27 protein-coding genes, 3 tRNA genes and 2 pseudogenes are annotated in these 40953 nt (G+C 68.7%); 18 read left to right on the forward strand and 14 right to left on the reverse strand.

Going from position 1 to position 40953, the window contains the following annotated elements; genetic code table 11:
* Positions 1 to 419: 419 nt before the first annotated feature.
* Positions 420 to 779: a hypothetical protein gene (locus tag NBW84_RS02190; protein WP_250281214.1), complete on the reverse strand. Its 360-nt coding sequence runs from the start codon at positions 777 to 779 to the stop codon at positions 420 to 422.
* A 29-nt stretch (positions 780 to 808) separates the two neighbouring features.
* Complete coding sequence (locus NBW84_RS02195; RefSeq protein WP_250289529.1) at positions 809 to 1597, reverse strand: SDR family oxidoreductase; 789 nt, start codon at positions 1595 to 1597, stop codon at positions 809 to 811.
* A 109-nt stretch (positions 1598 to 1706) separates the two neighbouring features.
* Between NBW84_RS02195 and NBW84_RS02200 the strand changes: the two genes are divergently transcribed.
* Positions 1707 to 2204, forward strand: a complete 498-nt coding sequence (locus tag NBW84_RS02200; protein WP_250281218.1) for a winged helix-turn-helix transcriptional regulator — start codon at positions 1707 to 1709, stop codon at positions 2202 to 2204.
* 62 nt (positions 2205 to 2266) lie between these two features.
* On the opposite strand, the gene NBW84_RS02205 is transcribed toward NBW84_RS02200, so the two are convergent.
* Positions 2267 to 2545, reverse strand: coding sequence for a C40 family peptidase (locus NBW84_RS02205; protein WP_445548177.1), 279 nt, complete (start codon positions 2543 to 2545; stop codon positions 2267 to 2269).
* Between the two features lie 139 nt (positions 2546 to 2684).
* Between NBW84_RS02205 and NBW84_RS02210 the strand changes: the two are divergent.
* The 3 genes and pseudogenes from NBW84_RS02210 to NBW84_RS02220 all read left to right on the forward strand — a co-directional run.
* Positions 2685 to 4138, forward strand: a pseudogene (locus NBW84_RS02210) (IS3 family transposase); the annotation flags it as partial.
* A gap of 383 nt (positions 4139 to 4521) precedes the next feature.
* A pseudogene (locus NBW84_RS02215) lies at positions 4522 to 4887 on the forward strand (type II toxin-antitoxin system RelE/ParE family toxin).
* On the forward strand, positions 4884 to 5201 hold the full coding sequence (locus NBW84_RS02220; RefSeq protein ID WP_250281220.1) for a helix-turn-helix domain-containing protein: 318 nt from the start codon (positions 4884 to 4886) through the stop codon (positions 5199 to 5201). The pseudogene NBW84_RS02215 and the gene NBW84_RS02220 overlap by 4 nt, the downstream one beginning before the upstream one ends.
* A 131-nt stretch (positions 5202 to 5332) precedes the next feature.
* Here the strand turns inward: NBW84_RS02220 and NBW84_RS02225 are convergent.
* Both NBW84_RS02225 and NBW84_RS02230 read right to left on the reverse strand, forming a co-directional pair.
* A tRNA-Arg gene (locus NBW84_RS02225) sits at positions 5333 to 5405 on the reverse strand.
* Positions 5406 to 5473: 68 nt separating this feature from the next.
* Complete coding sequence (locus NBW84_RS02230; protein WP_250281222.1) at positions 5474 to 5989, reverse strand: metallophosphoesterase family protein; 516 nt, start codon at positions 5987 to 5989, stop codon at positions 5474 to 5476.
* Positions 5990 to 6136: 147 nt separating this feature from the next.
* On the opposite strand from NBW84_RS02230, the gene NBW84_RS02235 reads away from it, so the two are divergent.
* A complete protein-coding gene (locus tag NBW84_RS02235) occupies positions 6137 to 7810 on the forward strand; it encodes an MFS transporter (RefSeq protein WP_250281223.1) in 1674 nt (557 codons plus the stop codon).
* A gap of 123 nt (positions 7811 to 7933) precedes the next feature.
* Entirely contained in the window at positions 7934 to 10066 is a 2133-nt protein-coding gene (locus NBW84_RS02240) for a serine/threonine-protein kinase (RefSeq protein WP_250289527.1), read from the forward strand.
* Positions 10067 to 10198: 132 nt separating this feature from the next.
* Here NBW84_RS02240 and NBW84_RS02245 read toward each other — a convergent pair whose 3' ends face one another.
* Complete coding sequence (locus tag NBW84_RS02245) at positions 10199 to 11008, reverse strand: bacterial transcriptional activator domain-containing protein (protein ID WP_250281226.1); 810 nt, start codon at positions 11006 to 11008, stop codon at positions 10199 to 10201.
* A gap of 3166 nt (positions 11009 to 14174) precedes the next feature.
* On the opposite strand from NBW84_RS02245, the gene NBW84_RS02250 reads away from it, so the two are divergent.
* The 3 genes from NBW84_RS02250 to NBW84_RS02260 all read left to right on the forward strand — a co-directional run bounded on the left by NBW84_RS02250 (position 14175) and on the right by NBW84_RS02260 (position 15802).
* Complete coding sequence (locus NBW84_RS02250; protein WP_250281228.1) at positions 14175 to 14477, forward strand: WXG100 family type VII secretion target; 303 nt, start codon at positions 14175 to 14177, stop codon at positions 14475 to 14477.
* Between the two features lie 327 nt (positions 14478 to 14804).
* Positions 14805 to 15137, forward strand: a complete 333-nt coding sequence (locus tag NBW84_RS02255) for a hypothetical protein (RefSeq protein WP_250281230.1) — start codon at positions 14805 to 14807, stop codon at positions 15135 to 15137.
* A 26-nt stretch (positions 15138 to 15163) separates the two neighbouring features.
* On the forward strand, positions 15164 to 15802 hold the full coding sequence (locus NBW84_RS02260) for a hypothetical protein (protein WP_250281231.1): 639 nt from the start codon (positions 15164 to 15166) through the stop codon (positions 15800 to 15802).
* Between the two features lie 53 nt (positions 15803 to 15855).
* Here the strand turns inward: NBW84_RS02260 and NBW84_RS02265 are convergent, their stop codons facing one another.
* The 3 genes from NBW84_RS02265 to NBW84_RS02275 form a co-directional block, all read right to left on the reverse strand.
* The gene (locus NBW84_RS02265) at positions 15856 to 17073 is read right to left on the reverse strand and encodes an APC family permease (protein ID WP_445548181.1); all 1218 of its coding nucleotides are present in this window, start codon (positions 17071 to 17073) and stop codon (positions 15856 to 15858) included.
* 594 nt (positions 17074 to 17667) lie between these two features.
* Positions 17668 to 22377 (reverse strand): FtsK/SpoIIIE domain-containing protein, encoded by a 4710-nt coding sequence (locus NBW84_RS02270; RefSeq protein WP_250281233.1) that lies wholly within the window; start codon positions 22375 to 22377, stop codon positions 17668 to 17670.
* Positions 22378 to 22743: 366 nt separating this feature from the next.
* On the reverse strand, positions 22744 to 23475 hold the full coding sequence (locus NBW84_RS02275) for a DUF308 domain-containing protein (RefSeq protein WP_250281234.1): 732 nt from the start codon (positions 23473 to 23475) through the stop codon (positions 22744 to 22746).
* A 412-nt stretch (positions 23476 to 23887) separates the two neighbouring features.
* Here NBW84_RS02275 and NBW84_RS02280 point away from each other — a divergent pair, with 412 nt between their 5' ends.
* A complete protein-coding gene (locus NBW84_RS02280) occupies positions 23888 to 24079 on the forward strand; it encodes a hypothetical protein (protein WP_250281235.1) in 192 nt (63 codons plus the stop codon).
* Between the two features lie 45 nt (positions 24080 to 24124).
* On the opposite strand, the gene NBW84_RS02285 is transcribed toward NBW84_RS02280, so the two are convergent.
* The 4 genes from NBW84_RS02285 to NBW84_RS02300 form a co-directional block, all read right to left on the reverse strand.
* Positions 24125 to 24217: transfer RNA gene (locus tag NBW84_RS02285), tRNA-Ser, on the reverse strand.
* 149 nt (positions 24218 to 24366) lie between these two features.
* A complete protein-coding gene (locus NBW84_RS02290; RefSeq protein ID WP_250281238.1) occupies positions 24367 to 26664 on the reverse strand; it encodes a [protein-PII] uridylyltransferase in 2298 nt (765 codons plus the stop codon).
* 71 nt (positions 26665 to 26735) lie between these two features.
* On the reverse strand, positions 26736 to 27074 hold the full coding sequence (locus tag NBW84_RS02295; RefSeq protein WP_250281239.1) for a P-II family nitrogen regulator: 339 nt from the start codon (positions 27072 to 27074) through the stop codon (positions 26736 to 26738).
* Positions 27071 to 28450 carry an ammonium transporter gene (locus NBW84_RS02300; RefSeq protein WP_445548179.1) on the reverse strand — a complete coding sequence of 460 codons (1380 nt, stop codon included), beginning with the start codon at positions 28448 to 28450 and terminating at the stop codon, positions 27071 to 27073. The genes NBW84_RS02295 and NBW84_RS02300 overlap by 4 nt, the downstream gene beginning before the upstream one ends.
* 431 nt (positions 28451 to 28881) lie before the next feature.
* Here NBW84_RS02300 and NBW84_RS02305 point away from each other — a divergent pair, with 431 nt between their 5' ends.
* Complete coding sequence (locus tag NBW84_RS02305) at positions 28882 to 30033, forward strand: C40 family peptidase (protein WP_250281241.1); 1152 nt, start codon at positions 28882 to 28884, stop codon at positions 30031 to 30033.
* 49 nt (positions 30034 to 30082) lie between these two features.
* Here the strand turns inward: NBW84_RS02305 and NBW84_RS02310 are convergent, their stop codons facing one another.
* Positions 30083 to 30844, reverse strand: a complete 762-nt coding sequence (locus tag NBW84_RS02310) for a metal-dependent transcriptional regulator (protein WP_250281243.1) — start codon at positions 30842 to 30844, stop codon at positions 30083 to 30085.
* A gap of 230 nt (positions 30845 to 31074) precedes the next feature.
* Here NBW84_RS02310 and NBW84_RS02315 point away from each other — a divergent pair, with 230 nt between their 5' ends.
* The 7 genes from NBW84_RS02315 (at position 31075) to NBW84_RS24025 (ending at position 40783) form a co-directional block, all read left to right on the forward strand.
* Entirely contained in the window at positions 31075 to 31299 is a 225-nt protein-coding gene (locus NBW84_RS02315) for a DUF3039 domain-containing protein (RefSeq protein WP_047223755.1), read from the forward strand.
* Between the two features lie 348 nt (positions 31300 to 31647).
* Positions 31648 to 31720: transfer RNA gene (locus NBW84_RS02320), tRNA-Arg, on the forward strand.
* A gap of 498 nt (positions 31721 to 32218) precedes the next feature.
* The gene (locus tag NBW84_RS02325; RefSeq protein ID WP_250281244.1) at positions 32219 to 33325 is read left to right on the forward strand and encodes an NDMA-dependent alcohol dehydrogenase; all 1107 of its coding nucleotides are present in this window, start codon (positions 32219 to 32221) and stop codon (positions 33323 to 33325) included.
* A 346-nt stretch (positions 33326 to 33671) separates the two neighbouring features.
* Positions 33672 to 34934: a cytochrome P450 gene (locus NBW84_RS02330; RefSeq protein ID WP_250281246.1), complete on the forward strand. Its 1263-nt coding sequence runs from the start codon at positions 33672 to 33674 to the stop codon at positions 34932 to 34934.
* Between the two features lie 346 nt (positions 34935 to 35280).
* Positions 35281 to 36429 carry an acyl-CoA dehydrogenase family protein gene (locus NBW84_RS02335; RefSeq protein WP_250281249.1) on the forward strand — a complete coding sequence of 383 codons (1149 nt, stop codon included), beginning with the start codon at positions 35281 to 35283 and terminating at the stop codon, positions 36427 to 36429.
* 431 nt (positions 36430 to 36860) lie between these two features.
* Entirely contained in the window at positions 36861 to 38201 is a 1341-nt protein-coding gene (locus NBW84_RS02340; RefSeq protein WP_250281250.1) for a LuxR C-terminal-related transcriptional regulator, read from the forward strand.
* A 455-nt stretch (positions 38202 to 38656) separates the two neighbouring features.
* Entirely contained in the window at positions 38657 to 40783 is a 2127-nt protein-coding gene (locus NBW84_RS24025) for a PP2C family protein-serine/threonine phosphatase (RefSeq protein ID WP_445548559.1), read from the forward strand.
* The last annotated feature ends 170 nt before the right edge of the window (positions 40784 to 40953 follow it).

The following is a 40953-nucleotide window of genomic DNA, read 5'->3' on the forward strand; positions in this document are numbered from 1 at the left end:
GCCCCACTCGTAGGGCAGGCCGAGTTGGGCGGTGGCGTAGTCGATGGCGACCAGGGCGGCGGTCGACGGCGCCGTGTCTTCCGCACCCGCTCCACCCGTGCTGCCGGTCCCTGTCTCGGGGGCGGTGTAGGTGTCCACCGAACCCGAACACTTCAGTCGGCCAGCGCGGTGATCTGGGCGCTGAAGTCTTCACGTGCGCCGGCGTGGGGAATCCCGCCGCGCAGTGGATCATTCAGTTGTGGCGTGAGGCTGTCGCACCTGCCGCGACTGAGCTGGCATCTGACCGCAGGTCCCGGCCGGCGATCCGCCCGGGAAAGACGGTGGGTCACCGCGGTGCTGCCTGGTCTGCTGATCTCCATGGAGTCGATGGCGCACGGTTTGACCCTTGCGTTGAGTCTTCCGTCTGTCGCCAGCGCTGTTCAGGGCTCGATGACGAGGCGTTCGATGAGGTTGTCGCGGAGGGTGAACTGGTAGCGCAGATCGACGACGCCGCCGGGGAAGTTGCCCTCGAGGTGGTTCGTGGCGATGTAGTGGATCTGGTCGGTTTTCTGCGCGGCGGTGAGTTCGATGGTGTAGGTGAACTCGCTGGCCGAGCGGGTCAGCCAGGTTTCGATCGCTGCTGTTCCGTGGTAGGTGGTGCCGTCGTCGATCACGGTGGCGTCGGTGGTGAACGCGCTGATCGCGGCCGGGGTGTTGTGGGTGCGGTGCGAGGCCAGGTAGCGGGCGATCACCTCGGGTAGCGCGTCGGGGGCGATGGGCTGGGGCTCGTTGTCACGCATGGCTGTCCTGACTGTGAGGGGCGGACGGATCACACGGTCGGCGTGGTGCCGCCGTCGATGACGTGCTCGGCGCCGACGATCGACGAAGCGCGGTCGGAGACAAGAAAGGCGACCAGTTCGGCGACCTCGTCGGGCCGGTTGGGACGCCCGAGCGGAATGCCGCCGAGGGAATCCATCAGCCCCGCCAACGCATCCTGGCGGCTGATGCCGGCGCCCTGGGCGAGCCGGTCGACGAGAGCGTCGGCCGCGGCGGTCTGAATGAAGCCGGGCGACACGGTGTTGACGCGTACCCCGCGCGGGGCGACCTCGTTGGCCAACCCTTTGCTGTAGGTGGTCAGCGCGGCCTTGGCGGCGGCGTAGGCAAGGGTGCCGTTCCACAGTGGCATCCGGCGCTGGATGGAGGAGACATGGACGATGGCCCCCTTTCCGGCCTCGATCATGCCGGGTAGCAGGCCGCGGTCCAGGCGGACCGCAGCCAGCAGGTTGATGGTCAACTCGGTGGCCCAGTCGTCCTCGCCGAGGGCGGCGAATCCGCCCGACGGTGCCTCGGAACCGCCGAGATTGTGGACCAGGATGTCGACGCCGCCCAGGCGGTCGAGCGTTTCGGCCACCACGGTCGCCGCCCCGGCGGCGGTGGCGAGGTCAGCGGTGATGAACAGCTTCGGATCGAGGTCGTCCGGCTGGCGGCGGCCGGTCACCAGCACGGTCGCGTCGGCGTGGGCGAGGCGCCGGGCGATGGCCGCGCCCGTGCCTCCGGTACCGCCGGTGACCAGCGCACGCCGGCCATGCAGGGATTCGGTAGGAGGGATGTAGGTCATGACGCCGTCCTGTTCCCGAGTGTGGCCATCCTCCGGCCCACACCCGTAGCTACTGCTAGAATAGAAGTCAGTGACTTCGACTTTAGCAGCTACTGGGGAGGGGGTCACCATGGCGAGCCGGATCAGGCTCGAGGACCGAGAGTGCCCGCTGTCGACAACGGTGCAGCACGTCGGCGAGTGGTGGACGCTGCTGATCCTGCACGACGCCTTCGACGGCTACACCCGCTTCGACCAGTTCCAGGACAGCCTCGGCATCTCCTCCAGCATGCTCACCGCCCGTCTCAAGACCCTCGTCGCCGACGGTCTGCTGGAACGCCGCCCCTACCAGACCAACCCGGTCCGGCACGAGTACGTCCTGACCGACCTCGGCCGCTCGCTGCGCCCGGTGATCGTGACACTGGCGGCGTGGGGCAATTCCCGCCTCCCCGCCGAGCAACGCAGCATGATCCTCGTCGACGCGACCAGCGGAGAAGAAGTCGAACCCGTCGTCATCGACGCGAAGACCGGCCGCCGCCTCGACGACAGCGACGCCTACGTCTTCACCGCGGGACCCGCCGCCAGCTCGGCCATGCGCGCCCGCTACATCTCTACCGCCGACGCCACGTAGCCCCCCGGGGGGTGGCTAACGACCAGGCTGCCGGGTCGAGCCCGACAGAGAGGGTTCCGCGCTCATCCCTCGGACGGTCCCCTGATGGCGCCGAGGTAGACCTCTGACCCCCATCTCGCGCCAACCGCCGCCGCGAAGGGCTCGACACGAACGTCGGCGCTCTCGTGAGGAGCGTCAACCATCAGCGCCTGCCCGGCCTGCATAGCCAGGTAGATGCCGACATGCATGACTTTACTCTGATCCGTTCCGAAGAACACGAGATCCCCCACCTGCAGGGGCGCCCCGGCCGGCAGCGCCGGGCCGGCGTCGTATTGGGCCTGCGCGGTGCGCGGGAGCTGGATGCAAGCCGCGGCGTAGGCGACCTGGGTTAGGCCCTACCTGCCAAGATGGGATGAGACAGGAGATATTTCCCATCTAGGCTAGCTTGGGCGGGGTTGGGAGAGGGAGATCGTGGCAGTGGTGCTGACGGCCGGGCAGGGCCTGGTCGATGATGGTCGGGTGGACGAGCCCGAGGCCGGCCGGCCTGATCCGGAGGTCGAGCCGAAGGCGAAACGGCGCACGTTCACGGCGGAGTACAAGGCGCGGATTCTCGCGGAATACGACGCGGCGACCAGGCCGGGTGAGAAAGGCGCGATCCTGCGCCGGGAGCGGTTGTACTCGGCGCACCTGGTGGAATGGCGCCGGGCGCGGGACCAGGGCGTGGCCGGGGCGTTCTCGAAGCCGCGGGGCCGGCCTGCGCCCGACCCGCGGGACAAGGAGATCGAGCAGTTGCGGGCGCGGCTGGCCCGGCAAGATAAGGAACTCGAGGCGTCCCGGCGCGTGATGGACATCATGGGAAAAGCCAACGCGCTCGTGGAGGCGCTCTCCGAGAGCATTCCCGGAATCACCCGGGAATCGTCGCCGAAGGAGAACGGATAGCCGACGCGTGCGCGGTCGAGCTGGCCGACGTCGTCGGGGCGAAGAAGGCGTGCGAGCTGACGGGCCGGTCGCGGGCGACGTTCTACCGGCGCCACCGGCCGCCCGCGTCGGCTCCGCCGCGCCGCCCGCCGAAGCCGCACCGGGAGCGCGCCCAGCCGCGGGCGCTGTCCCCGGAGGAACGGGCACGGGTGCTGGCGATGCTCGACTCGGAGCGGTTCGCCGACGCGTCGCCGCGGTCCGTGTGGGCGACGCTGCTCGACGAGGGCGTCTACCTGGCCTCCTGGCGAACCTTCTACCGGATCCTGGCCGCCGAGGGCCAGACCGGGGAGCGCCGCGCCCAGGCCACGCACCCGCCGCACGTGAAGCCCGAGCTGCTCGCGGAGGCGCCCCACCGCGTGTGGACCTGGGATATCACGAAAATCAAGGGGCCGTCGAAACACAGCTATTTCTACCTGTATGTCATTCTCGATATCTTCAGCCGGTATGTCGTGGGCTGGATGCTGGCGCCGAACGAGTCGGGCGAGTTGGCGAAGGAGCTGGTCACGCAGACCTGCGAGAAGTACGGCGTCGACACGTCGGGGCTGACGGTGCACGCGGACCGGGGCTCGTCGATGACGTCGAAGACGGTCGCGATGCTCTACGCGGACCTCGACATCGTCCGGTCGCACTCCAGGCCGCGGGTCTCGAACGACAACCCGTACTCGGAGTCCCAGTTCAAGACGCTGAAGTACCGGCCCGGCTTTCCTGACCGCTTTGGTACCCTCGCCGAGGCGCGCCAGTTCTGCCGCCGGTTCTTCGCCTGGTACAACCACGAGCACAGACATTCGGGAATCGGCTATCTCGCGCCGGCGGTCGTGTATTTCGGCCAGGCCGAGGCGGTGCACGCTGCCCGCGGCCGCGTCCTCGACGCGGCCTACGCCGCGCACCCGGAGCGGTTCGTGAACCGGCGCCCGGTTCCGCCGCCGCTCCCACAGCCTGCCGGGATCAACCACAAGCCCGACGAGCGAGCAGAACCGGCCGCCGCCGGCATCCCCGAACGATCGGAGGTCGTCCCCCGACAGAGAACGCATGCAGGGTAATCCACAAAGAATCTTGTCTTAAAGATCTTGACAAGTTCCGAACCCGGCCGGTGGCACACCGACCGGGTTGGGGATGCACACTGTGCGCTCGGAGGGGCTCGAACCCCCAGCCTCTTGACCCGTAGTTAGATTTAGATCTTCCGTCGACGTTCGCAGAGGTCCGCCCCGTCCGCTGACCTGGTGGGCTCTGTCCATGGGCGTCCGCCAACGTCCACCCTCGTCCACCGGCTTGGCTGTCAACTTGGCTGTCAGTCGTTCTGACTATGGTCATCTTGGTGGTCTTCGCGGTGCCATGGTTTAGTGAGAGCTATACTCGTTTGATGGACGGGCGGCAGTGGGACGTCTACCTCGTCAACGAGGTCCGTGACTGGATCGACGGCCTGGACGCCGCGACACACGCGCGGGTCGTCCAGGCGATCGACCTGCTCGCGGAGACCGGCCCCGGGCTGGGGAGACCGCTGGTCGACACGATCAGCGGCTCGTCGCTGCCGAACCTGAAGGAACTCAGACCGGGCACGGTACGGATCTTGTTCTGTTTCGATCCGTAGCGTTCGAGCATCCTGCTTGTTGCCGGGGACAAATCCGGGCAGTGGAACGCCTGGTACGACGAAGCGATTCCACTGGCGGAGCAACGCTACAAGAGCTACCTGGTGGAACGCGGCCAGGAGGAGGGTGATCGGCGATGAGTGGTCACGTACGGTGGGCTGATGTCCGTGCCGAGCAGGTCGCCCGGGCCGGCGGGGAGGAGGCGGTCGCCGCCGGCAAGCAGGAGCTTCTTGCGGTCGCGGTGGGGCACCGGCTTGCCGAGGTGCGTCGTGCGCGGGGTCTGACCCAGCAGCAGGTGGCCGAGCGGATGGGGGTGACCAAGGGCCGGATCTCGCAGATCGAGCAGGGCTCACTCTCCGGTCAGGACGTGGTCGCCAGATACGCTGCCGCTCTTGGTGGCCGGCTGCATCAGGCGATCTACTTTGACGACGGGGACATCGCCGCGATCGCTTGACCTGTTTCGTCGCCGCAGCACACCCGACGGCTTCCTGGGCTGAGGGCCGTTGCTGCACCCGCTGCTTCAGAAAGACCAGAGCCCCGCGCCGTGTGATCGGCTGCGGGGCTCTGACCTGTCTCAACCTGACGTGCGCTCGGAGGGACTCGAACCCCCAACCTCTTGATCCGTAGTCAAGTGCTCTATCCGTTGAGCTACGAGCGCCTGCCGGGCCACGGTAGCGGACCGACTGAGCAAGAGTACAGCATCGGCCCGCGATCTCCGAACGGGCGTCAGCGTGGCGGTAGCCGATGCGGTGTGACGTCCCCCAGGCGGCCGTTGGTGATCGATGCCGTCATGAACGTGTGGTGTGGCTGGCGGCGGCGGTCCGTCGGGGAGCCGGGGTTGAGCAGCCGGACCGGTCCGGCGCCGCCCGTCCGGTGGACCGTGGCGTCCCAGGGGATGTGCGAGTGGCCGAAGACGACCAGGCCGGCGTCGGGGTAGATGGCGCTGACCCGCTGGTTCCGGCCGGTGGCTGTCCCGGTCTCGTGCACGACCACCGTCCGGACTCCGTCGAGATCGACACGTGCCACCTCCGGTAGCAGCTTGCGGATCTCGGGTCCGTCGTTGTTGCCGGAGCAGCCGATCAGGCGCGGAGTTCTGGCCTGGAGCCGCTCCAGCAGGGCGACGTCGACCCAGTCGCCGGAATGGATCACCGTGTCCGCGTCGTCGACCGCTGCCCACACCGGGGCCGGCAGGTCACGGGCACGGAACGGCACATGCGTGTCGGCCAGCAGGACGAGCCTCATCCGTCGAGTCTGCCTCGCCGGCTTCGGCCGGAAAGCGGGCTGTCAGCACGAAAATGCCGCGGGGTGGCCAGCGGGCCGTCGATGTATGAATCGTGAAGGGCTGTCGCGCTCCGTTCGGACGGGCAGAAGCCGGAAGGTACGCTTCCTGTGGTGTCTGGACAGCCGTTGCCGGAGATGTCACCACCGGGCGGCGCCCTGCCCCGGGCGGCTCGGGTCGCAACAGCGACCGGCCTTTTCGTTCATGCCTTCGTCTTCGCGGCCTGGATTCCTCGCATCCCTGAGGTGAAAGCGTCGCTTGCGCTGAGTGAGGGCGAGCTCGGGCTGGCGTTACTTGGAGCACCGGCCGGCGCAGTTCTGATCATGTGGGCCATTGGTCTTCTCGTCGGGCGTGTCGGCAGTGTCCCCGTGATCCGGGTCAGTCTTGTCCTGTACTGCGCCGCCGGTGTGCTCATCGGTGGTGCCGGCAGCCTGCCCGTGTTGTTCGTGCTGCTTGCGTTCTGGGGGGCCAGCGGCAGCGGGCTCGACGTCGCGGTCAACGCTCAGGCCACCGAGGTGGAGCGACGCTACGGGCGTCCGATCATGTCGGGGCTGCACGCGGCGTGGACGGGCGGTGCGCTTGTCGGAGCGGCCCTGGGCGCGGCGGGCGCGGCCGCGGAGACGCCGCTCGGCTGGCAGCTCGCCGGCGTCGGCGCGCTCGGGCTCGTCATCGGTCTTCCGCCGACTCTGATGATGTTGCCGCGTGACGCGCCCGCTCCTGACGATGCACTGATCGTGCGTCGTGCGCCCGTGATGGATGCGAGGAACCCGGCGGTGGCGGGAAATGTCGCCGATACCGGGAGTATCGATAACGTGGCGGGTGTAGATGTTGCCGTCAGTGGCAGGGCTGCCGGTGACACGACCGGCCGGGACGGCGGAAATATTACGGATACGGCTGTCGGCGTCGTGATGACCGAGTCCGTGGTGCCAATTCATGATCGTGATTGTCCGGTATTTCCTGTGTCGGCTCCGGTCTCCCTGCTCGGTGCTGTCGAGGAGCACGAGGAAAACCAGCCGACCAGGAACAAGAAGGGCGAGGATGCCGGGAAGGGAGCCGATGAGAGCGGGGACGCCGGGGAAACGGGGGGATCCGGAGCGGTCGGCACGGCCGCGGAGCGGACACCCGAGGCGGTGTCCGCTCCGCGCGCTTCTCGGGGTTCCCGCGGTTTTCGGCATGGCCTGAACATCCGCCGGGGGGCCGGCCGTCCGCTTGACATGCTCTGTTTCATCTGCCTGTCGAGTTTCCTGTGCGAGGGTGTGGCCGCGGACTGGAGCACCCTCTACCTGCGGGATGTGACGGGTGCGTCCGTGGATGTCGCGGGCATCGGCTTCGTCCTGTTCGCGGGGACGATGCTGGTCGGGCGGCTGGCTGGGGACAGGGTGACGGCCGCCGTCGGGGCCGCCTGCCTGGTCCGGGTTTCGGCTGGGGCCACGAGTGTCGTGTTCCTCTCCGCGCTGGCCGTCGCGGACACCGCTATCGGCGTACCTGGCGGAATCGTGGGTTTTGGCATCATTGGTATCGGAATGGCATGTGTCGTCCCGTCGACGATATCGGCGGCAGGGCGGCTTGGCATTCGTGCTTCCGGTCGGTCCCCGTCCGCTGGGGCCGCTGTTGCCAGGGTTATGAGCTTTGGTTATGTCGGCTGGTTGATAGGCCCCCCGATCGTCGGAGGGCTCGCAGAAATGATCAGCCTGCGTGCCGCTATGATCGTTGTGGTTGCTCTTGCCGCGACGGTGGCGGTCCTCGCGCCTGCTTTGTCCGTTTCGTCCGTCCAGCCTCGGTGATGGCCCTGTCGCGGACGTGTCGAGGGCCGTCGGATGTCTGGCTGGTTTCTGACTGGAAGGTGGGTCGGGCTGGTCCGGTCGGGTACTCTCCGCTCGTGATGGGGGCTGGCGAGAGGGGAGCCGGTGCTGGCGCCACTGGCTGCTGACGATCCGCGTTCTGTCGGGCCCTACCGGCTGCACGGCCGTCTCGGCGAAGGTGGAATGGGCGTGGTCTATCAGGCCTTCGCTCCTGATGACACGCCTGTAGCGATCAAGCTTCCGCACCTGAACGTGGCGGCGGATCCCGAGTTCCGGGCCCGTTTCCGCCAGGAGGTCACCGCTGCCCGGCGCGTCCGTGGCGCTTTTGTGGCCGAGGTCCTGGACGCTGATGTGGACGCCCCTCGCCCCTGGATGGCGACCGCCTACGTCGACGGGGTGAGCCTGGCGGACGCGGTACGCCGCCGCGGCCGTCTGGACGGCCCGACGTTGATGAGCCTTGCCGTTGGTCTTGCCGAGGCCCTGGTCGTCATCCACGCGGCTGGCGTGGTGCATCGCGATCTCAAACCCGCGAACATCATCATGGACTGGGACGGGCCGAAGGTCATCGATTTCGGCATCGCTCGGCTCTCGGACGCCACCATGAACACGAAAACCGGCTTCAGCATCGGGACCATCGCCTGGATGGCTCCCGAGCAGCTTTCCGGAGAGCGAGCCGGGCCTGCCGCCGACATCTTCGCCTGGGGTACCTGCGTCGCGTTCGCCGCGACGGGCCGGCATCCGTTCGCGGCCGGGACACCGGCGGCGTCGATGGCCCGGGTCCTGGGAGACGCTCCCGATCTCGAAGGGGTTCCGGAGCCGTTCGCCTCCGTGGTCGCCTGGGCGCTGGCGAAGCCGCCGGCACAGCGCTGCACCGCCGTGGGTGCGGTGGCCAGCCTCACCGGAAGGCAAATCTACGGCGTTACCGAGGCCGAACGGGTCGCTACCCGTGTCATCCGCGGTGGTCTTGGCCTGGATGACGCGTCGGCAGCCGGTCCGTTCGGGCCGTCTCGGCCATCCGCCGGCCACGGTCAGGCAGCTGGCTGGCCAGGATGGCAGACCCCACCGCCATCGCCTGAAACGGGCCACACCCGGGTCGGGCCTCCGCTCCCGCCGTGGGAGGCCGAGGAACAGCCCGTCCAGGGTGCTCTCTGGAATGCGCAGCCCCCGGTGCCGCCCCCGCCGCAGCCTCCACCGCCCGGAGCGGACCGACGTGGGCTCCTCACTCCACCCGGGCCACCCCAGCAGGGACGCTTCGGCCGTTCGTCGCCAATGCCGGTGCCAGTTCTGGCGGTTCTGCTGGTGGCGGCTGTGCTTACGGCCATCCCCGTGATCTCGCGGGCCAACACCGCGCGGATACCGACGATTATCGGTTATTACGACATATGGGACGTTTTCGGGGAGTTCACGGTGGCGTTCCTTGCGCTGCCGGTGATGCTTGTCGGTCTGGTGGCCGGGAACCGCCGGGGTGCCTGGCGTGATTTCGCGGCCGGATGTGTGGCCGGTCTGTCCGTCATGTCGGTCGCGGAGCTCGGCTTCGCCCAGGAGGAGTTCGGCTCCTCGCTTGACGTCGGCGGGTGGCTGATCATAACGGGTGCCGCCGCAGCGTTGGTCGTCGTCCTGGGCTGGCGGGGCTGGACCGCCGGCTGGACCTTCGGCCGGTGGACAGTCTTCTGCCTGCTCGTCGGTGGTATGGGCGTCGTCGTGTTCGCCCCCGCGGAGCTGCATTGGAAGGCTTATGTCCTCGCCGGGCAGCCGAGCCTGGTCGGAACCTCCGCGATCGCTGGTGTGCTGCTTCTCGCCACGTTGTTCGCGCAGCCCCGCAGCGTCACGTTCTTCACCGCGATGATCGTGGCCGGGCTCTGCGCGTTCGAGATGTTTTATCCGGATCTCCACGTTTACGCGGTCGACAATTTTGCGGTGCTGATCGGGCTGTTGGCTCTCGGCCTTCTTGGTGATCGCTGGTCGGACCGGCTCTTCCTGTTCGCGGCCAGGATGGCTGTTGCCGTGGCGTTGCTGCAGCATGCCGTGCTGGCCTGGGGAGGCGGCGATGTCGTGATACGTCTTGGTGAGACCATCCTGGATCTGTCAGACATCCACCTCGCCGCCTTCGGAGCGATTGCGGTCCTGGCGGTTTTCGGGACGCTGCGGGGCCCGCGGGTTGCTCCGGGGCCATGGCAGCCGCCTCCACCGGGCTACCCTCCGGGCCCGCTGCCATACCGCGCCGGCGGGTCGTACTGATCCGGGACGTGGCTGTCGGACCGTGACGGAGCAACGCCGCAGGCCTCGGTCCGGCGCCCTGGGCTTTCCTGGGTACGGGCTGATCCGGCGGGCGCCGAGGTGAACCGGCTGGCCGTCCGCCGGCAGTGGCTCCTATCGGCCTGTTATCGTGGATCTTCTGCCGCTGATCTGTTGCCGCCGGCGGAATCCCGGTAGCAGCTCGCGTACCAGCGCATTCGTTTCTGCCTGGATGCCGAGGCCGGTCCGTGATGGCGCGATCATCTGGTACATCTCGTTGATCACCGCCTCCAGGGCCTTGCGGTCATGGCGAGCTGCTACTGTGCGTAGTAGATCTCGCCACAGGATTTCGGCTGTTGGCGCCGCGCGCAGGCCCGTTCGGCACGCCGCGATGGCGGTAACGGTATCGCCGTTACCGAGCGTCAAGTTGGCAAGTCGGTGGGCCACATCGACGACGGCGGTGGAGGTGATCGTCCTGATCCTGCCTGAGTCCAGCCATCGGTAGCGGCCTGCCGGCAGATTTGTCCACAGTGGTCCGGCGACCAGCCGTAATGCTGTTGTAAGATCGTCTTCGGCGTCCGTCTCCGGTTGGGCGGAGCGATGGGTGTAGGCGACGAAAAGATCCCAGTCGCACCGGACGTCGTCAGTCAGGCGCCAGCATTCGTTATCACTGACCGTGATATGCGGGCGGCCCTCGTTGTCACTCCCGAGCCAGCCGGCGACATGCTCGAGCTCGTCGTTGAGCACGTCGTCAGGAGTCCCTGGCGGCAGGAGCACGGCGCTGAGAGCGCTGGAAAGTACCCCTGAGCGATGCAGAGCCAGGTACACCACCAGCTCGGTCAGGAACTCCCGGCGATCCGGATCGCAGGGCCCCGGCGCCTCGACGGCGATCTCTCCCATGATCCGGATTGCGACGTCGGTCGCTCGGAACAGCTCGCCAGGCACGGCCGGCGTCGTCACTGGCGCTGGCCGCGCCGGTGACGACGCCAGCGCCGCCGGCAGCACGGGTGGCGCTGCCAGCGGCCGGGAAACTGCCAGCGGCCGGGAAACTGGTTGCGGCTGGGAAACTGGCTGTGGCAGTAGAGCCGGCAGGGTGGACAGTGCGTTGTCGTCAGGCGGATCCGTCCGCGGCAGGCCGTCGTCGCCGGGAGCCGGGGCCGCGAGGGCGTCGCTCGCCGCGGTTCGCCCGGAAAGCCGGACCAGCAGCCCTGGTGTCTTCCACGGTTGTGCCGTCGGTGTCGACGGTGGCGCTGGCCAGACCGCACCGGGAGGGGGCATGGACGGCAGGGGGGAGGCCTCGGCCGGGAACGCGGTCGGCGGCGGAAACGGATACAGCTGGACGCCGTGTGCATCAGGAACGTGTGCATCAGGAGAACGTGGCGGCACAGGCCCCACTGACATCCCGGAGGCCCCGGGCACCTGGAGCTCCCGGGCCGGCATCGCTCTGTTGCGCCAGACGGAGGCGGCACCGTCTCCCCGGGAGGAGGCGTCCACGGACGGGGAAGGGCCGTGAGCACGCCCCGCCGGGTTGCCGCCGTCCGGGTGCCCCGCCGCCTCCGGACGTACCGGTGGTTCTCCTGGAGGCGGCGGGGGTTTGGGTGGTCGGCCAACCGGAGGAGCGATGGCCGGTGAAGGCGTCCGCGGGGGCGGGGACGGGGCCCGCGTCGCTGGGGTCCGCGCAGGAGCTGACGGGGGAGGCACCGACGGCACCGGTGGAATTGGCGGATGCCTGCGATGGAGGGACTCTGATTCCGCCGTGGATGCCTGTGGGCGCATCCACGGCGGAATTTCGGGTACCCATGGCGTCGGCACCTGGTCCGGATTCGAGGTGGGGGCTGGCCGGGATCCGTCCGGGAACGCGGCACGCGCATCGGCGTCCTCGTTCCCACGGCTACGGTCGTCCACTTGCGCCACGCCGTTCCCGAGGCCGGGACGGCGCGGCGACTGTGCCGCTGGAGCGGAGATCCGCCGTGGCGGCGGATCTGTCGGATATGCGGGGTGCGGATGATCGGGACCAGGGCCCGTGGTTTCCGTTTTTGGGATATGTGACACGGCGTCGGCTTGGCCGGAACGTGTGTACGCCGTACCCGCCATACGGAGCATGCCGGCAATGGTGGAGTACTCGCGCGTGCTCAGCGTCTGAGCACTGACCTCCAGCCCAAGGACACCGAGGTGCAGCTTACGCTCCGGGCTCACGGTGAAGCGCCAGCGTGCGGCGGTCGAATTGCCGACGGTCACGACACCGACCCCCTGGGTGGAATCCCTGAAGAGGGCGGAAAGCCGCGCTGTCTCCCGCTCGGACGGAGGGGCGGCCAGGAGCAGCAGCTCCGGCGCCCACAGGGCCTGGCGCAGGGCCGCCGGCCGCCCTCGGAGCGCCGGATCGGGAGATCCGCCGTTTCGTGGTTCACCGCCAGCTGACCGGCCGTGCCACGGCTGACGGCTTTCCAGCTCGTCCAGGACATCGTCGAGGCTGGTACTGGGTCGCAGCCGGTCCGGGGCAATCGACATGAGGCGCCCAGGAAACCCGATCATGTATATGCGGAGATCGCCCGACCAGGGATTCGTGGCCAGTTCCACCGCGACGGACACGGCCACCTCTCGCGCGAGCGCGGCGTCCCCACCGAGGCTGATGATCCCGGGGGCAGCCTCGATGTCGACGAGAACACGAGCTCCTCGGTCGTCCGTGCCCACGGTGGCCAGGCCTGGATAGGGGGCTGGTGTGTCTACGGGAACTCTCTGGCTGTCATCGGCGGGCAGGCCGTCGGCCGTGGTGGTGGTCCGCGCGATACGCCAGGTACCCGGTGCCCGGCCGGCCTGCCAGGGTGAAGGCGGTCCGTCAGGTTCAGCCGGCGCGATGTGCAGGACGAGTCCGCTGTCGGAGACGGTTGCCGCATACACGGATGGCAGGGTGCGACCAGCGGTGGTGAGCTCCGCGGCGAGAAGCCGCAGTGCCTGGTCGAGGAATCGGGCAGCCCCCCCGTCCGCGGCGAGGCGGAGCCCGGGCCTGGTCTGACCGAGGGGGTTGCCGCCCTTGAATCGTGGCCGTCGCCTCATCAGTGCAACCATCATTCCTGTCGTCAGTATGACAGATAGGACGACGGGTGGGTGTACGTCGTGGTGTCTCGGTGCTGCCTGTGCCCGGGTACCCCGCTGTCCAGCCTCCTCCGTGGGAGAAGTCGTGAGGGGAAGCGGCTGGTTCGTAACTGGATGGTAGCGTACGGTTCCTTCGGGTCGTGTCGTGGTGTTCCACCTGTCGTCCAGCGGCGTGCTCGTGTCAGGCGTGCTCATTTCTGTCGTTGCGGTCGGGCATGCATCCGTCGGTGCGTTTGTCGCTGTCGCCTGAGCCAGGGCGGGACGCCGGCCGCGCTTGTCCGGGGCGGGCGGGAACAGGATGGATGGGAAGATGACGGCCACGCTGGAGAGCAGCCTGGAGAACAGCGCGGCCAGCCCGCCCGTCGGCTTCCATGGGTTGTCAGCCGTCGGGTGGCGCCTGGCCGGCGGAGCTGAACATCGCCGGCTGGCTTGGTCGAGGTAGCGCGGTGTCACGGGCTCATCATCTTCCGCCAACGGGCGGAGCGGCTACCGTGCGACCTTTCCTGTGGATAACTTGGCTGTGGATAACTGGGTCGCCCGGCGGTCGGTCCGGCATGATGGCGGGCAACCGGCGTCGACGTCCGCACCGAAGCGATCATGTGGTCGGTGTCGTGTCGACGTCGCTCTCCCGGTGGTCTTGTCACAAGCCGGGAGCATGGTGTAAACCGGTACCAGGCGGATGGGTGCAAAGCGTACGAAATGCGTCGCGGACGGCACTGGTGTGCGATACTTCCTGGCAGCGAAGCTGCCGGATCGTCCCCTGGATACATGATCCGTGAGAGTGGGGCCGCGGGTTTCGGTATCGACCCGGTGTTGTGCTCATCAAGAACAGTGGAAGTGTGATCGGGTACGCGCTGACAGCACCGTCCTGCCTGAGCATGATTTTTGGACCGCGGTAGAAGCCGTCTGATACACCGCTTCTGGGCGGCGCGGCCCAGAAATCACGCTGTGTCGCCAGAGCGGCCTATCCTGCGCGGTCGATATTTGCTGCTGAAAACCTGTCTGAAAGGGTCTGACAATGCCCAACCTCAATGTCACGTACCAGGACATGGACGATGCCAGTATCAGGCTCAGGAACGGCAGGGCCGACATCGAGGCCCAGCTTGTCACGTTGAAGAAAATGGTCGAGGCCCTGGCCGCTGGTGGGTACGTCACCGACCAGTCCAGCGTGCAGTTCCAGGGGTCCTACGACAGGTTCAATACCGGTGTCACCAACACGCTGGCCGGGCTCGACGGCATGGCCGACTACCTGAAGAAGGCGGCTGAGGTGTTCCGGACCGCTGATACCCAGCTCGCGAGTTCACTGCGTGGCCAGAGCTGACGGGCCGACGGCAGGGCGTGATCACGTTTTCCGCGTCCGGTCCTGGGAAGAAGTCCATGGGCGCGGGGGCCCAGGTCGCCGGGAGGCGGTTTTCGCTCGGTGAGGCGTCCGGCGTGCCGGGCATTCTTGGTGCTTGTCCGGGCACGGCGCGAAGGTCGCCGTCCTGCACGGTGGCTTTCCGTCCGGTCCGAACGGGCGCTGTTCAGAAGGACGTTGACAGGTGCCGTGCCCCCGGGACATCTGCGATCTCTCCTGTGCCTTCCGTGAACGGGCCGGTCGTCGTAGGCCTGTCCTGCGACAGGATCACGGTGAGAGAGGTAGTGCGCGATGACCACTGACCGGCTTTCGGTCGATCTTCCTGGGCTGGACTCGCTGGCCGGCAATCTGACGTCGATCCGTTCGGCGATGAACGCGACCCGTTCGATGCTGGAGAACTACCGAGGGCAGACGGGATCGACCGAGATCGAGGATGCCCTGGACGACTTCGAGCACGGCTGGAAGGACGGACGTAAGAAGATCGACGAAAATGCGAACAAACTGGCGACGATGGCTTCCCGGTCGGCGGAGACCCTGCGTCAGGCCGATGCCGATCTGAGTACCGAGCTGGTCCGTGCGTCGCGGTCGGCCAGTGGGGAAGAGGGAGGGGGGAGAGGAGACTGAGCGGACATATTGCTGCCGAAAAGCCCATGGTCCTGGGTTTTTCGATCAGCGTTCCCGATACCTGGTTCGAGGTCGACCTGAATCCGGTGACCCGGCGGGCGTCCATCGACGCTCTGGTCCGGGAGCGTACGCGAGGTGTCCCCGAGCTCGCGGCGAACCGTGCGGCGATCTCCCGGCTGCTCCGGCACACCGCCCGTGACGCGGCGGCCGGTGGCGCGCTGTTCTGCGGCGTCATGGCCGAGGCGGTAGAAGGCGCCGGCTTATCCGCCAGCGTGACCGTATCCTTGCTTCCCGCGCCGGATGATGTCCAGGTTGTCGGCATGACCGAGGTGACTCCATCAATGATCATGTCTTCTCTGGCGGAGAAGGCCGCCCGATCACAGGATGACACCTGGACTACGGTGACCCTTGTCGATCTTCCTCGCGTTGGGCAGGGGGCCCGCTCGTACGGGGTGGAGGACATCTCACTGCCTGACCGGGCTGGTTGGATCAGGACGACGATGATGCAGACCTTCGTCCCGGTCCCACGGTCCGACCAGGTGGCCCTGATCTCCTGCTCCAGCCCGAACCTGGTGCTCGTGGACGCATTGCACGATCTGTTCGACGCGGTGACCTCGACTTTCCGGTTCGTCACCGATGGCGGGGAGCTCATGGCTCCGGTGTGACGGTGTGACGGCTGAATGGTACCGCGGTGTGCAAGTGATAATGCTTTCTGTGTTTACGACCTGCGCACGGCACGGATCACGATGCCGATGGTGAGGACGGCGAAGCCGGTCAGGACCGAGGCGGCCGGCAGTACAAGAGCGAGGACCAGGCAGCCGACACCGCCGAACAGCGACAGGGGGCGCAGCCAGCGGTGCTGCGGGCCGTCGAGGGTGAAGGCACTGGCGTTCGCGATCGCGTAGTAGACGAGAACCGCGAAGCTGGAGAAACCGATGGCGCCTCGGACATCCGAGGCGATGACCACCGCGATGACGACCCCGCCCAGCAGCAACTCTGCACGGTGGGGAACCACATACCGTGGGTGTACCGCCGCAAGCCAGCCCGGCAGGTCGCCTTCCCGGGCCATGGCAAGGGCGGTGCGTCCGACCCCGGCGAGCAGCGACAGCAGGACGCCGAGGCTTGCGACCGCTCCGCCCACACGGACGGCGGGAGTCAGGACGCGCAGGCCACCGGCGCTGGTCGCGGCGGCCAACGGGTCCACGGCGCTCGCCAGACGTTCCGGGCCGACCGCCAGCAACGCGGACAGGCCGACAAGCAGGTAGACGGCAATCGTGATCCCGAGCGCGGTCGGGATCGCTTTCAGAATCGTCCGCGCCGGATCACGGATCTCCTCGCCCAGGGTGGCGATCCGGGCATAACCCGCGAACGCGAAGAAGAGCAGGGCCGCGGCCTGGAGTATCCCGCGTACGGCGTCCAGCCCGCTGCCAGACCAGAAGGGGCTCAGCCGCGCTGTTCTGACGGTCCCGCCCGCCAGGCATGCCACCACGACGACAGCGAGCGCGAGCAGGGTGAGTGCGACGAGGGCGCGGGTCAGCCGGGCGGTCTTGCTCACGCCGAAATAATTGACCATGGTGAGTAGGGCTGCGGCGGCGACCGCGACCGGCCGGGGATGCTGCGGCCACGCGTATGCGCCGACGGTCAGGGACATGGCCGCGCAGCTCGCGGTCTTGCCGGCCACAAACCCCCAGCCGGCGATAAAGCCCCAGCTGGCGCCGAGCCGACGCCGTCCGTACACATATGTCCCGCCGGACTCAGGGTAGAGCGCGGCCAACTGCGCGGACGACATGGCATTGCAGTAAGCGATCACAGCTGCGATCGCGAGGCTGACGAGCACACCGGCTCCGGCCACGTGGGCCGCTGGCCCGAACGCGGCGAACACCCCGGCCCCGAGCATTGAGCCGAGCCCGAGGAGCACCGCGTCGGCCAGGCCGATGCGGCGCCGTAGCCGGCTGGTCGAAACGGTCGGCTCACCGGACGGCTCGGTGACACCTGCGTCGGCCTGAGCGGGCCCGACAGCGCACGGCCCGGTCGGATTCCTGGACGGGCCCGCGGCATGGCGGCCCGGCCGGGGAAGCCGCCCGGAAAACCGGTCGGTCGATTTTCCGGATGGTTCCGTGACCGGCTCGGTCGGGGAAACGGGCCGGTCACCAGGTGGCTCCTGGCCGGGATCGGCGTCACGCCCGGGAAGACGGTGGTCGGACACCGCTACTTCATAACACTGTTCGGCCGGACGGTGCGCACACGTTCTGACATCCGTATGTTTTCAGGATGGAGATCGCAAAGGTGGTCATCGGCCGGGGCGGGCTCTGCGCCGGGATGGGTTCGCGCCGAAGGCGGAAGTCATTCGATCGCCATCCAGTGTTTTACGACTGTTTATCATCTGCTCCTTTCCGGTGAACATGTGGAGGGTTGTCGGAAATTTTTCGACCGGAATGAGTGATGGCCTGCAGGGTGATTCACCCTGCGGTGACGGTGCAATTCGTACCGACGTGGGAGGAGGGCCTGGGCAGGTCGCATGGTGGTGTCCTTACTCGTGGTATGCGATCTGAATCGGTGTTGTTTTTCCCCGGTGGACGAACAGGCCACGGCCGGCCGGCGTGCTGCCCCCGGTGTTACGTGACAGCCGGATGCCGAACAGATCGCCATCGCTGGGTGCTCCTGGCGCGAGGATCACTCCGCATCGTGACCGGCGGGCGTCCACCATGAACCCCCGGTACTGACTGGTCAGATCCTCGGTGGTGCCGGCGGCGACGAACGCGCATCCGCTGTCACGCGCGGTCCTGAGGAACTCGGATACGCGATCGGCGACTGGGGCGGTGGCCAGCAGTTCCGCGTCATCCATGATCGTGACTAGGCCGCCGGACGGGCCGGCTGCCGTCAGCGCCGCGTCGATGCCGGCGGCCTGGGCATCCGCGCCCAGCAGGTCGATCACGCCTGACCGGTCCGCGAGTGTGGACAACGGCGAGCGTCGCGGGGCCAGCAGCAGCAGTCGGGCACCGCCCGCCAGCAGCGACTCCGCCATGGTCAGCAGCGTCGAACTGCGGCCCGAGCGCGCGGGCCCGGCGATGACGAAGCCCGGCCCGTCGGCGGCGAGATCGATCTCAACCGGAGCGAGTTCGTCGCCGCCCGCACCGATCAGGGCTACCAGCGGCACCGGCTGCGGGCTCGGCCAACCTGCCGGCACCGACGGCTGCCCTGCCGGCAGCGGGCCCTCGAGCCCGTCCGTGCGGATGCCCGCCGGCTGGCTCGTCTGCGGGCCCAGGCCCGGATCCAGGTGTGATGGCGGGCCCGTCCGTGAGCTGTGCCCCGGGCCTGGGCGCAGTGCCCTGGTCTCGGTGACCGTGATGCGTGCTGGCAGCACATCGATACGGAACGGGCGGCGGTGGTCCTCGCGGGCACCGGTACCTGGCCCGGTCGGTACACCGTCGCGCGCGGCAGCCGCCTCGGCCAGCCGGTGCAGCGCTGCCACCTGTGCCCGGCCGGACGGATCGTCGTCGAGCAGAGCGATCTGGGTCTCGACCGTCCCTTCGAGCTGGAACCCCCGGCCCGGCGGCAGGTTGTCCGGTACGGCCGCGGGCGCAAGACCCACCATCGTGTAGTCGGACCTGTCGGCCATCCGCAGCATGAACCTGTTCTCGATCGCCGCGCTGAACCGTCCGGAGGCGCTGCGCCGGTCACCGGTCATGATGACCCGGACGCCGACGGACGGCCCTTCCCGCAGCACCCGGGCCAGCATGTCCACAAGCGCTCCACCGTCGGCTTCCTCGAAGGAGGCCAGAAAACCTTCGAAGCGGTCGATCAGCAGGAGCAGGTACGGTAGCGGGCGTTCGGGATCGGCTGATCGTTGCTCGGCGAGATCGGCGTATCCATGGACGGCGAAGATCTCCTGGCGTTCGACGATCTCGCGGATGATCCGGGTGAGCAGCCGCTGTACCCGTTCCGGCGCGTCCCGGCTGACCACGGCCCCGGTGTGCGGCAGGTGGACCAGCGGCGCCAGGGCGTTGTTGCCACAGTCCAACGCGTACAGGTGCACATCGTTGGAAGAGATGGACGCGGCTGTCGAGCCGGCGATGGTGCGCAGAACCGTCGACCGTCCGGACCGCGGCGCACCGACGAACAGCAGATGGCTCCCGTTGTCGATGTCGATCGTGTAGGGAAGCTGCGCCTGGATGCCGCAGTGGTCGGCCAGCCCGATCGGGACGGGAGGCAGCATGCCCGGGCCGCCGCTGTGCGGCTGCCGGGAGACGACCTGTGATTCCTCGGACACGGATCCGGACGTGAATCCGGGCATAGATGCGCTTACTGTCCGTAGGGTAAGTCGTTCTGGTAGCGGCGGTAACCAGGGGCTGCGCACTGGTTCGACCCCCAGGATGGCGGCCGCGTCCCGGACAGTCTCGACGAGCGTCCTCAGATCGGTGATCTCGTTGTCGGTGGTCCGTGGCCGAGGGGGAGCCGGCGCGGGCTGCCCCAGCGCGGCCCAGGTCAGCGGGGCGATCCAAGGCGGAGAAAGATCATTAAAGGCGGCACCGGCGGCACCGGTGGGTCGGCGGCCTCCGATCCGTCCGGACTGGAAGGGGACCAGGGAGGCGTGCCCAAGACGGGCGTAAGCCCGTCCGGGGGCCGACGGCGAGATGCGTGCCGCGTCAGGTGCGCCGATAACGTCGGTGCTCTCCGAAGCATCGGTGACACGCAACGCGATCCGCAGGTTCGTGTTCGCGCGGATCTCGGGGGACACCACGCCGCTGGGCCGCTGCGTCGCGAGCAGCAGGTGGATACCCAGCGAACGGCCTCGTTGCGCGATGTTGACCAGACCGGTGACGAAGGCGGGCAGCTCCCGGGCGAGCGAGGCGAACTCGTCGATGACCAGCAGCAGCCGGGGCAGCGGCAGCAGCGGCCCGCCGCTGCGTGTCCGTGCGTCACCAGGTGTCCGTGCGTCACCGGCGGCGGTGGCCAGAAAAATGTACTCTTCGATGTCCTTCGCGCCGACGTCGGCCAGGATGCGCTCACGCCGGCGTAGTTCCGCCGACAACGACTCCAGGGCGCGAGCCACCAGATGCGTGTCGAGGTCGGTCACCATGCCGACGGTGTGCGGGAGCCGGACACAGTCGGCGAAGGCGCTGCCGCCCTTGTAATCGATCAGCACGAACGCCATCGCGTCCGGCCGGTTGGCGACAGCCAGCGACGCCACGATCGACTGCAGTAGCTCGGACTTGCCGGAGCCGGTGGTACCAGCGATCAGCCCGTGCGGGCCGTCGCGGCGCAGGTCCAGCGTGAGCGGGCCGTCGAGGGACAGACCCACGGGGAAGGCTGTGCTGCGGGGGAGGAGCTGCCATCGGGCGGCTACCACCGCCGCGGTCGGAGGTTCCAGGCTGATCACGTCGAGGAGGCGGGCGGAGACCGGGAGCGACCCCTCGTCGTCCCCGCCGACGTCGCGTACCGGCGCCAGTGCGCGGGCAAGACGTTCGCACCAGGCCGCGGCGCCACTGACCGTGAGCGTCAGCTCCGGATCGTCGGAGGCCGCCGTGGCGACGAGATCCGGGCGGACGTCATGGACGACCTCGGTGCGGGTCTCCACGACCCGCAGACCTGTCGGGGTCTCCTCGGCCACGGCCTGGCATTCCTCGGGCAGCAGCCGGATGTCGCGGTCCAGGCAGATCGAACGGATGCCCAGCGCCGGCCCGTCCCGGAGCAGGGAGATCACACCGGGGATGGAGCGTAGCCGGCGGGCGCCGTCCATGATGACCAGCATGTCCGGGCCGTCGGTGAGCGGGTTCGCGCCGCCCGGCCGGGCCCGCGCCTCCGCCCGCGTCCCCAGTTGGCCGAGCAGTTCCCCGACCCGCCGGGCCCGCGAAGCGTCGTCCGTCCCGAGCAGGACGGTGGTGTCCTGGCCTTCGGTCGGACGGCAGTGCGGCAGCCAGCGCACCCAGTTCCACGCCTGCTCGCCGGAGCTGTCCGTGAGCACGCAGATCGCGAGATCGCGTGGGCTGTGCAGGACGGCCGCCTGCGCGACCAGCCAGCAGGCCAGCACCCGTGGGAGGTCGCCGCGGCCGGCGATACCGACAACGCCGCGTTCGGGCAGGGCGATCGTCACCGGGACGTCGGGGGCCGTCCAGGTGATCTCTCGTTTGTGCTCCTGTGCGGCCGGGTCCTCCATGACGACCTCGCTCGGCAGGTCGGCGGTGCCCAGGCGCAGGTGCAGGTAGTCGGGATCGTCCCGGCGGCGTTCCCACAGGCGTCCGCGTGGCCCGATGGCGGTGAGCAGGACGTTCGCCGGGTCCGGGAAGTCGCCGCGGCGGGCGGTGCGTTCGGTGCGGAGCGCCTGCTCGGCATCGTCCTCGACATCCTGACGCCTTTTGTGGTAATCGGTCAGCTGCTTACGGTAGCTACGCCTGCCATGACGGCTCCCCGAGACGTGCATGCCGATCATGCCTAGCGGGCCGACCACAGCCATCAGCAGGAAGTAGTACTGCCGGAAGACAAAGGCCATTGTGACGCCCGCGACCAGCGGAAGCGCCGCCATCAAGATCGGCGTGGGCCGCCGCTCCGGCTCGGAGGGTTCGCCGGGCAGTTTGTACCGTGCCCGCCGGATCGGCGGCAGCAGCCGGGGCGGCCGGTTGAAGTCCAGCCCCGACCCGTCGTCGGACGGTTTGAGCGCGGCGTCCGCCCGGCTTGGGACACCTGCCGCCAGCAGCACGGATCCGACTGTGAGCTGGGTGCTGCCGGCGGGCAGGTCGACCGCGGCGACCAGGGGCTCGCGTTCGACGAGCACGTCGCCGGTGTCTGGCCCGGCGGGAGCGGTGACCGGTGCGATCCGGCAGGCGCCGTCCACCGTCACGGTGATCGTCATGGCTTCGGCGGCGGCGCCCGGGTCGTCCAGGCGCACGGCGCAGGTCTCCGCGGTGCCGACCGTGAACTCGCCGGGGCCGAGCCGGTGGACGACCCCGGCGCCCGGCCCGCTGGTCACCCGGACTTCGACCAGGCCCGGTGGCTCGGGAGGAAGGCAGGCCACAGGCGAGTCGATGCTGATCAGAACACCGTCCCGGATCGGGGAGCCGGCGACGGTGAGCGTCTCGCCGACCGCACGGCCCTCGACGAACAGGCGCGGCCGACCCACGGGGAGAGCCGGTATGCCTGGACGGATGTGCCGTACCAGAGTGTCGGCGATCAGGCCGACGGGCGCGTCCGGATCGGTGTCCAGCAGGATGTCCGCACTGACATCCTGGGCTGGGTCAGCCACGGTGAGTGTCAGGCGCATGTAAGTACGATACGGCGTGATGCCGACAAAACGGGACGTGTCCACCGCGCCCGTGTCGGCCTCGGGAAGGCTCGAAACAAGGACGCCTGTGATCGGGACGCTTGTGATCGGGAAGGCCGCGGCTGGGAAGCGCGCGGCCGAGGGCGGGCCGGGGATCGGCGTCCCCGGCCCGTGGCGACGATGGCGGTCGAGCCTGCCGTGAAAACCCACGTGAGGATTTCCGCGAATCGCGTCGGTGACCCGTGGGGCGGCCACGCACGGTGCTCCATCGCCAGGGCCGTCCCCGGGAGGGGCGGAATGTACGCGACCACCCCTCCCGGGGTGCATATCCCTTTTCCGGGATTTATGTCACCGCCCTTCCGAAAGAGATCTGCGGGCTCGGCTCTCCTCCGCTCGCCCGGCCTCCGCCCGGCCGGCCTCGCGGGCCGCGCCGGTACCGAATCCAACCGGCGGGAAGTGGCCTTCGGAAAAGGCCGGCATATCCCTGCGGAGGCCACGTTTCCGGAATGACATCGCGATTTTTGTCAGACCGGTGGCGAGGGCCGCGAGCCCCACCCACAGGACCAGCAGGGAGATCGAGAACCGCGGATAGCTGACGGCCCAGAAGCCGACGCCGATCTCGAGCGCGCCGATCGCCAGCGGCATCCACCACTGGGCTGTTCCGCGGGTGTCCTCACCGGCCGCGCCGTAATGTTCGGCCCGTCTCGCGACGAAGGAATTGACGATGTCGTAAACACCTTTGATCAGGAAGTACCAGGCCAGGATCCTCGCCGCCACCGGGAAGGTCGGGCGGGACCAGGCCAGCGCGACTATACCGCCGACGACGAAGAGGACGGCGAGCAGGACATGGGACCATCGCCAGTCCCGCGCTGTCGCCGACGCCGCCAGCAATTCGCTGGCGGCACTGAGGAGCAGGACGATTCCCAGAAGTATGGCGACCGAGCGAACCGTGGTCAGACCGAACTGTGGAATTGCCAGCGCAAAAAGGACGAAGGCGATCCCCGCGCCGAGCAGATACCACCATCGAAGCTTCGTGGTACCGCCCTGAGCGTGGCCCGCCGGCGTTGCCGTGGAACGCATGGCAGCTCCTTTCGACTCATCGGGCTCCCGAACATGACCGACTCCCGTGGATACGGGCGCCGGTCGCCGAAGTGCGTGGTCGAGTCGGTGATGCCCCCGCTCGCAGGCTTCACGCCACGCCAGCGCCGTGAATCATGATGCGTACGTCGGCGAACCGGCCGCCGCCGGTCGGCTTCGTGGGTGAATGACCAGATTGACGGCTGCCTGCCGTCCCGCCGGCGGTCGCACGATTTCCAGCATTCATCCGTGGATATCCGGTTCGCCGGTGGTGCCGGTTCCGTGCCCGCGCCGGAGCATTCTGGTCGCTCGGTGTCATCGGCCGCGGGTGTGCCGTGCGTCCACCCGTCGCGGCCGGCCGGGTGGCTGGCGACATGGAGGGCCACGACGCGCTCCCACCGGTTTCGTGTCCGGGGTGCCGATGAAGCTGGTGAGCGACGTCTTGGGCCATGTGCCAGCCGCCTTCGCCAGCGACATGTACGCGGTCGTCACCGAGGAGCGGGCGGAGCGGGCGGTCGTCGTGATCGCGGCGTCCGCGCCGCGCCGAAACAAGATCGCTTCCGTTCGTGTCAGCCCTGTGCCGACCGAGGCCATTCATGGATCTTGAAATGACACCAGGCGTCTCGAACATGTGTTCAAAACGCCTGGTCAGTGGCGGAGGCTCCGGGATTTGAACCCGGGAGGGGGGGTTACCCCCAACCGCATTAGCAGTGCGGCGCCATAGACCGGACTAGGCGAAGCCTCCAACGTGCGTTCTGAGTATAGCCGCCACCTCCGGTGTGGCTTTGCCGCCCTCTCCCACATCCGTGTCCAGCGGACGGCCCGGGGCGAGGCCGGGCCGTCCGGCCTGCCCACAGACGGCCTGCCCACAGACGGCGTGCCCGGGCGGGGCGCTCATCCGAGCGCGGCCAGGACGAGGCTCGCCACCTCCTCCCGCCGCTCCGGCCGCCGCACGGTGCTGCCGTCGGCCTCCCGCACGTAGAAGGCGTTCACGACGTCGAGGCCGATCGTGGCCACGATCGCGGTCCGCACGCCGAGCCCGGCCGCGGAGAGCGCGCGGACCATCCGGAACAGCACACCGGCACGGTCAGGTGCCCGTATCTCGATCACCGTGTCGGATCCGGAGTCGTCAAAGATGATTTTTGGTGGCGCGGGCGGCGGCTGGCGCCGGGTGGCCGCGTACGCCTGTTCCCGGCCGGTGATCCTGGCGTCCAGGTCGACCCGGCCGGCGAGGACCCGCAGCAGGTCACCGCGCAGCTTCCCGGCGTTGGGCTCCCCGTCGTGCGTGGTTGCCACCGCCGCCTGCAACAGCGCCCGGCCGTTCTCGCTGCGGGCGGAGGCGCGGTGCACGTCCAGCCGGTTGACGGCGAGCACTCCCGTGGTGGCGGCCAGCAGCCCTGGACGGTCGGGTGCCACCAGCACGATCTCGAACATCGGGTCGTCCGGCAGCGGGTTGACCGCCACGTGGTAGTCGTCCGGGAGCGTGAGAAGAGCCCGCTGACGGTCGGTGAGGGCGGGCGGGCACGGTGCCCGCTCGCCGCGGTGGACCGCTGTCGCCCGCTCCACCAGGTCGCCGACCAGCCGTGCCTTCCAGGGGCTCCAGGCCGTCGGGCCGGTGGCGAGCGCGTCGGCCTCGGTCAGGGCGTGCAGCAGGCCGAGGACCCGGGGGCTGCCGGCGGCCCGGGCCACCGCCTCGATGGTCGCCGGGTCGTCGATGTCCCGCCGGGTCGCGGCCTCGATGAGCAGGAGGTGCTGGCGCACCATCGTGACGAGCATGTCGGCGTCCGCCGGCGGGAGCCCGAGCCGCGGCGCGAGGTCACGGACGATCTCGACTCCCACGTCGGTGTGGTCGCCGGGCCGGCCCTTGCCGATGTCGTGCAGCAGTGCGCCGAGCAGCAGCAGGTCGGGCCGGTCGACCTTGCGGGTCGACGCCGCCGCGGCGGCGGCCGTCTCCAGCAGGTGCCGGTCGACGGTGAAGCGGTGGTAGGGATTGCGCTGCGGCCTGCTGCGCACCGTCTCCCACTCGGGCAGCAGCCGGACGAGCAGCCCGACCTGGTCGAGCGCCTCCATGGCACCGATCATGGCCGGGCCGGTGGCGAGCAGGGTCACCAGGGCCTGTCGGGCCGCGTCCGGCCACGGTGCCGGCATGGGTGGGGCTTCGCGGGCGAGCCGGGTGAGGGCGTACCGGCCGATGGGGATGCCGGCCCGGGCCGCCGCGGCGGCGGCCCGCAGGACCAGCGCGGGATCGTGGGTGGGATCGGCGTCCCGGGCGAGCTGCACCTCGCCGTCCTGCTCGACCACGTCCTGGTCCAGGGGCCGGCGGACCGGGGGGCCGGGGCGCCGGCGCGCGGACGATCGTAGGCCGGCCGAGACCCGGTACCAGGTGGTGTCCCAGGTCCAGGAGATCGTGCGGCCCGCGTCGGCGGTGGCGTGGGCGAGCGCGAGCTGGTCGGGATAGCCCAGGGCTGCCGCGACGGCGGCCTGGTCCTGCAGCAGCAGCCGGTCCTGCCGGCGGCCGTGCGCGAGCCGGCGGACCTCGCCACGGGCGTCGAGGAGCACCCGGCGCGCTTCGAGCACCCGCGCGGACGGGGTTTCGGCGACCCAGGCGATGGCGAGCGCGGCCAGCGCGTGGACGTCCCGCAGGCCACCGCGGGCCTGTTTCAGGTCCGGTTCGAGCAGGAAGGCGACGTCGCCGTGGCGCCGGGCCCGGTCGGCGACCAGGTCCGCGAGTTCGGGCAGACGCTGGGGGGAGCGAGCGCGCCAACGGGCGCGGACGCGCTCGAGCAGGGACCCGGCGAGGGCGCGGTCACCGGCGACCGGGCGGGCCTCCAGCAGGCCCAGCGCCGCCTTCAGGTCGTTGTCGGCGACCGCGACGGCCTCGTCGACGGTACGGACGCTGTGGTCGAGGCCGATCCCGGCGTCCCAGAGCGGATACCAGAGGGTGTCGGCGATGCCGGTGATGTCGTCCCGGCGGCCGTCGTGCAGCAGGACGAGGTCGAGATCGCTGCCGAGGGCGGGCTCACCCCGCCCGTAGCCACCGACCGCCATCAGGGCGACGCCGGCGCCCGGCTCGCCGAAAAGAGCACACAGGGTGGCTTCGGCGACGTCCATGAGGGCGTGGCGCAGCGCCGGCCCGACGATGCCGCCGAACTCCTCGGACCGGCCCGTAAGAGTCGCCAGCCGGTTCGTCATCGAAGGGCCTGTTCTGGCCGGTGCGGCAGCCAACGGCCCGCACCGGCCAGCACACCGACAAGGTGCACGGTCTACAGCGCGTCCGATCCACGTTCGCCGGTGCGTACCCGTACGACGGTTTCGACCGGGACCACCCAGACCTTGCCGTCACCGATCTTCCCGGTCTGCGCGGACGTGGTGATGGCACTTACCAGTTCGTCGACGGCGTCGTCGTCCACGACGATTTCAATCTTGATTTTCGGGACGAAGTCGACCTTGTATTCGGCTCCCCGATACACTTCGGTGTGGCCTTTCTGTCGACCGAAGCCCTGGACCTCCGAAATGGTCAGGCCGCGCACGCCGAGGTTTTCCAGCGCGGTCTTCACGTCCTCCAGCTTGAACGGCTTGATTACCGCGGTTACGAGTTTCACGCCTTGGCCTCCTCTGCGACCTTGTCGGTGGAAACCGATGCCGGTGCCGATCCGTCACCGAGCGCGGTGAACTCGTAGGCGGTCTCACCGTGCAGGACGATGTCCATTCCTTCGAGTTCCTCGTCCGGCGACAGCCTCATCCGGTAGATCTTGTCGATGACGAAGGCGATGATGAACGTTGCCGCGAACGAGTAGGCGACCACCGCGCCGGCGGCGAGCGCCTGCTTGCCGAGCAGGCTGGCGCCACCGCCGTAGAAGATCCCGTCCGCGCTGTAGCCGGGGGCGACGTCGGCAGTGCCGAAGAACCCGATCAACAGCGCACCCAGCACACCGCCAACCAGGTGGACGGCGCCTACGTCGAGCGCGTCGTCGATGCCGACCTTGCCCTTGATGGCCGTGGCCAGAGCGCAGACCGCACCGGCGATGAGGCCGATGGCGATCGAGCCTGCCGGGGAGACGAAGCCACAGGCCGGGGTGATGGCTACCAGGCCGGCGACGGCGCCGGAGGCGGCACCCAGGGTGGTCGCCTTCCCATCCCGGATCTTCTCTACGAACAACCAGCCGAGCACGGCGGCGGCGGTCGCGGTGTTGGTGTTGACGAATGCGAACCCGGCGCGGGTGTCGGCGGCGAGTTCGGACCCGGCGTTGAAACCGAACCAGCCGAACCACAGCAGGCCGGTTCCCAGAAGTACGAACGGCAGGTTGTGCGGCCGGAAGCTGGTGGCGGGCCAGCCCCTGCGCTTACCCAGGACAAGCGCGACGGCGATGGCCGCGGCTCCGGCGTTCGCGTGGACGACGGTACCGCCGGCGAAGTCCTCGGCGCCCCTCTTGAACAGCCATCCTTCGGGGGAGAACACCCAGTGCGCCACCGGCGAGTAGATGAGAATCGACCATATCGTCACAAAGGCGGCAAAAGCCCCGAATTTCCACCGGTCAGCGGTGGCTCCGGTGATGAGTGCCGGGGTGATGATTGCGAACATGAGCTGGAATGCCACGAACACGATCGGTGGGATCACCTGGGCGAGCGAGTTCGTCTCATAGGGCGGGGCGAACGTCACCTCGGCATACCCGGGAACCGGTTCGCTCATATGGTTGAGCAGTGCGAAGTGAAACCCACCGAAGATCTGGTTGCCGTCGCCGAACGCGATACTGTAACCGATCAGTACCCATAGGACGCTGACGACGGCGATGCAGAAGAAGTTCTGCATGAGCATGCCGAGCACGTTCTTCGCGCGGACCATGCCGCCGTAGAAGAACGCAAGGCCGGGTGTCATCAGCAGTACGAGTGCCGAGGCAGCCAGAATCCAGGCGGTGCTGCCCACACCCGCTGCGCCGGCTATACCGTCTTGGAGTTCCTTAAGCTGGTCTGGGTTCATGTCTCTCCCGTCGGTCGCCCCGCGTGCCCGCGTGGATCATGCTCACCGGTCCGCGGCCCACCCGTCGTCCCGGATCCTTCGGCCGAAGAGTCGATAGGATCTGTTCCGGATCGGTATCTTTCCTGTTTCCGGTATGTGAAATCGCTAAATTGGGCGATTCGTGGCCCGCTTCGATGGGCTCGTGGCGAACATCACATCGCCCTCCGTGACTTCCGGCGCGTTTATGTGATCCTACTTGCTCCGACGGGCTACCGTGATTCTCCGTGTGTGATGGTTTGACTGCGGATTGCTACTGTTGTGGTGGCGCCGGCTGGCGTGGCTCGTTCGTCCGTAGATCGCACGAACGCCGCGCGCGCCAGCGGCCGGGCCGCGTCCCCGGCGCCTCGGGGGAGGCTCCGGCTGTTCCGGAGGCCTCGGAAAGCTGTCGCCGGGTGCCTGAACGGCTACCGGGCGCTCTGGGTCTGGTCGGCGTTCTCGCCGGCGGGATCATACTGCTGCCGGGCGCCGCCACACCGGCCAGAGCCGACGGCATCGACAAGGTCAACAGAGATATCGCGGCCGCTCAGCAACAGCTCGCCGAACTGACGCACTCGACCGAGACGGCGACCGAAGCCTTCAACGCCGGGCGGCTGCGGCTGAGCGCCGCCGAGCAGGCCGTGTCGACGGCCACCGAGAACGTCCGGCATGCGGGGGACGCTGTGCGGGCCGCGGCGGACAGACGCCGCGCGCTGGGAGCCGCCACCTACCGTTCGGGCGGTCTCGAACAGCTCTCGGTGCTGTTCTCCGGCGACCCCGGCACGGCACTCGACCGGGTGGGCGCGATGGACTCGCTCGCCCGCCGCGGCCGGGCCGCCGAGATCGAGCTGCGCTCGGCCCGCCACGACCTGGCCGGCGCGCAGGCCGCCGCGCAGGCGGCTCTTGCCGAGCGGCAACGCGAAACCGCGTCCCTCGAAGAGGGGAAGAAGCGCATCGAGGCGTCGGTGACGGAGCAGCGTGCGTTGCTCGACGGCCTGGTCGCCAGGCACGCCGAGCTTGTCCGCCAGGCGCGTGCCCGCGAGGAGGCGGCCCGCCGGGCGGGCGAGCTGGCAGCCGCCGCGGCCGCGCAGGCGCAGGCACAGGCGGCCGCGGCCGAGCGGGACCAGCTGCGCGGCCGCAGCGACCTGATCGGCAGCACCAGCCGTGGAGCCACCGATGCCGCCGCCACGCCGGCCCGCCCGCCCGCGATCGGGAGCGGCGGGGCGGCGGTCGCGGTCGCACAGGCCCGTGCGCAGCTGGGCAAGCCGTATGTGTGGGGGGCGGCCGGGCCGGACGCCTTCGACTGCTCGGGGCTCACCCAGTGGGTGTGGGCGAAGGCGGGAGTCGCCCTGTCCCACTTCACCGGTGCCCAGTGGAACGAGGGACGGCGGGTCTCCCGCGGCGAACTCATGCCAGGTGACCTGGTCTTCTTCGGTGAGGATCTACACCATGTGGGGATCTACGTCGGCAACGGGAACATGATCGACGCACCGCGCACAGGGACGGTGATCCGCCTCGAGCCGGTCTGGTGGGAGACGTACGCCGGTGCGGTGCGCCCCGGTGCCTGAAGCCGGCCGTGTCCAGACCAGGCGTTGGATGATGATGCTACGTGTGTGTTCAGCCGTGAGGGGGGATACCGGGGTGTTCGACATACACGAGCCCCGCGGCACGCCGTGAGATGTCGATGGCCGGTGCTTCCCGCCCCGGGAGCTGGCCTGACGCGCCCGCCTCCTCGGCAGGGGCGACCGCGTCCGAGGAGATGACCTCGACGACGTCACCGTGCCCGCGGATGACGAGCGTGGCACCGGGCAGCACCCCGCCGTCCCGGAGCTGGCGCATGGTCCGTTCGTCCGTCTGTAGCCGTTCGGAGATCCAGCTGACCGTGACCGAGGCCGTCCCGGCGCTGGTGAAGTCGGTGGCGGCCAGCAGGCTCAGCGGCGCCAGGGGCCGCGGCCCCACCGGGCGGTCGAACGGGCCTGCCGGGATCACGTTCCCGAACGGGCACTTCTCCGGGTCACCAAGGATCGCGGTGAGCCGTGCCTCCACCTCGTCGGAGATCACGTGCTCCCACCGACAGGCCTCGTTGTGGACGAGGGCCCAGTCCAGACCTATCACCTCGGTGAGAAGCAGTTCGGCGAGACGGTGTTTGCGCATGACCGCTGTCGCGCGGACCAGCCCCTTCTCGGTGAACTGCACGGTGCGGTCGTTGGCGAGGGCGACCAGGCCCTCGCTGGCCAGCCGTGAGGTGGACTCGCTGGCCGCGGGTGCGCTGACGTGCAGTCTTTCCACCAGACGCGCGCGCAGTGGCGGGATGCCCTCCTCCCTCAGCTCGTAGAGGGTACGGAGGTACATCTCGGTACTGTCGATCAGTCCAGTCACCGGGCTCCTTCATCCAGCCTCAAGAGTACGCCTGTGAAGGCGTACCCACCTAGGTACGCGGGCCGCCCTGTCCGCGCCGTTTCCAGGCTGGTTGCCCGTGCTGGTTGCTGCCCGTGCCGGTTGCGCGTCGACCGGCTTCAGGGCCTGTTCCGGCCGCCGGGAGCCCGGCCGGGAAACGGCTGGCGGGATCGGCGGATCGGTCTCCCGGTGCGGGTCATACACTTCGGTGTATGAGCTCGACCCAGATCGCACCGGAGACAACTCACGGCAGTACGGACGAGGGTAATGACTTCGCCCACTATGCGCGCCATGAGGAGATCGTCCGGGCTTCCATCGAAGGCGGACGCGTGACCGCGCTGTGTGGTTACAGGTTCGAGCCGGTGCGTGATCCCCAGCGGTTCCCGGTGTGCCCGAAATGCAAGGAGCTCGTCGAGCTGGCCGAACAGCTCGGCTGACCGCCCGGGCGGCCCCGTCCCGGTCGTCCCTCACCGGGCCTGGTCACACGGCTGGGTGCGTGGCAGGACGTGGCTCGCCGCGGCCCGCGCCGAGCGCTGCCGGTGCCCGTGCGCCGTGAGCGCTGGTATGAGCGGCGGTCACGGTAGCGATCGACGGCGGGACATATGGTGACAGACGGTCAGGTCAGGCTCCGCCGGCCCTGTGACTCGTCCCATCTGGTCCACTCGCATAGCCGACCGGGTACGACCGGGACGACGGATGATGCGTAAGCTGGGGTGCCGTCGGAGGCCTTCTCGTGACACCAGGCCCGCCCTTGTAGCTCCTCGTAGCCCTGCCCTTGTAGCCCTGCCCTTGTAGCTCAGTGGATAGAGCGACCGCCTCCTAAGCGGTAGGCCGTAGGTTCGATTCCTACCAGGGGCACGATCCCGGTCGTGCCAGCGCTTCCGCCTGCTCGAACGACTTTCGGCGAGATGACGCTCGGTGAATGGTGTAGTGCGCATACTGGAGCGCGGGCATACCGGGCCGCCGGTCGTTCGTGATCTGCTCAAGGTCTGTCCGGTCGGTTCCGTCAGCGGGTGGCTACCGCAGCCGCCGCCCGCCCGCGCGTGGGCTCCGGCGGCCGGCCTGCGACATCGTCGGCGGTGGCCCACGCGGTCGTCGGTCCGGCCCTCCTCGGCCGGGTGGCTACCGCGACCGTAATGATCATAAGCGGGTTGTCATCCCCCGATGTCGTCCTCTCCCCGTAGGGGTACTGAAACACCTCATATGGAAGATCCGTCGGGGGTGCGGCGGGAGTACTGTTACCCACGTCACAAGGTCATCCTGTGGAGCAGGCGTCTCGAGCGTGCCAGCAGCATTCGGCTGGCGCCGGCTGGCGCGCTCGAGACGGAGCCTTCACCGTCGAAGGAGGTCGCCGGAATGAGGACCAAAGCCGCCGTCCTGTGGGGGCTGGGGGAGAAGTGGCAGGTCGAGGAGATCGAACTCGATCCGCCCAAGGCGGGCGAGGTTCTGGTCAAACTCACCGCCAGCGGTTTGTGTCATTCGGACTACCACCTGGTCAGCGGCGACATCCCGATTCCTTTCCCGGTCGTCGGTGGGCATGAGGGCGCCGGTGTCGTCGCGGCGGTCGGGCCGGGCGTGACCGAGGTGGCGGAGGGTGACTCGATCGTCCTGAGCTTCCTGCCCTCCTGCGGGCGCTGCTCATACTGCTCGCGTGGCCTGACGAATCTCTGCGATCTCGGGGCGGCGATTATTCTCGGCCCCCAGCTGGACGGTACCTACCGATTCCACACGCGCGGTCACGACATCGGGCAGATGTGCGTTCTCGGGACATTCTCGGAATACACGGTCGTCCCGGTCGCGTCCATAGTCAAGATCGATCAGGGTGCGGCGCTGGACAAGGCGGCGCTGATCGGATGCGGTGTCCCGACCGGTTACGGCAGCGCGGTGAACACCGCGCAGGTGCGGCCGGGTGACACCGTGGTCGTGATGGGCGTCGGTGGTATCGGCGTCAACGCGGTGCAGGGGGCCAGGGCCGCGGGCGCGCGGACCGTCGTCGCGCTGGACCCCGTCGACTTCAAGCGGCAGAAGGCTGTCGAGTTCGGCGCGACCCACACGGCCGCCACCGTCGACGCGGCACGGGAGCTGGTCAGCGAGCTGACCCGCGGGCAGCTGGCGGACGCGTGCATCATCACGACGGACGTCGCCGAGGGCGCGTACGTCGGCGAGGGGCTGAGCCTGGTGGGTAAGCGCGGCCGGGTGGTGGTGACCGCGATCGGGCATCCCACGGACTTCTCGATCAGTGGGTCGCTGTTCGAGCTGACGCTGTACGAGAAGTCGATCCGCGGCGCGCTGTTCGGCTCCTCGAACCCGCAGCACGACATTCCCCGCTATCTTGAGCTGTACAACCGTGGCCAGCTGAAGCTCGACGAGCTGGTGACCAGGGAATATTCCCTGGAGGACATCAACGAGGGATACCAGGACCTGCTGGACGGCCGGAACATCCGCGGTCTGATTCGTTTCTGACCGGCTTCCTCGAAAACTGGACAGAATTGATGGAAGAACCAGAGGAGCCGGCCGTGGCGATCGTATGACGCCCGGCCGGCTCCATCCGTTAGGTGCCGGTGCGCGACGGTGTTTCGGCGGTCGCGGCCACAGTTGTCGGAGCAGGTTGAACTGAACGGCGAGAATTCGTCGTGGTTTTGAGCGCACTCCCCGGTCCCCGGTCCGCGCCGGACGGCTCCGGCGGCGCGGTGGCTCCCGCGGGAATTTATCTCGATAGGGGCACCAGGTTGACTCCTACGAGGGGAGTGCGGCGAAGCTCGGAAGATTACCGTCAGGCCTGTAGCACATGCCTGAGAAAGGGGCTACCATGACGATTACTGATGGCACCGTCGACACGCGGCTCAGCTCGCTCGAGTTCTGGGCCAAGCCCCGGTCCGTCCATCACGAGGCATTCCGCTGGTTACGGGAGAACAAGCCGGTCAGCTGGCACGAGGCACCCGATTCTCTGGACCCGAACCTGAACAACGCCCAGGGGTTCTGGTCGGTGGTGAAGTACCGCGACATCCAGAACGTCTCCCGGGACACGGAGCTGTTCAGCTCCGCCGACGGCGTGTTCGTCGACGACTTCCCGCAGCTGGAGACGATGCTGTCGTTCATCGTGACGGATGCTCCTCGGCACACCGAGATGCGGGGTATCGTCAGCGTCGCCTTCACGCCGAAGAACATCTTCAAGATGTCGGAGGACATCGGCGGGATCGTTCATCAGGTCATCGACAGGGTCGCCCCCCTGGGTGAGGGGGACCTCTGCCAGCTGATCACCAAGGAGGTGCCCGGCCGGATCTTCGCGACCTTCATGGGGATCACCGACCCGGAACAGATCCAGTACGTGATGGACGCGGCCGAACAGTTCGCGTGCTGGAGCGACCCCGAGTACGCGCATATCGGCTCTCCGCTCCAGGTGTTCGCCGACGCCTCGCAGAAGCTGGCGACCCTTGCGATCGAGCTGGCGAGGGAACGCAGGGAAAACCCGGGTGACGACCTGCTCAGCTGGGTCGCCCAGGCGCAGTACGAGGGCAACAAGATGACCGTCGAGGAGCTCGGTGTCTTCTTCGCGCTGCTCGCCGCGGCCGCCAACGACACCACCCGGCACTCGATGGCCCACGTGCTCGCGCTGTTCCAGCAGTATCCCGAGCAGCTCGACTACGTCCTGGCGGACTTCGACAGGCGCGCGGACGACGCCGTCAACGAGTGCCTGCGGCTGGAACCGCCGCTGATGCATTTCCGCCGCACGGTGACACGGGACACCGAGATCGGTGGAGAGGCCATCAAAAAGGGCGACAAGGTCGTCATGTGGTACATATCCAGCAACCGGGATCCCGAGATGTTCGAGAATCCTGACACGTTCGACGTGCGGCGGGTCAACAAGTTCAACCCGCACCAGGCGTTCGGCGGCGGTGGCCCGCACTACTGCCTGGGCCACATGCTCGCCAAGCAGATGATCAAGACTGAGGTGCGGGAGATATACACCCGTATGAAGGATCTCAGGGTCGGCGAGCGCGACATGCTGTTGTCCAACTTCATGAACGGTGTCAAGCGGCTGCCCGCCACCTGGACGCCCGAACGGGGCTGAGCCGAGCGCGCGGTGGACACCTTGTGCGGACACCTTGTAGTGAACACCTCGTAGCCCGGAAGGCCACGGAGCCGTCCGTGGGACCACGGGCGGGCCCGGGGGCGTGGGAGCGGTGCCCGGCAGCCGTTCCCACGCCCCCGCTGTTTCCTGTTCCTGCCCAATTCTGATCGCACTGTCGTTTCTGGCTTCGGCTGTTTTGCTACGGTATATACCGGATTGTTCCCCCGGCTGTCCCACGCCCTGCCAGCGGACCTGGCCGGGGCCCTTCGGTGTCGTCGATTGTTCGCGACGGGTGAGGCCGGTGGGGCTACCGTGCTGTCCACGACATCATGAGAGGACGTCGGAAATGCGGCGCACCGGTTTCACCGCCGACCACGAGAGCTTCCGTCAGCTGCTCCGGGAGTTTCTCGCCCGCGAGGTGGTGCCCGTCTTCGACGACTGGCTGGCCGCCGGCGCGGTCCCCCGGGACTTCTTCCGGGACCTGGGCAAGCTCGGGGTGCTGGGGATGGCTTTCCCGGCCGAATACGGCGGCGGCGACCAGTCGGACTTCACCTATAACGCGGTGATCAACGAGGAGTGTGCCCGGGCGCTGGTCGCGCTGGGGACGTTACAGGTGCACCTGGACGTGGTGGTTCCGTATTTCCTGGACTACGCCGACGAGGAGCAGCGCAGGCGCTGGTTCCCGGGCCTGGTGAGCGGTGACCTGTTCGCGGCGATCGGTATGACCGAGCCGGGCGCCGGTTCGGACCTGGCCGGCGTGCGCACGACCGCGGTCCGGGACGGCGATCACTATGTGCTCAACGGCGCGAAGACGTTCATCAGCGGTGGCGCGCTCGCCGACCTGGTGGTCGTGGTGGCGCGAACCTCACGCGACGGCTCCGACCGGCGGCGGGGGCTTAGCCTGCTGGTCGTCGAGGACGGCACGCCGGGCTTCGAGAAGGGCCGCAACCTGGCGAAGATCGGCCTGAAGATCCAGGACACCATCGAACTGTCGTTCACCGACGTGCGGGTGCCGGTCGAGAACCTGCTGGGGGAGGAGGGGGCGGCCTTCGAGCAGATGACCCGCGGTCTGCCCCAGGAACGGCTGAGCATCGCGGTCAGCTCGCTGGCCGCGGCCCGGGCCGCGCTGGACGCGACCGTGACCTACGTCCGGGAACGCCAGGTGTTCGGGAAGCCGGTCAGCCAGTTCCAGAACACCAAGTTCGAACTGGCCGCGGTGGCCACGGAGATAGAGGCGGCGCAGGCGATGGTGGACCGCGCGCTGGCCGAGCACGTCGCCGGTGAGCTGAGCCCGGTGGACGCGGCGAAGGTGAAGCTCTACTGCACCGAACTGCAGGGCCGGGCGGTCGACCGCTGCCTGCAGCTGTTCGGTGGTTACGGCTATATCCTGGAATACCCTATTGCCCGGTTGTACGCGGATGCCCGTGTCACGCGTATATACGGCGGCACGAGCGAGATCATGAAGACAATCATCAGTAGGTCGCTGGGCCTGTAGGCCGGGCTCGCGAAACCGGCCGGCCCGGGCGTTTCCTGCTGGTATGTTTTTTTTGGCCCGGTGGGTCTACCCGGCGACATGCTCTTTATGATCTTCCTGGCGGAAGGCGCCCGCCGACGAGGGCCACCCTCCATCCGGCTGTGCACGGCGATATGATCGACTATTTCGGTGGGGCGTGCCGAGCGCATGACGCTCGGCGAAGCGGCCGCACATCGTGCCTGGACCAGTCTGGCCCATTGGTCTAATGTATCGACCAAAGTCGAGTGATATGTCGATCATCGACCGTCCGTTGCGTGACGGGTCGAAGCCGTGCCACACCGGTCGCCGGAAGGCTGAGGGAGGATCGGCCAGCCGCGCGTCCAGCTCTCTGGCGCATGGCTTCGAGACTGCAGGGGATCTTGCGACTCGAAGAGCTCGAAGAGGAGGCGGGAATGGGCAGTGGTGTCCATGCTCGCGTGCTGGACGACGGGTCGGGCCCGGGCATGATGGCGATGGGCTCGGGCACGGCCGACGCGGCCATACCCGACTGGGACACGGCCGGGGAGATGGCCGGGGAGATGGCCGGCCCGGGGCCGCTGGCAGTCGAGGACGGCGTCCAGCGGGCCAGGGAGATACTGAGAGCCGCCGAGCGGGTTCTTGACGACGGCGTGACGTATTCGAATTTCACCAGCAGTGACTCGAAGGCGGCCGACGCGGCGTTGCGGGCGGCGCAGTGCGCGGCGGCCGAATATATGAACCTTGCCGTCCAGTCGTCCAGGGACTCCGCGGTCCGGCAGCTGGGGGAGGTTCTTCTGCAGTCGGGGCTGGCCCGGGTCGCGCTGATGGAGGCCACGCTGGCGCGGCAGACGGCGCGGATGTTCGGCGTCGAGCAGGCGCTCTGCCACTTACGTGGGGCCTCCTCGTTGTCGGCTCTGGAGGAGCGGGCGCCGGTGGAGGCCCATCGGCTGGGTTTCACCAGAATTCTGTTCTCACGTATCGACAAGGGTGTCTGGGTCGCGCGGACGGCCTACATGGAGGGCGAGGAGCAGCTCGCCCAGACGCTGGTGCAGGTCGGTATCGCGAACCCTCGGCCGCTGACCGGCCCGCTGGTCGAGAGCGAGATGGCACGGCGCCGCGTCCCGATCCTGGTACGCGACCCCCAGTCGAGCTCGCGCGTCCACACCGAGATGGTTGCCGTGGTCGACACCAAGGGCTATGTGGCCGCCCCGGTGATCTCCTGGGGCAAGGTGGTGGGGCTGCTGCACGCCGACCGGCAGGTGGAGCGCGGCGGGGTGGACGAGTTCGACCGGGACCTGATCGGCATGTTCGCCGCGGGGGTGGGTGTCGCGTTCGAGAGAAACGCGCTCTTCCGGCGGCTACGGTTCATGCGGTCGATGTTCAACGAACATGTGTGCGCGGTCAACGACCTCGTGGACGACATCGCCGAGGACGTCATGGAGATCGGCGATGACTCGGAGAAGCCGGCGAACCGCTCGCTGGGCGCGTACTCGTCGGGGCAGAACTTCCGGGAGACGCCGGTGGCATATCCCGAGGACGCGCTGTTCGCCAGCCTGACCCCCCGTGAGTGCGAGGTGCTGCGCAGCCTTGCCTCGGGTAAGACGAACGCACAGATCGCGAGCAGCCTGTTCGTGACCGAAGGCACCGTGAAATCGCACGTGAAGCACATTCTGCGGAAGCTCGGCGCGGCCAACCGCACGGACGCCGTAGCTCGGTACCACGCGCTGACCAGGTCATCCGGCGGCCACCAGATGAAGGATCCGTTCAGATCCTGAGGGCCCTCCGGCCGCCTCGTGGCGGCGGGCAGGGGCTCGCCGTAGCCGGCGACGCGTCCGCGCACGCTCCGTCGCGGTGGCCGCCACCGCGTCCATGCCAGGGATGACCGCCGTTCGTCCGCCGCGTGCGCCGGTCGGCGCCGGGGCCGACCGGCCAGATCGCGCTGCCTGCCTACCGGCCAGGTCATGGCACCTGTCAAGGCGGGTCGGGACAGACCCCACCGCCTCTGCCGAAGGTCCCTGTCACAGCCGCGACGGCTCCGCCAGGCTGGGAGAGGGCCTGGTGGAGCGGCCGGAGCCACAACCAGGTGAGGGCGCGTGGGGGCGCGGGCCGCTCGGCGGCGCGGGCCCGTACGGGCGGCCCAGGCCGGTAGCCGGCGTTCCGCCGCTGCCCAGCGGTTCTCACCACCAGGGCCACCGCTTGACAGAGGGCCGTCGGCGCGGGGGAGAACGCGATGAAGAGGAAGGTGGTCGTTGTGGTGGCCATTACGCTGGCCATCGCGTTCGGCTGCCTCGGGGCCGCGCTGACAGCCGCGGTCCGGACGGCGGACGCCACCGCCGTCCAGCATGACCGGCTGGAGCCGGCCGCCGCGGATGTGGCTGTTCTCCTGGACCATCTCGCCGACGAGGACAGCGGCTGGCGCGGTTATCTGACGACCGGCCGGCCCGAGCTTCTCAAGCCGCCGCTGGTCGCGTCCCAGGATATTTCGGCCAGGATCAACCAGCTGTCCGCCGCCGTCGCCGGTCTCGGGCGGCTGTCCGGCCTTGTGCGGCAGGTGACGGAGGCGCACGGGGCCTGGAGCTCGCACGCGGATCCCGCGGTGGCCGCCGTTCGTACCGAGAACACGGTGGTCATTCATCCGGCGGAGGCGGCTGCCGCGACAAACTCGGGCCTTGACGCCATGCGTACCCGGCTGGCCGCGATACAGCAGGAGATTCTGCGCCACCAGGCGCGGCTGTCGGCTCAGGCCGACGGGGCCGGGTGGCAGCTGCTGGCCGGCGCGCTGGGTGCCGTGTTCCTGGTTTTCCTGGTCGTCGCCGTGATGGTCGTCGGCGTCCGGCGGTCGGTCCTCGCGCCGGTCCGCGGGCTGCTGCGCGCGGTCAGGGAACTTGCCGGTGGCGGTTACGACCAGGCTGTGCCGCGGGACGGCCCGGCCGAACTGGCCGAGCTCGGAGAGGGGCTGGACGCGATGCGTCTGCGTGTGTTGGCCACGATCGGCCAACAGGGACCGACGGTGACGGCGCTGCGGGACGCGTTGGCCGCGTCCGTGGCCGAGATCCCGGGCATGCGGATCGCGAGCCGGATCATCCCGGCGGAGGGCCTGCTCGCCGGCGACTGGTACGACATCTTCGAGCTGCCCGACGGCCGTCTCGGGTTCACGGTGGGGGACGCGGCGGGGCACGGCCCGGTCGCCGGCGTGCATGCGCTGCTGGTCAAGCAGCTGCTCGCGGCCGCGCTGCTCACCGGGAGCACCCCGGGCGAGGCGGTCCGGTGGGCGCAGCGATGCCTCGGTGACACCGGTGAGATGTTCGCGACCGCGTTCGTCGCAACAGTGGATCGTGAAACCGGCCTTGTCGAGTACGCCAACGCCGGGCACCCACAACCGGTGATCATCCGGAGTCCGGGCGGCGAGCGAGACGTGCGCGCGGGCGACGTGAGGGTGGGCGACGTGGATCCGGGTGCCCTGGATCCGGATGATCTGGACCCGGATGATCTGGACCCGGATGATCTGGACCCGGGTACGGAAGGGGAGGCCCTGACCGCCGGAGACGGCTTGGGCGCGGGAGGGGATGGAAAAAGAGGGGATGGAAAAAACGGAGCGGGAAGGGCGGGGCTCGTGGCGCTGGCGCCGACAGGGCCTCTCGTCGCCACCATCCTGCCCGCCGGCAGCGGCGGCGGGAGTGGCACGTGGCGGACAGAGCGGGCCCGCCTGGCTGCGGGGGACGTGCTGTGCGCCTACAGCGACGGCATTACCGAGGCGCGCGACCCGGCCGGGAACCAGTTCGGTTTCCGGCGGCTGGCCGACGAGCTGGCACGCATCCCCGGCAGAGATCCCGGCGCCCTCGTGAACGACCTCTTCACGGTTGTCGCGCGGCATTCTCGCGGCAGCGTGGCGGACGACCAGATCGCGGTCGCGGTGGGCCGTGACGCGGCCGATGTCATTACCGCTCCGGCACAGCGCCTGGACGGGGCTGTCTATCCGGTGGAAAACGCCGTCACCGCCATGCCGAAAAATGTCACCGCCGCGTCCGGGCAGATGGCCCGGGGGGCAGCCTCGTGCCGGTTCTCCGTCAGTTCTCCCACCAGTTCTCCCACCAGTTCTCCGGCCTGGCCCGAACGGAGCGCATGGGCATGTCACCGGCTTGCCCGCCGGGGCACCGGCTGGTTCCTGGCGGCTGGTCACATCATAACAAAACGGGTATTCGACGCGTCCGGCCAGTTCGGTGCGAATATCCGGGAGGCGGGCACCGCCGGTGCCGCTCCGCAAGGAATACAGAGGCGCAGGGCGCCCGCGCGGGGACGCGGAATTCGTGGATCGATCACTCCGGGGGGCTCGTCGGTGTTGGCGTACGTCCGTTAGTCTGTCTGAGGTATGGACGACCAGGAGACGGGGAAGATCTCCACGGGCACGCTGGATTCCGGCACATCCGCGTCCCTGCCGAGTGACCCGTCCGCGGAGTCGGTGAGAGAGCTGGCCTTCCCGGCAGCTGCCCGCCTCGAGCTCGATGAGCTGCTCACCCAGCTCGTCGA

The sequence above is a fragment of the Protofrankia sp. CiP1_Cm_nod2 genome (genome assembly GCF_920664355.1).
Lineage (GTDB): Bacteria > Actinomycetota > Actinomycetes > Frankiales > Frankiaceae > Protofrankia.

What these genes read in the sequence shown, in the direction of transcription:
- NBW84_RS02190 (WP_250281214.1), bottom strand. Translation starts at nt 779, where the DNA reads ATGCGTGACAACGAGCCCCAGCCCATCGCCCCCGACGCGCTACCCGAG.
- NBW84_RS02195 (WP_250289529.1), bottom strand. Translation starts at nt 1,597, where the DNA reads ATGACCTACATCCCTCCTACCGAATCCCTGCATGGCCGGCGTGCGCTG.
- NBW84_RS02200 (WP_250281218.1), top strand. Translation starts at nt 1,707, where the DNA reads ATGGCGAGCCGGATCAGGCTCGAGGACCGAGAGTGCCCGCTGTCGACA.
- NBW84_RS02220 (WP_250281220.1), top strand. Translation starts at nt 4,884, where the DNA reads ATGAGTGGTCACGTACGGTGGGCTGATGTCCGTGCCGAGCAGGTCGCC.
- NBW84_RS02230 (WP_250281222.1), bottom strand. Translation starts at nt 5,989, where the DNA reads ATGAGGCTCGTCCTGCTGGCCGACACGCATGTGCCGTTCCGTGCCCGT.
- NBW84_RS02250 (WP_250281228.1), top strand. Translation starts at nt 14,175, where the DNA reads ATGCCCAACCTCAATGTCACGTACCAGGACATGGACGATGCCAGTATC.
- NBW84_RS02255 (WP_250281230.1), top strand. Translation starts at nt 14,805, where the DNA reads ATGACCACTGACCGGCTTTCGGTCGATCTTCCTGGGCTGGACTCGCTG.
- NBW84_RS02260 (WP_250281231.1), top strand. Translation starts at nt 15,164, where the DNA reads ATGGTCCTGGGTTTTTCGATCAGCGTTCCCGATACCTGGTTCGAGGTC.
- NBW84_RS02275 (WP_250281234.1), bottom strand. Translation starts at nt 23,475, where the DNA reads ATGCGTTCCACGGCAACGCCGGCGGGCCACGCTCAGGGCGGTACCACG.
- NBW84_RS02290 (WP_250281238.1), bottom strand. Translation starts at nt 26,664, where the DNA reads ATGACGAACCGGCTGGCGACTCTTACGGGCCGGTCCGAGGAGTTCGGC.
- NBW84_RS02300 (WP_445548179.1), bottom strand. Translation starts at nt 28,450, where the DNA reads ATGAACCCAGACCAGCTTAAGGAACTCCAAGACGGTATAGCCGGCGCA.
- NBW84_RS02315 (WP_047223755.1), top strand. Translation starts at nt 31,075, where the DNA reads ATGAGCTCGACCCAGATCGCACCGGAGACAACTCACGGCAGTACGGAC.
- NBW84_RS02325 (WP_250281244.1), top strand. Translation starts at nt 32,219, where the DNA reads ATGAGGACCAAAGCCGCCGTCCTGTGGGGGCTGGGGGAGAAGTGGCAG.
- NBW84_RS02330 (WP_250281246.1), top strand. Translation starts at nt 33,672, where the DNA reads ATGACGATTACTGATGGCACCGTCGACACGCGGCTCAGCTCGCTCGAG.
- NBW84_RS02335 (WP_250281249.1), top strand. Translation starts at nt 35,281, where the DNA reads ATGCGGCGCACCGGTTTCACCGCCGACCACGAGAGCTTCCGTCAGCTG.
- NBW84_RS02340 (WP_250281250.1), top strand. Translation starts at nt 36,861, where the DNA reads ATGGGCAGTGGTGTCCATGCTCGCGTGCTGGACGACGGGTCGGGCCCG.
- NBW84_RS24025 (WP_445548559.1), top strand. Translation starts at nt 38,657, where the DNA reads ATGAAGAGGAAGGTGGTCGTTGTGGTGGCCATTACGCTGGCCATCGCG.